The organism is Sphingomonas insulae (genome assembly GCF_010450875.1).
GTDB classification, from domain to species: domain Bacteria; phylum Pseudomonadota; class Alphaproteobacteria; order Sphingomonadales; family Sphingomonadaceae; genus Sphingomonas; species Sphingomonas insulae.
In genome coordinates this window covers 2600705-2658375 of the sequence record NZ_CP048422.1, presented here as the reverse complement: position 1 = coordinate 2658375, position 57671 = coordinate 2600705, and the positions used below count along the sequence as shown (strand labels likewise).

The following is a 57671-nucleotide window of genomic DNA, read 5'->3' as shown; positions in this document are numbered from 1 at the left end:
CAAGACGCTCGTGATGTGGGAGGCGCAGTTCGGCGACTTCGTCAACGGCGCGCAGATCATGATCGATCAGTTCATCACCAGCGGCGAATCCAAGTGGCTGCGTGCCAACGGCCTCGTGATGCTGCTGCCGCATGGGTATGAAGGGCAGGGGCCTGAGCACAGCTCGGCGCGCCCCGAACGCTTCCTGCAATCGTGCGCGCAGGACAATATCCAGGTCGCGAACTGCACCACGCCGGCGAATTACTTCCACCTGCTGCGCCGGCAGATGCACCGCAATTTCCGCAAGCCCCTGATCGTGATGACGCCGAAGTCGTTGCTCCGCCACAAGCTGGCGGTGTCGGTCGCGGCCGACTTCCAAGGCGACAGCCACTTCAAGCGCATCCTGTCCGATACCAACGGTGCGGCGGATGCAGATACCACGCGCCTCGTGCTGTGCACCGGCAAGGTCGCCTATGATCTGATCGAGGCACGCAATGCGGCGGGCGACACCGGCACCCAGATCGTCCGGATCGAGCAGCTTTATCCGTTCCCGGGCGACGCGCTCGCCCGCCGGATCGCGCGTATGCCGAAGCTGGAACATGTGGTCTGGGCTCAGGAAGAACCCAAGAACAACGGTTACTGGTTCTTCGTCGAACCGCTGATCGAGGAATCGCTCGCCGCGGCGAATTGTGCCGTGCAGCGGGCGCGTTATGCGGGCCGACAGGCGGCGGCGTCGCCGGCGACGGGCCTGATGAAGCGGCACACCGCCGAACAGGGCGCGCTGGTCGCCGATGCACTCGGCCACAATGTCCGTGAGGAAATCCGTCGCACCCGCAGCGAGGGTTCCACCACCACCGCCCGGCCGACCCAGTCCCCGAGCAGCTAACCACTTTCCCCGTTGAAGCCCCCTCCCCGGGGAGAAGGATGCAAGAGATGGCAACCGAAGTCACCGTCCCCGTATTGGGCGAATCGATCACCGAAGCCACTGTCGGCGAATGGCTGAAGCAGCCCGGCGACCCCGTGAAGGCCGATGAACCGATCGCCAGCCTCGAAACCGACAAGGTGTCGGTGGAAGTGCCGTCGCCGGTCGCCGGTGTGATGGGCCAGCATGCGGTGCAGGTCGGCGACACGGTGCAGGTCGGCGCGATGCTCGCGACGATCGAGGCGGGTGACGGCTCGGTTGCCGCCGCAGCGCCGGCTGCTGCAGCGGCGCCTGCTCCGGCAGCGGCACCTGCCGCCGCGCCGGCGCCGGCCGCTCAGCCTGAAGCATCGAGCGAATCGCCCGCGGCGCTGTCGCCATCGGTGCGCCGCGCCGTGCTCGAATATGGCCTTGATCCTTCTTCGATCACCGGCACCGGCAAGGACGGCCGCATCACCAAGGAAGACGTCGCCGCCGCCGCCGCCTCGAAGCCTGCCGCCGCCCCGGCGCCGGCCGCCGCGCCTGCCCCCGCCGCCCCACGGGCGGCCGCAAGGAAGAGCGCGTCAAGATGACGCGTCTGCGCCAGACGATCGCCAAGCGCCTGAAGGAAGCGCAGAACACCGCTGCGATGCTCACGACGTTCAACGACGTCGACATGACCGCGGTCATCGAGGCGCGGGCCAAGTACAAGGACCTGTTCGAGAAGAAGCACGGCGTCCGCCTCGGCTTCATGGGCTTCTTCGTGAAGGCCGCGACGATGGCGCTGAAGGACATTCCGTCCGTCAACGCCTCGATTGAGGGGGACGAGATCGTCTATCACGATTATGCCGACATCTCGGTCGCGGTGTCGTCGCCGGGCGGCCTCGTCGTCCCCGTCATCCGCGATGCGCAGGACCTGACCGTTGCCGGCATCGAAAAGACGATCGGCGATTTCGGCAAGCGCGCCAAGGACGGCACGTTGAAGATGGACGAAATGAAGGGCGGCACCTTCACGATCTCCAACGGCGGTGTGTTCGGATCGCTGATGTCGACCCCGATCATCAATCCGCCGCAGTCGGCGGTGCTCGGCCTTCACCGTATCGAGGATCGCCCGGTGGTGGTGAACGGTCAGGTCGTGGTGCGCCCGATGATGTACCTTGCCTTGAGCTACGACCACCGTCTGATCGACGGCCGCGAGGCGGTGACGTTCCTCGTCGCGCTCAAGAATGCGATCGAGGACCCGACGCGCATCCTGATCGACCTCTAATTCGCTGAGAACAGGCCTATTCCCCGGCGGAGGCCGGGGCCCTGTCGGGAAGGCCGATGTAAACGGGCGCGGCGCTCACCATATGCCGCCTCGCAACTGGACCCCGGCCTCCGCCTGGGAACGGAGAAGACCATGGCTGACGAACAGCAGTACGACTATGATGTCCTCGTGATCGGCGCCGGCCCCGGTGGTTATGTCGCCGCGATCCGCGCCGCGCAGCTGGGGTTGAAAACCGCCTGTGCCGAGGCGCGCGAGACGTTGGGCGGTACCTGTCTCAACGTCGGCTGTATCCCGTCGAAGGCGATGCTGCACGCATCGGAATATTACGACGCGCTGGCAAACGGCGCGATGGCCAAGATGGGCGTCAAGGCGACCGGCGTCGAGCTGGACCTCGATACGATGCACGGCCAGCGCCGCGACGCGGTGAAGCAGCTGACCGGCGGCATCGAATATCTGTTCAAGAAGAACAAGGTGGAATGGCTGAAGGGCCGCGCCAGCTTCACCGGTAAGAACAGCGTCGAGGTCGCCGGCAAGACCGTGCGCGCAAAGAACATCGTTATCGCCACCGGCTCTTCCGTAACACCATTGCCTGGCGTCGAGGTCGATCAGAAGGTCGTCGTCGACAGCACCGGCGCGCTGGAACTGCCCAAGGTGCCGCAGCATCTGGTCGTGATCGGTGGCGGCGTGATCGGGCTGGAGCTTGGCAGCGTGTGGCGCCGCCTTGGCGCTAAGGTGACCGTGGTCGAATATCTCGACCAGATCCTGCCCGGCTTCGACGGTGACGTTCGGAAGGAAGCGCAGAAGATCTTCAAGAAGCAGGGCCTCGAATTCAAGCTGTCGACCAAGGTCACGGGTGTCGCCGTGTCGGGTGACGCCGCGACGCTGACGGTCGAGCCTGCCGCTGGCGGCGAGTCGCAGACGATCGAGGCGGATTGCGTGCTGCTCGCGATCGGCCGCAAGCCCAATACCGACGGCCTGAACCTTGAGGCAGCTGGCCTGTCGGTCAATGGTCGCGGCCAGGTTGAGATCGACCATGATTTTGCCACCGCCGTCCCCGGCATCTGGGCGATCGGCGACGTCGCACCCGGCCTGATGCTCGCTCACAAGGCCGAGGACGAGGGCATCGCGGTCGCCGAGAATATCGCCGGCCTGACCGGGATCGTGAACCATGACATCATTCCGAGCGTCGTCTACACGATGCCCGAATTCGCCGGCGTCGGCCTGACGGAAGAAGCTGCCAAGGCCAACGGCGAGGTCAAGGTCGGCAAATTCCCGATGATGGCGAACAGTCGTGCCAAGACCAACCATGAGCCCGATGGCTTCGTGAAGATCATCGCCGACGCGAAGACCGATCGCGTCGTCGGCGTCTGGGCCATTGCCAGCGTCGCCGGCACGATGATCGCACAAGCCGCGCAGGCGATGGAGTTCGGTGCGACGTCGGAAGACATCGCCTATACCTGCCATGCCCACCCGACGCATTCCGAGGCGATCAAGGAAGCGGCGATGGCGGTAACCGGCAAACCGATCCATATCTGATGGCGGCGGGTGCGGGACTGGATCGGGACCGCGCCGCACTGGAGGCTGAATGGCTGGACCTCACCCGGCGGGTTTTGCCCGCTCTGGCTGGGGCGCGGCAGTGGCCGATCCGTGCCGATCATTGCTTTCAACGGGTATTGCTGGACACGGCGGTTGGCGACGTATGGTACGATGTCGTGACCAAGCGGCCGGCGTACCGGTTCATTGCGACGGACTTTCTCGCCCAAGCGGTTGATCTGGGGCGCAGCCTGGCAGCCGGCAGGGGTGACCTGGATGGTTTGAACAGGCAGTCGCTCGACTGGCGACGCGCTCGGAAGACCCGGCATTTGGTCGACTGAGGCATCGGCGGCGGGGACGGTTAGATGGCCTGAAACGAAGCGGCAGCGACGAGGGCCGCCAAAGCGAACGATCAGGTGGCGATGCAACCGTCGCCGCGGATGATGTCCGCTGCCTTCTCTGCGATCATGATCGTTGGGGCGTTGGTGTTGCCACTCACCAGGGTGGGCATGACGGATGCGTCGATGACGCGTAGCCTGTCCACGCCGCGCACTCGCAACGAAGCGTCGACGACGGCATTGCGATCGTTGCCCATCCGGCATGTCCCGACTGGGTGATAGATCGTCTCGGCAGTCGCACGGACCCAGGCATCGATGTCGTCGTCGCTGCGAATCGCGGCGCCCGGTGCAAGCTCGGCGTCGCGATAGGGGTCTAGTGCCGCTTGTGCGGCGATATCGCGCCCGATCTTCACCGATTGACGAAGCACGCGGCGGTCCTCCGGCGTCGCAAGGTAGTTTGCCTCGATCAGTGGATCATCGAGCGGATCGGCCGATCGCAGGCCGATGCGGCCACGGCTCTCGGGTCGCAATTGGCACAGGTGCAGGGAGAAGCCGTCTTCGGTCGCCTTCGTCTTGCCGTGGTCCCGCATGATCGCCAGGACGGCGTGGATCTGGATGTCGGGATGGTCCAGGCCCTCACGTGACGGGATGAATGCGCCGGCCTCAAGGAAGTTCTGCCGTCCAACGCCTTTGCCGGTAAGGGCATAGCGCAGACCGACCCCCAATTGGCGAAGGCCCTTCACTTCGCTGAACACCGTCCGCAATCCCCGGCTGCGCCAGTTCATGATGACATCGAGGTGATCCTGCAGGTTTTCGCCGACGCCGGGCAGATCGTGGATCGGCGCAACGCCCGCCGTTCGCAGCCGTTCGGGGGCGCCGATGCCGGAAAGTTGCAGCAGGTGTGGCGATTGTACCGCGCCGGCGGCAAGCAACACCTCGGCGCGTGCATCCGCCTGATGAAGCGTCCGACCGATCGCATAGTCGACACCGACCGCGCGGCCGTGTTCGACCCTGATCCGGGTCGTGCGGGCGTTGGTGGCGATGGTCAGATTGGTGCGGGCGAGGGCGGGCGCCAGATAGGCTTCCGCTGCCGTCCAGCGCCGGCCATCCCCGATGGTGAGGTCATAGGGTCCGAAACCTTCGGGCCGGGCGCCGTTGAAATCGTCGGTGACCGGATATCCCGCCTGTCGCCCCGCTTCGATGAAGGCGGTGTTGAACGGACTGGTGCTTTCGCCCGGCGAAATGCGCAGCGGACCGGATACGCCATGTAAGGCACCGCCACGATGGTGGCTTTCCAACTTGCGGAAATAGGGCAGGACGTCGTCCCAGCCCCATCCCGCAAGCCCGGTTTGCCGCCAGCGATCATAATCGCGCGGGTGGCCGCGCGAATAGATCATGCCATTGATCGCGGAACTTCCACCCAGACCCCGTCCACGCGGCCACCAGAGCCGTCTGCCATCGAGATGCGGTTCGGGCGCCGTCCAGAATCCCCAATTGTGCTTGCTCTTGGATTTGATGAGCTCACCGACGCCTGCGGGCATGCGCACCAGCAATTCGCGGTTGTTGCCGCCCGCCTCGATCAGCAGCACCGATGCCGCAGGATCTTCGGACAGGCGTGAGGCAAGGACGCATCCGGCCGATCCGCCGCCTATGACGATATAGTCGAAGCTCCGCTGAGGCATGGTCTCTCCTGCGCGGCCATATCGGCCGTCGTATCGGGGGTCGGATGGCAAAGAAGCGCGATCATCTCTTCCATCAGCGTGGTGCGATCGAGTTCGGGCGCATGAACCTTGCTAAGCCCCAGGGTCATTAGCGCATAGGCGCGAACCATCGCGTCATGACGTGCGAAGCCGTTTGTTTGCAGGCAGGTCGCGAGAAAGCCGATGACCTGGTCGTCATGTCGCTCGACAGCCAGGCGGGCGCGGACGTCGCTCTCGGCCCATGCCCGCATCGCGATCGACAGTCGCGACATGCCACGCCGCCGCACCACCTCGGCAAGCAAACGGATGCGGCCCACGGGGTTCACCTCCGCCCTTGTGATCGCATCGATCAATTCGGCGATCTGCGTTCCGGCAAAATAGTCCGCGAGATGACCCTGATAGCCGTCGAAATCGGCGAAGTGATGGTAGAAGCTGCCAGTGGAGACGCGCAGTTCGCTGGCCAGCGGGCGCAGCTTGAGGGCGCGCAGACCACCGCGGCGGAGCAGGGATTGACCCGCCTCCAACCAGTCGCGCGGCGACAGGTCGGTGGAGCGCGCTGTCGCCGGATCGCTTCTCGCCATGACGAACGTTATGCCGGCAGGAGGACGCGGTAAAGGGGATCAGTCTTCGCTTCGTACGCCGGTGACGGCCAACAGCGAGACGCTACGCGACGAGCGGTCCACGCGCAGAGCGACATAGCCACTGGCTCGTGGAAGGCGTAGTTCGAAGCCGTCCGCCGCCTTCCAGTCGGCTGCGGACATCGCCTGGCCGTCTAGCCGACACCATTGCGACGCGGCGTAAGGACCGTCGTCGTTCAGCTCGTTCTCGATGCGGAATTCTGCCAAGGCCACGACGAACGCTTCCAAACTGCGGTCGCGCCGGTCCCAATCGACCCAGCTGATCGCATTGTCCTGCGCATAGGCATTGTTGTTGCCGCGCTGGCTGCGGCCGAATTCGTCGCCGGCGCTCAGCATGATCGTGCCGCGCGAAGCGAACAGCGTCGCCAGCAGCGCGCGCGCGTCCCGGGCACGCCTGGCAAGCACCACGGCATCGTCGGTCGGTCCCTCGACGCCGTTGTTCCAGCTGAGGTTTTCGCCATGGCCGTCGCGATTGTCTTCGCCGTTGGCGTGATTGTGCCGCTCGGCATAGGCGACCGTATCCGCCAGGGTGAAGCCATCATGGGCGGCGAGGAAGTTGACGGTGCGGGTGTCACCGGCGCCGAAGACATCATCCGAGCCGGCCAATCGGGTCGCCAGATCACCGATCGCGCCGTCGCCGCGCCAGAAGCGGCGGACGTCGTCGCGATAGCGATCGTTCCATTCCAGCCATCCGGCGGGAAATGCGCCGAGCCGGTAGCCGCCGGGCCCGATGTCCCACGGCTCCGCAATCATCACGCGGTCCGCCAGCAGCGGGTCCGCCGCAATGGCCGCGAAGATCGGGGCGTCGGCATGAAAACCGGGACCACGCGCCAGCACTGGCGCCAGATCGAAGCGAAAGCCGTCCACGCCCAAGGCGGCGAAGTGCCGCAGACTGGCGAGTGTCAGGTCCCTTACCTCCGCCCGCGCGAAATCGAGTGTGTTGCCCGTGCCCGTGTCGTTGATGAGCGTACCGTCGGCGGCGCGGGCATAGTATATCCGATCGGCGAAGCCCCGTAGCGACAGCGTCGGACCATGAACGTCGCTTTCACCCGTGTGATTGAACACCAGGTCGAGGATCACGCCGATGCCTGCCGCGCGAAGTGCCGCGACGGTGTCGCGCAACTCGGCAACGCCGCCGGGCGCGAGACGCGGATCGATCGCCATCGGCACGACCGGATTATACCCCCAGGCATTGGTGAGGCCGAGGGGGGAAGATGCCGTTCATCGATCCAGGCAACGATCGGCATCAATTCGACCGCTGCCACCCGCAGTCGTTGCAGGTGAGCGATCACCGCCGGATGGGCAAGCGCCGCCACCGTCCCGCGCTGCGCCACCGGCACGTCGGGATGCAGTTGCGTAAAGCCGCGGACGTTGAGTTCGTAGATCAGACCCCCCGGGGTGAAGAGCGGCGGCGCGAGTGTTGTTGGCGAGGTTGGCGGCGGCACGATCGCCCACGGCACCAGCCCTGCGGTGTCTGCGCCGGGTTCGCCAAGCTGCGGATCATAGCGAAACGGACGATCGAGTTCGACCGCATACGGGTCCATCAGCAGTTTCGCCGCATCCGACGCCGCGCGATAGCCGTATCGCTGGCCGGGGCGCACGCCGGGTAGCGAGACCGTCCAGATACCATCCGTTCCGGACATGGCGACATGATGTTCGACGTCCCCGTCGAACAGGCACAAGGTAACCCGACCAGCGGAGCGCACGGCGAAACGGGTGCCGGTCGCATCGGCACAAGCGCCGAGCGGGACGTGGGGCGGGTGTTCGCCGTGCATTGCGTCGTTCTCCGAAATCCACATCGGCGATCGGGACGGGGCGGGACGGCCCGGCGGGTCTGCCGGAATCAGGTCACCACGTCCGGGGCATGACGGCCGGTATGGCGGACGATGCCGGCAATTTCGTCAGCCGCAGCGACGATATCCGCCAGCATATCGCCCGTATCGCGGTCGAGGTCGCCCCCGGCTGGTTCGTAGCGCTCCAGATACACGCGCAGCGTCGCGCCGGTCGTGCCGGTACCGGACAGGCGGAACACGACGCGGCTGCCGCCTTCAAACAGGATGCGCACGCCCTGATGGCTGCTGACCGATTGATCGGTCGGGTCGGTATAGGCGAAGTCGTCCGCCGTGAAGATCGTCAGCCCCGCGACCGTCCTGCCCGGAAGAGCGGCGAGTGCACCGCGCAATGCGGTCATCAACGCGTCGGCGGTTTCGGTGTCGACGCCCTCATAATCGTGGCGGGCATAATAATTGCGGCCATAGGTCGCCCAATGGTCGCGTGCGATTCCATCGACCGACTGACCGCGTGCCGCCAGGATGTTGAGCCACAGGAGCACCGCCCACAATCCGTCCTTTTCACGGACGTGATCCGACCCGGTGCCGGCGCTTTCTTCACCGCAGATCGTCGCCATACCGGCATCGAGCAGGTTGCCGAAGAACTTCCATCCGGTCGGCGTTTCATAGATCGGCACGCCGAGCCGCTGCGCAACGCGATCGGCCGCGGCGCTGGTCGGCATCGACCGGGCGATCCCCCGCAGCCCGTCGGCATAGCCCGGCGCGAGGTGCGCGTTGGCGGCGAGCATGGCGAGACTGTCCGATGGCGTGACGAAACGGTGGCGTCCGATGATGAGGTTGCGATCGCCATCCCCGTCCGACGCCGCACCGAAATCCGGCGCATCCGGCGCCATCATCGTCTCGTACAGGGCGTGGGCGTGGACCAGATTGGGGTCGGGATGATGGCCGCCGAAATCCTCCAGCGGCGTCCCATTCCTCACGGTGCCATGTGCGAAGCCCAGCCGGCGTTCGAGGATCTCGGTCGCGTACGGGCCGGTGATCGCGTGCATCGCATCGAATGCCATCGTCAGTCCGGCGGCGCGGATCGCCGGGAAATCGAACAGCGTCTCCATCAGTGCAGCGTAATCCTGCACCGGATCGACGATCTCGACCACCATGTCGCCGACCACGACCTCACCCATGCTATCCAGGTCGACGTCCGGCGCGTCGACGGTCAGCCAGCGATCGATGGTCTTCGTTCGCGCATACAGCGCATCGCCGACCTGTTCGGGAGCGGGGCCACCGTTGGCGATGTTGTACTTGATTCCGAAATCCTCGTCAGGCCCGCCGGGATTGTGGCTGGCCGACAGCACCAGTCCGCCCAGCGCCCCGCGGCTGCGGATCATGTGGCTGGCAGCCGGTGTCGACAGCAGTCCGCCGCGGCCGACGACGACGCGGGCGAAACCGTTCGCCGCGGCCATGCGGATAGCCTTCTGGATGACGTCGCGGTTCAGGTAACGCCCGTCACCACCGATCACCAGCGTCGCACCGGCCTTGCCGTCGATGACGTCGAACACCGACTGGACGAAGTTCTCCGCGTAATTGGGCTGCTGGAACACCTTCACCTTCTTGCGCAGGCCGGACGTGCCGGGCTTCTGGTCGGTGTAGGGCGTCGTCGGGACGGTGCGGGTCATGCGGTTCCTGTCAGGCTCTTGTACAGATCGGCGTAGCGGCGACCGCTTTGCGCCCATGAAAAGTCGGCACGCATCCCGTTACGCTGGATCGTGCACCAAAGGTCGGGTCGCGCATAGGCGGCGATGGCGCGGCGTATCGCGTGCGCGAGCGTATGATAGTCGGTCTCGCCATGCTGGAAGCCGGTAGCGACGCCGGCTGCCAGCGCTGCCTCGTTCGCATCGATCACGGTGTCCGCGAGGCCACCGGTTCGCGCGACGATCGGCACGCAGCCATAGGCGAGGCCATAGAGCTGCGTCAGACCACATGGTTCGAATCGGGACGGGATCAGAATGGCATCGGCCCCGCCTTGCAACAGGTGGGAGAGCGGCTCGTCATAGCCGATCGTGACCCCGATGCGGCCGGGATGGCGCGCCGCCGCCGCAAGGAATGCCGCCTCGAGATGGGCATCGCCGGAACCGAGCAGCGCCAGTCGGCCGCCGAGCATGACGAGTTCGTCGAGGCATCGTACCAAGACGTCCATGCCCTTTTGCCACGTCAGGCGGCTGATCACGGTGAAGATCGGTCCGTCGCCCCGGTCCAGGCCGAACATCGCCTCCACACCGCGTTTGTTCAGCTTGCGCCGGCCGAGCGCGCGGGCGGTGTAGCGCGTGGGAAGGGCTGGATCGCTGTCCGGGTTCCAGACAGCCGGATCGATGCCGTTGACGATTCCCTGGACATGGTCACGACGGGTTTCGATCAACCCTTCCAGTCCCATCCCGAACCGGCCTTCCCGGATTTCGGCGGCATAGGTCGGGCTGACGGTGGTGATGGCATCGGCCGATTGAAGCCCGGCCTTCAGGAAGCCGACGCCGCCATAATATTCGACCCCGTCTATTCCATAGGCCGCATCGGGCAGATCGAGTTCGGCGAAAACCTCCGCATCGAACTGTCCCTGGAAGGCGATGTTGTGGACGGTCATCACGCTGGGAATCGGGCGGCTTCCGGCCGCACGATAGCGAAGGTAGGCCGGCGCCATCGCCGCCTGCCAATCGTGCGCGTGCAGCAGGTCGAAGCGCATGGCGTCCGCGACGTCTGCCGCCGCGCGCGACAATGCCGCAAAGCGATGCCAGTCGTCGTCCGCGCCATATAATCCGCCCGCGCGTGCGAACAGGGCAGGGGCGTCGAGCACCAGCAGGGGATGCGTGCCGAGCCGAGCGGAGAGCAGACGCGCCTCCACCCCCATCAAGTCCGTCCAGCGATGAACGACCCTCGCCCCCTTCACCGCCCTGCCCACCAAGGGATAGCCGGGGATAAGCGTGGTGGTCGCAACGCCGTGGGGCGATAACGCACCGGGCAGCGCGCCGACGACATCGGCAAGGCCGCCCGTCTTGACGAGCGGGAACGCCTCGGACGCGACCGACAGGACCTTGAGCGGCGCGGCCGACGTCACGATTGCAGGCGGTCGATCATCGGTTGCGTGATCAGGCAGATGCCCTTGTCGGTGCGGCGGAACCGGCGGCTGTCGAGATCGGGGTCCTCGCCGACGACGAGGCCGTCGGGGATGACGACGCCGCGGTCGAGCACCACCCGCTTCAGCCGCGCGTTGCGGCCGATGTGGCAATAGGGGAGGACAACCGCCTCATCGAGCGAGGAAAAGCTGTGCGCCCGGACGCCTGTCGACAGCAGGCTACGCTGGATCGAGGATCCCGACACGATGCAGTTTCCGGATACGAGGCTGGACACCGCCGACCCGCGGCGACCGTCCTCGTCGTGCACGAACTTGGCGGGCGGCGTGATCTCCGAATAGGTCCACAGGGGCCATTCGTGGTCGTAGACGTCAAGTTGCGGGATGATATCGGTGAGGTCGATGTTCGCCTCCCAATAGGCATCGACGGTGCCGACGTCGCGCCAATAGGCGGCGGGCTCCTCGCTGGTGCGCACGCAACTGGCGGAGAAGCGATGCGCCTGAGCATGGCCGTGCTTCACCAGATAGGGGATGATGTCCTTGCCGAAATCGCGGGCCGATCCCGGCGTATCGGCGTCGCGGCGCAATTCCTCGATCAGGAATCTGGTGCGGAACACGTAGATGCCGAGGCTGGCGAGCGCGGTGTCGGGCTGGCCGGGGATCGACGGCGGATCGGCGGGTTTTTCGACGAAATCGATGATGCGATCGGTTTCGTCGACGTGCATCACGCCGAATGCCACCGCCTCCATCCGCGGCACCTCCATGCAGGCGACGGTGACGTCGGCACCGCTGTCGCAATGCTGCTGGAGCATGATCTCGTAATCCATCTTGTAGATGTGATCGCCCGCCAGGATCACCATATACTCGACGTTATACGCCTCGATGATGTCGATGTTCTGGAACACCGCATCCGCGGTGCCTTCATACCATTGGAATTCGCTGACGCGCTGCGATGCGGGCAGGATGTCGAAGCTTTCGTTGCGTTCGGGACGCAGGAAGTTCCAGCCGCGCTGCAGATGACGGATCAGCGAATGCGCCTTGTATTGCGTCGCCACGCCGATGCGCCGGATGCCCGAATTGATCGCGTTCGACAGGGCGAAATCGATGATCCGGCTCTTGCCGCCGAAATAGACCGCGGGCTTGGCGCGGGTGTCGGTCAGTTCCATCAGGCGGCTACCGCGTCCGCCGGCCAGCACGTATGCCATCGCGTCGCGCGACAGCGGCTGTCCTCTTCTGTCTACCATTCGCACCCTCCTGTTATCCTCACCGGCCGTTTCAGCCGTCGTATTCCAGCATCACCGTGGCAAGTGGCGGCAGCGTCACCCATGCCGCACCGTTTTTCGCCTCGACACCGCCCAGATTGCCCAAGCCCGATCCCCAATAGTCATGGGCATCGGAATTGATGATCTCACGCCAGCGCCCGTCATGCGGCAGCGGCACGCGATAGGGTGCGCGCGCGACCGGCGTCAGGTTGGCGATAACTGCAACCGGCCTCGTACCAGGCGCCTTGCGTAACCAGGCGAATACCGAATTGGTCGCATCGTCGCCGATCAGCCATTCGAACCCCTCCGCCTCACAGTCGCGAGCATGCAGCGCCGGCGTGTCGCGATACACGCGGTTCAGTTCGCGAACGAGTTTACGAACACCTTCGTGCGCAGCAGAATTGCGCAATTGCCAGTCGAGCGCGCGGTCCTCACTCCATTCCCGGCGCTGGGCGAACTCCTGCCCCATGAACAGCAGCTTCTTGCCGGGATAGCCCCACATGAAGGCATAATAGGCGCGCAGATTGGCAAATTGCTGCCAATCGTCGCCAGCCATCTTCGTGAGCAGAGAACCCTTGCCATGCACGACCTCGTCATGGCTGAGCGGCAGGACGAAATTTTCGTCGAAGGCATAGACGAAACCGAAGGTGATCTCGCCATGATGATGGCGGCGATGCACCGGCTCACGGGCGAAATACTGGAGCGTGTCATGCATCCAGCCCATGTTCCACTTGAAGCCGAAGCCGAGATTCTGCCGTGGCCCTTCTTCAAACGCAGGCATTGAGACGCCCGGCCAGCTGGTCGATTCTTCGGCGATGGTGAACGCGCCCGTCTGCTTGCCGTAGACGGCGCGGTTCATGTCGCGGAGGAAGCCGACGGCCTCCCAATTCTCGCGTCCGCCCTGCTCGTTGGGAATCCATTCGCCGGCCTCGCGGCTATAGTCGCGGTACAGCATCGAGGCGACCGCATCCACGCGCAGGCCGTCGACATGGTAGCGTTCCGGCCAGAACAGCGCGTTGTTGATAAGGAACGAGCGGACTTCGCGCCGCCCGAAATTGTAGATGGCGGTGTTCCAGTCGGGGTGGAAGCCAAGCCGCGGGTCCTCGTGTTCGTACAGCGCGGTGCCGTCGAAGCGGGCAAGGCCATGCGCATCGACCGGGAAATGCGCCGGCACCCAGTCGAGCAGCACGCCGATCCCGGCTTGGTGCGCCCCGTCGACGAACCGCGCAAAGCCGTCCGGATCGCCGAACCGTGCCGATGGTGCGTAGAGGCCGGTCGTCTGGTAGCCCCATGACGGATCATAGGGATGCTCGCTGATCGGCATGAATTCGATATGGGTGAAGCCCAGATCGACGACATAGGGGATGAGGCGGTCGGCAAGGGCGTCCCACGACAGATACCAGCCGTTGTCGTCCCTGTCCCAACTGCCGGCGTGCACTTCGTAGATGCTCATCGGCACGCGGCGCGGATCGACCTTTGCCCAGGTTTCGCGATGCGAGTCGTCGCCCCAGACGTGAGTGGGCGGCGCGGTGGTGATCGACGCGGTCTTCGGACGCAATTCGGCAGCGAAGGCGAACGGATCGGCCTTGAGCGGTTGCATCCTGCCGTCCGGGCCGACGATCGCGAACTTGTAGCTGCGACCGGCGCCGATGTCGGGGATGAATATCTCCCACACGCCGACATCGTTTCGGCGCCGCATGACGTGGCGCGCCGCATTCCAGTCGTTGAAGTCGGCGACGATCGAAACGCGCTGGGCGTTCGGCGCCCATACGGCGAAATGCACGCCCGACGCACCCTCGTGTTCGATCAGATGCGCGCCCATCTTGTCGTACAGGCGGAAGTGGGAACCCTCGGCGATCAGGTGATCGTCGGTCGGACCCAGTACCGGACCGAAGCTGTACGGATCGGTGACCCACCATTCGGCGCCATAGCCCTGCGCCCGGTATTTCACCGGCTGGGGTGCACCGGCGACCACGCCTTCGAACAACCCGTCCGTACCGACCTGCGACAGTAAGCCGATTGAGACGCCCGCGAGATCGTAGGCTTCCGCAGTCTCGGCGCCCGGTATCCACGTCCGGGCGAACGTGCCGCCCGGCCCGGCGAACACGCCAAGGAGGGAAAACGGATCGTCGTGGCGCCCGTCGAGAAGGGCGGCGATGGCGCCAGGCGGTGGTTTCACATGACACCCCAAATCTGCTTGGCATATTCGCCGATCGTCCGGTCGGACGAGAACCAGCCCATATTGGCGACGTTGAGTATGGCTGATCGCCCCCACGAATCTGCGTCGTTCCATTTGGCATCGACATCGCGTTGCGCTGCGGCATAGGCATCGAAGTCGGCGGCCAGCATGAACCAGTCATGGTCATACAGGCCGTCCATCAACCCTTTGTAACGGCTCGGATCGTCGGGAGAGAATACGCCGGAAGCGATCGCATTCACGGCCTGTGCGAGTTCGGCAGAACCTGCGATCACATCACGTCCACGATAGCCGCCGGCCCGCTTCTCTGCGACTTCGTCCGCGGTGAGCCCGAAAATGAAGATGTTGTCGTCGCCGACGTGATCCTTGATCTCGATATTTGCGCCGTCCAGCGTCCCGATCGTCAGGGCGCCGTTGAGCGCGAACTTCATGTTGCCGGTGCCGGACGCCTCCATCCCGGCGGTCGAAATCTGTTCCGACAAGTCGGCGGCTGGGATGATCCGCTCCGCCATGCTGACGTTGTAGTTCGGTACGAAAGCGACCTTCAGAAGGTCGCCGATGGCCGGGTCGGCATTGATCCGCTTGGCGACATCGTTCGCCAGTTTGATGATCAGCTTGGCGTTGTGATAGCTGGACGCCGCCTTGCCGGCAAACAGCTTGACGCGCGGCGTCCACCGGCGTTCGGGATGGCTGCGGATCTGATCGTAGAGAGCGACCGTTTCGATAATGCCGAGCAGCTGCCGCTTGTATTCGTGAATACGCTTGATCTGAATATCGAAGATCGCGTCAGGGTCGAGCGTCAAGCCCATGCTTTCCTTGATATAGGTCGAGAGTGTCACCTTGTTGGAACGCTTCACGGCTGCGAAACGCTCCCGAAATGACGCATCGTCTGCGAAAGGGACCAGCGCGGTCAGTTTGGCGGCGTCGTCCTGGAAATCGGGACCGATGGCCTCGCCGAGCAGTGCGGTGAGGCCGGGGTTGCACTGTTGCAGCCAGCGCCGCGGCGTGATGCCGTTGGTCTTGTTATTGATCCGGTCGGGATAGAGGCGGTGGAGATCGGCAAAGACCGTCTTCTTCATCAGTTCGGTGTGCAAGGCGGCGACGCCGTTGACGCTGTGACTGCCGGCGAAGGCGAGGTTGGCCATGCGTACGCGTCGTTCGCCACCTTCGTCGATTAGGCTGATCGCGGCGATCGCGCGACCGTCGATGCCCTCTACCTTGCTGGCCTCGCGCAGCAGCTTAGCGTTGATCGCATAGACGATCTGCATGTGGCGGGGCAGCAGCCGTTCGAACAGCGGCAACGGCCAGCTTTCCAGCGCCTCGGGTAGCAATGTGTGATTGGTGTAGCCGAAGGTCGCGCGAGTGATGTCCCACGCCACGTCGAACGGGAGTTCATGAAAGTCGGTCAGGATGCGCATCAGTTCAGCGACCGCAACTGCCGGATGCGTATCGTTGAGCTGGATCGCCGCCTTGTCCGCCAACGTCCTGATATCGCCGAAATACTGGACGTGGCGACGGACGATGTCCTGGATCGAGGCGGAGGAGAAGAAATATTCCTGCCGAAGGCGTAATTCCTGTCCAGCAGGTGTGCTGTCGTTCGGATACAGCACGCGGGTCAGCGTTTCCGCACGCAACTGGCCATCGAGCGCGCCCTTGAAATCACCGGCATTGAACTGATCGAGCTTGATCGGGTCGAACGCGCGAGCATTCCACAGCCGCAGCGTGTTGACCCGCTTGCCGCGCCAGCCGACCATCGGCGTATCGAAGGCGACCGCCTCTACCGCTTCGGCAGGCGACCAGTGGACCCGCCCCTCGGCGGCGCTCGTCACTTCCCCGCCGAAGCCGACGAAATAAGCGCTCTCGCGGCGTTCGAACTCCCACGGATTGCCGTGTGCGAGCCAGTTCTCGGGTAGCTCCATCTGCCAGCCGTCGTCCAGCCGCTGGCGGAACATGCCGTTCACGTAGCGGATGCCATAACCGTAGGCGGGCAGGTCGAGGCTGGCGAGGCTTTCCATGAAGCATGCCGCCAGCCGGCCGAGGCCGCCGTTGCCCAGCGCGGCGTCAGGCTCGATCTCCTCGATCTGGGCAAGGTCGACGCCCAGCGTCGCCAGCGCTTCGGCGACTTCGTCGTCGTGGCGAAGGTTCGACAAGGCGTCGCGCAGCAGTCGGCCGATCAGGAATTCGAGGCTGAGATAATAGACCCGCTTGGCACCCGCGGCGTGCGCCGCTTTCGTCGATTCCATCCAGCGTTCGATGATCTCGTTGCGCAGCGTGAAGATCGTCGCCGCCAGCCAGTCGTGCGGTCGGGCGGCCTGCGCGTCCTTGCCGATCCGGTGAACCAGCGTGTCGACTATGGCAGAGGCAAGGGCGGTCGAGGCGGGGACGGTAGCGGCGGGTGCGGTCGGGGAGCGGCGATCTGGCTGTCTGTCACGATGCATCCGGGGATAGGGGAAGGTGGCGGGAGTAAACGACGGCCTGCGCCAATTGTCACCGGTCGAAATCGACCGGATCGGGATTAAAGCATGCCGAACAGCAAAGTGACGTTGAGGCCGATGATGACGGCGGCGATGAGCCACGCGGTCGCGCGCAGCCACATCGGGCTGACGAAGCGACCCATCACCCTGGATTGTCCGGTGAACAATACCAGCGGCACGACCGCAAACGGCAATTGGAGGCTGAGCACGACCTGACTGAGCACCAGCAATTGCGTGGCCCCGCTATCGCCCGAGGCGCCGACGACGATTACCGCGGGTACGATCGCGAGCAGCCGCGTCACCATCCGTCGCAGCCACACCGGCAACCGCAGATTGAGAAAGCCTTCCATGACGATCTGTCCGGCGAGCGTCCCGGTAATGGTGCTGTTCTGCCCCGATGCCAGCAGCGCGACGCCGAACACCACGCTCGCGGCGCCGACACCCATCATCGGCGCGAGCAGGCGATACGCCTCATCGATCTCCGCCACCTCGGTTCTGCCCGCGGTGTGGAAGACCGCAGCGGCGACGATCAGGATCGCGGCGTTGATGAAGAAGGCGAGGCCGAGCGCGATCGTGCTGTCGATCGTCGCCAACTTCGCGGCCTCCGCTTTGCCGGTATCGCTCCGGTCGAACGCGCGGGTCTGGACGATCGAGGAATGCAGGTAGAGGTTGTGCGGCATGACGGTCGCACCGAGGATGCCGATCGCGAGGTACAGCTTGGCGGGGTCGGTAATGATTCCCGGTGTCGGGATCAACCCCGTCAGTACGGCGCCCATGTCGGGCCGGGCATAGAACAGTTCGAAGGCGAAGCAGCCCGCGATGATGATGAGCAGCGCAAGGATGAACGCTTCGATCTTGCGAAAACCGTAGCGTTGCAGCGCGAGGATGAGGAATACGTCGAGCGCGGTGACGATCACCCCCATACCAGCGGTACGCCGAACAGCAGCTTCAGCGCGATCGCTGTGCCGAGCACTTCGGCGAGGTCGCAGGCGATGATCGCGATTTCCGCCAGCACCCATAAGCCGAACGACACCGGCCGGCTGTAATAAGCGCGACAGGCCTGTGCCAGATCGAGGCCCGCTGCGACGCCGAGCCGCGCGGACAGGGCCTGCAGCACGATCGCCATCAGGTTCGACAGCAGGATGACCGACAGCAAGGTATAGCCGAAGGCGGAGCCACCGGCGATGTCGGTCGCCCAATTGCCGGGGTCCATGTAGCCGACCGCGACGAGGAAACCCGGCCCCATGAAGGCCCCGAGGCGCCGCCACCCGGATCCCCCGGTCGGTACCGAAACGCTGCGGTGGCTGCCTATCAGCGAGGCGGGGCGGGAATCGGCGGAAAGGACTGTCGTCGGCGAAGCTGGCGGCATATCCGCACCTGTGGCGGAAGCTTGCTATCGGGGCAAAGGGAAAAGCGCGGATATGATGGGCCGATGCGAGGAGGGGCCGATCAAATCCGTTGCAAACGCATGCCCACCCGATTTCCCAATGACATGGGGGCGATAGGGTCGGGGCAATCGGGGCTAGACCGGTGCGGCATCCACGTCGGGTCCCGCACCGTAATGATGCCAGGTGAAGATCGCCAAGGCGCCGCGGTGCGGGCGCCATGCTTCGGCCAATTGCCGGGTCAGTTTCTCGCTGGGCCGGGTGTCGTGGCCGAGCAGGCGACCGACCTCGATCTGCACTGCCAGATCGCCAGCCGGCCATATGTCGGGCCGTCCCTCGGCAAACAGCAGGTAGATTTCCGCCGACCAGCGGCCGATACCCTTCACGCGCACCAGCTGTGCGATCGCCTCTTCATCGTCGGCGGGCAGAGCCGTCAGGTCGAGCCGGCCGCTCGTCACCTCTTCGGCAAGGCTGCGGGCGTAGCTCGCCTTTTGCCGCGACAGTCCGGCCGCGCGTAATGTCTCGTCGCTGGCCGCCAGGATCGTGTGTGGATCGCCGGGGTCGCCGACCAGCGTTTCCAGCTTGCGATAGACCGCGGCAGCGGACGCGACGCTGACTTGCTGGCCCAGGATCGTGCGCAGCAGGGTCGCATAGCCGCGTTCGCGCAGCCGGGGTGGAGGATAGCCGACGCGCGCCAGACCGGCGGCGAACGCGGGTTCTGCGATGGCAAGCGCATCCATCGCCGCGCGGATCTGTTCTGCGCTCAGTCCCATGCTTGATCCTTGCGGTTCGGCACGGCATGGCCGGCGACAACTTCAGCGGAGAATATCATGCCCAAGCTTATCGTCGTGACGCGCGAGGGGGAAGAACGCGAGATCATGGGCGAGGCCGGACTTTCGGTCATGGAAGTGATCCGCGATGCCGGCATCGATGAGTTGCTGGCCTTGTGCGGGGGCTGCTGCAGCTGTGCCACCTGCCATGTCCATGTCGACCCGCAATTTGCGGACAAACTGCCCGCACTCGGTCCGGACGAGGATGATCTGCTCGATTCGAGCGACCAGCGTAACGCGACGTCGCGTCTGTCATGCCAGCTGCCGATGACCGATGCGCTGGATGGCCTGCGTGTGACGATTGCAGGCGAAGACTAAGGCGGACGTTTCGCTTTCGGTGCCCCCCGGATCATGCGCCGGGGGGTGGCCTCATCCTAACGGGCCGCCACGGCATAGAGGGCGATCGCGGCAGCGTTGGAGACGTTCAGGCTTTCCACCTTGCCGCTGATCGGCAGCTTGGCGAGTTCGTCGCAATGCGCTTCGGTGTTCTGGCGCATGCCTTCGCCCTCTGCGCCCAGCACGATGCAGATGCGCTGGCCACCCATGGCTTGCGCCAGCGTCTGATCGGCATGCCCGGTCAGGCCGATGCGCCAGAAGCCCGCCTCCGCAATGTCTTCCAGCGCGCGCGCCAGATTGACGACCCGACACCATGGCACCGTCTCCAGCGCGCCCGATGCAGAGCGCGCCACCGTGCCGCTCTCCGGCGGGGCATGGCGGTCCTGCGTCACGATGCCGAGCGCATCGAACGCAGCCGCCGACCGCAGGATCGCACCGACGTTGTGCGGATCGGTCACCTGATCCAGCACGACCAGCGGGCGACGATCGTCCTTACCCTCCATCAGCAGGTCGGCGAGCCACATTTCCTCGAGCGGTTCGACTTCGGCTACCAGCCCCTGGTGCGGTGCATCGGACGGCACCAGCCGGCCGAGATCGGGCGCTTCGGCATAGACAACCGGGAGGGTCGAGGGAATGTCGAGCGACGCCAGTGCCTCGCGCGTTCCCCACAATTTGCGGACCACGCGATTGGGATTGTCCAGTGCCGCCGTCACCGGATGGCGGCCCCAGAACTTGGGGCGATTGGCGGTACCCGTCGACGGGCGATGGCCGCGACGCGCCATCAGCGCGATCCGCTGCGAGCGACGGGGAGGATGGTGTAGGTCATCGGCGGTCTGCTAGGCCGCAGCCGTCGATCGTGCAAGTGGACGGTCCCTTGCGCCGTCGACGCGTTTGTCGATGCGGCCATCCCGTGTTTTGTCGATGGAGTGCGTTGACAGCCGCGTTTCGCTTCGCCAATAGGCCGCCTCGCTTCGGCGAACTCGCATCTGGACAGGTGGCCGAGTGGTTAAAGGCAGCAGACTGTAAATCTGCCCGTGCAAGCGTACGCTGGTTCGAATCCAGCCCTGTCCACCACCTTTCCGCAAGACGGCAAGGGCGCAGCGCGAACCTCAATCCGTCCGCACTGATCCTGATCGATGAGGGTGACGATCTGTTGGTCGGTTGGCCGACTCTACAGTCACTTTTTTCGAACCCGCGTCATTACGCCGAGATCAGCCTGGGCGATGACAAGCTTCTTGCACCGGAGCCAAAAGCCGCGGGTCTCCGGAGTGATCGCTGTGATATTCCGGCGCGAATGCGCGGTCTCAGCACGTCGCGATCTGCGTCGCTTCATGAAGCTGATAAAACGGGTGCAATCGCTACGCTCGGTGCCCCCCAAGCAGCCTGAAGAGGTGGGCCAATAGACGGCGGCGGACGTCATGAATGCCGCGCTTGGGCAGCAGCATCGAACGATGGTGGGGTTCGGTATCGCGGAGGGTCGGTTACCCATCATCGCAATCCAAGTCACGCCGGGTGGAGCGGGTAACGGGAATCGAACCCGTGTATTCAGCTTGGAAGGCTGCTGCACTACCATTGTGCTATACCCGCGCACGCCGTGCGTCAGGGCCATTACCGTCACCGGCGAGCGGGTGCAAGGGCATGTTCCGTTCCGCCATATGGTTCACGACTTGCTTACCGGTCATGCGCTAGAGGGTGCGCATGTATCACGACCCTGCGTTCGGCGTGCACGCCGCTGCCGACCCGCGGCCTCGCTCCGCGGTCAGCCATGGCGTCGGGGTGGCCGGACTGACCGGACTGCTCGCGTGGGTGGCGGTCGCTTGTGCGATCGGGATGGACGGCCCCTATGCGGCGCTGGTCGGATTGCTGGCCTGCGGACTGCCGATGGTGGGCTGGTCGCTGCTGGTCGACAAGGTCCATCGCAGCCCGACGACCGGTATCGACTGGAACGCCCGACGCCCGATCGCCGAAACCCGCGACATCAGCCTGACCAAGCTCGTCGGGCTCTACGTCACCTGGGGCGGCATCGCGATCATCTATGGCATCGGGCGTTTCTATTGGGAGGGCAATTTCGCCTTTGCCATGTGGTGTTTCAGCTGGATGACACCGGTCGTCGCGATCGTCGCGATACCCTATGTGCTCTGGCTGGACCGTCACCTGGTGGAGCCGCGCGACGGAGCCTGGCATCTCGGCGCTTGGCTGACGGGGCAGGAGGGTGTGGAGACCGCCGCGATCCAGGGGCATATGCGCAGCTGGGCGGTGAAGGCGTTCTTCCTCGCGTTCATGCTGGCGGTGGTGCCGGGTAATTTCGGCGGTTTCGTGCGCAGCGACCTGTCCGAACTTGGGGATCCGGTGCGGTTGGCGCAATGGCTGGTCGCGCTGATGTTCGTCATCGATGTCGCCTTCGCCACCGTCGGCTATATCCTGACGTTGCGACCGCTGGATGCGCATATCCGCAGCGCCAACCCGTTCGCAGCGGCATGGACGGCGGCGCTGATGTGCTATCCGCCGTTCATCCTGATGGAGGCGGGCGGTCCGCTCGACTATCATCCGGGGACGCAGGAATGGACGGACTGGTTCGCCGGCCATCCGCTGCTGCTCGCGATCTGGGGTGTGGTGCTGGTCGTGCTGACGGCGATCTATGCCTGGGCGACCGTGGCGTTCGGCCTGCGCTTTTCGAACCTGACGCATCGCGGCATCCTGACCCATGGTCCCTATGCCTGGTCGCGGCACCCGGCCTATCTGTCCAAGAACCTGTTCTGGTGGCTGTCGACGCTGCCGATCCTCACCACCGGCAGCATCGTCGATGCGGTCCGCGCGACCGCGCTGATGGGCGTGGTGAGCGGCATCTATTACTGGCGCGCCCGGACCGAAGAGCGTCATCTGGGCCTCGACCCCGCCTATCGCGCCTATAGCGAATGGATCGGCCGGCGCGGGGCGGTGCCGCGCTTCTTTCGCTGGATGGTGGCGCGCTAGGGCGCCTTCGGCATCGCCCTGGCCCATAACGCATCAATCCGCTGCTGGCTGCCGCCGCTTTCACGCAGGCGCAGGTCGACCAGTTCCACCGCACGGCTGCGACCGGCCCGGCCATGGGTCGACCAGACGAGGTCGTAGATCGCCTGCCGCGTCGTCGGCCGGTCGTCGGTGAAATAGGTGTAGCGGATCAGCACCGGCAGCCGCCCGGTGCGATCGTCCTCGCCGCCATCGGTCGCCTTGCGCAGCGCATCGTCGAACCAGTCGAGATCGATCGTCTGGGTCACCGAATCCTGCGGCGACACGCCGAGCGCCGTCGGGAAGGTGACGCGGATGTCGCCCAGCGGATGCGCCTCCTCGCGCACCAGCGCGATCGACCGTTTGTCTTTCGCCACCGTGCCGCGCAACAGGAAGCGGGTCTTGTCACGCGTCGCGCTGGCCTGTTCGACCGCCTTGTCGGCGGCGGCGTCGCGGCGTTCCTGCCAGTTGCTGTAGAGCGTCAGCGCGGCGATGACGACGCCGGCGACCGCCACCACCTCGGCAAGCGTGATCCAGCGCCGCCGCGTCTGCGCCTGATCCGATGTCTCGCTCATCGCCCGCCAGCCTCCAGCAGGCGGCGCGGTGCGGCGAGTTCCCAGCTGCGGGCGATCCGGTCCTCGACCAGCGTCCAGTCGGGATCGCCGGCGAGCGTCAGGGCGACCCAGCCGGACGGCCCGAGATAGGCGGGCATGGAATAGGTATCGGGCGCAGCCTCGATCAGCATCGCCTGTTCGTCGCTGCCGCTGGTGCGCACGCAGACCACGCTCAGCCCGTCGCCGTGATGGTTCTCGCGCACCTGCGCGAACTGCCGGTCCGCGACGAAGAAGGTCGCCTGTCCGTGGCTCGGCCGTTCCTCGACCTCGGGGAGGAGCAGCGCGATCTCGCGGATGCGGGCCAGCGCGGGGGAGGCGGCGGTTTCGGCGGTCATCGGCTGGCGAACTCCTTCAGCACCCGTGGATACAGTCGGTGCTCTGCCTCCAGAACGCGCGCGGCCAGCGTGTCGGGTCCATCGCCCGGCAGCACCGGCACTTCGGCCTGGCCGAGCAGGGCACCCGCGTCGAGTTCCTCGGTGACGACGTGCACCGAACACCCCGCCACCGTATCGCCCGCCGCGATCGCCCGCGCGTGGGTGTCTAGCCCCTTGTACTTGGGCAACAGGGAGGGGTGGATGTTGACGATCCGGTCGCGCCACCGGCCGACGAACGCGTCCGACAGCAGCCGCATATAGCCGGCGAGCGCGACCACTTCGCACCCCGCCTCGCGCAGCGCCGCGTCGACCTGCGCTTCATAGGCGGCCTTGCCGATGCCGCGGGGCGAGAGCGCGATGGTCGCGATCCCGCGGTCCTTCGCCCAGGCGAGGCCCGGCGCATCGGGCCGGTCGGAGGCGACGAGGCCCACCGGAATGCCCGCATCGACCAGCGCCATCATGTTCGATCCGCGGCCCGAGATGAGGATGCCGACGGTCTTCACCGCGGATCAGCCGGCATGCGTCGCGGTCCAGTCACCTCGCGCGCTCCACGTCTCGGTCGGACCGCGGACGGTGCAGCCGCGCACTCCGGCCTCGACATGGCCGATCGTGTGCACCGTCTCGCCCGCCTCGCGCAGCGCCGCGGCGACCGCCTCTGCCTGATCCGCGGCGACGATCACCGCCATGCCGATCCCGCAGTTGAACGTGCGCGCCATTTCTTCGGGTTCGATGGCGCCCTGCGCCTGCAGGAACGCCATCAGCCGCGGCTGTTCCCATGCGTCCGCATCCACCACCGCATGCGCATCGCCCGGCAACACGCGGGGGATGTTTTCGAGCAGGCCGCCGCCGGTGATGTGCGCCAGCCCCTTGATCCGGCCCGCGCGCAGCAGCGGCAGCAGGCTGGCGACATAGATGCGGGTCGGCGCCATCAAGATGTCGATGAGCAGCCGGTCGGCATCGAACAAGGCCGGCCGGTCGAGCCGCCAGCCGCGATCGGCGGCGAGCCGCCGCACGAGCGAAAACCCGTTGGAATGGACGCCCGACGAGGCGAGGCCGAGGATCACGTCGCCGGCACCGATGTCCCGCCCGGTCAGCACCCGGTCGCGTTCGACCGCGCCGACGCAGAAGCCCGCCAGGTCGTAATCGCCGTCCGCATACATGCCCGGCATCTCTGCCGTCTCGCCGCCGATCAGCGCGCAGCCCGCCTGGCGGCACCCTTCCGCGATCGAGGCCACGACGCGTTCGGCGATGGTGTTGTCGAGCCTGGCGGTCGCGTAATAATCCAGGAAGAACAGCGGTTCGGCGCCCTGCACGATCAGGTCGTTGGCGCACATCGCGACAAGGTCGACGCCGACACCGTCGTGCCGGTCCCATTCGATCGCGAGCTTCAGCTTGGTGCCGACGCCGTCGTTGGCCGCCACCAGCAGCGGATCGACGAACCCTGCCGCCTTCAGGTCGAACATGCCGCCGAACCCGCCCAGTTCCGCATCCGCACCGGGCCGCCGCGTCGCCTTGGCGAGGGGGCCGATGGCGCGGACCAGCGCGTTGCCCGCGGCGATCGACACGCCGGCATCGGCATAGGTGTAGGACGGGCTGGCGGATGAGGAGGGCGGGTTGCTCATCCGGCCAGCCTGCTACGATCCCGCGGCGACACTGGCAATGCCGAACCGCGCAGCGGGGGCGGGGATGGCGCCGGGTTGCCGATGCCGGGATGATTCGCGTGCGGAAGTTGCCGAAGTTGACGGTACGTCACCGTCGAAACGCACCCCCGCACGCTCCCGCAGGTGCGGTGGACGGAGCGGGCGGGGGCCGAGGGCATGGCGACGATGTAGGGTGGCGGCGGCGTGTAGGACAGCGGTTATCGCTGCTGTGGCTCGGTGTGGGGGGGCGATCGTGGTGAGCCGCTGGTCCCGGAGGCGATGACGATCGAAGCGTTATTGGTTGGATTGCAGGTATATAGTGGCGGTGGAAGGAGGGTCTGAGCCGTCTCTTCCTATTCGCACGAGCTTCGTGGTGCTGGACCGGCTGTGAACGCTTGATAATGTATGCCAGCGCTTCAACACGCCGCGGAACGGCACCCAGTCTCGTCTGCTCCATGACACTCCCGTCTTGGAACATAGGCAGACTATACTGATCCCGCTAGCAGCTCGGCCCGACCTTTCCGCCCTAGAAGATGAGCAATGTCAGCGCCTTGCCTACCCATGCCGAACTGGTGCGATGGGCCTTGCCATCTTCGAATTCGAGAATACAGTGAGCGGACGCAAATGGTCGCACGCCGCCGTATCCAAGAGGAGACTATATTTGAAAAAGCTTTCATCATTTATGTCATGTGTTGTAGCGATCTTTGCGCTTCAGGGCAGCGCGAATGCACAGGTCGTCAACGTCCCAAATCAAGTTTGCAACGACATGCATCGCTTGTGCAGCTCTGCTGAGCATGGCGGCTACGACTCGTATGAATCTTGTCTTTTCGAACTTGGCCAGAACTGCCCACCCTCAGAACCGGATGGTGGCGGTTCCTGGCGGTGGGATTCCCCATACCCGCCCGGCGACGGGTGCACCGCTCGGTCCCGCCTATGTGACTCACAAGGAGACTGACAATAGACTGCGGCGGAGATACCTCCGCCGCGCCCGCGGTTTTCGGCCACTGGGTGGACCTGTCATACCCGCAGTTTGCGAAACGATACCCATGCCCGCTTACCCCAATCCCGGATATTCCCGGTGCAAAGTCAGGCTTTTTACCGGGCAAGGTAACCGGACGATCGCGAGGCGCCACTTGCCGACCCGGGTGGGGTTCGTCAGGCTGGCTGGATGACCAAGATCCCCTCTTCGATCGCGCTGATGATGCTTTGCGCCACCTCCTCGCTCGGTGCAGCGCCTCCACAGGGTGCTGTCGAGCGTTCGCAGCACCCCGGGGACGCATTGCGCGCTCGCCTTGGCGTGGTGCTGCCTGCGACTGACACCATGATTATTATCCATGGTGTCGCACAGCATCATACGAGAACCGAATGGAGCATCGTCGCCTCGCGAAGCAAAGACGGGCAGTGGACGGTCGAGCGGGCGGGAGAGGAAGGGCCGGGATTGCTGGCGATAGAGCCCCATCCGCTTTCCGCATCGAAAACGATACTGACCCCGGATAAGGGAAAAGCGCTCGATCGTTTGCTGGGCGACCGTCAGGCCTATCTCGAGAAGGTTAGCGGCGGCGATCTGTCGATAGGAGGTTACGCTTCGACGATGGAGATCGTCACGTCCGGGCGAACCCGACGGGTCGATTGGACCGGTCGGCTCGTCGGCAAGCTGGGACAGATCGTCGATCTTGTGACCAGTCCGGGTTAAGGCCGGGCATCCACTGGTGCAAAAGGCTGATGTGTTGGGCGCCCATTTGATGGCAGCTTTCCGGGCTGGAGAGCCGAAAGCGGCCGAGCCGCTATTGCCGCGTCGGACATTCCGCTGACGTCCGAACATGCGCGTTCAGCGACCTTCTGTCTGCGCCTTGAACTGGACGGTCTGGAAGCCGCTCGACTGCGCGAGGTAAATCGCGCCGCCGATGCATTTGTATGGCGTCTGTGCGGGTCCGGAGATTGACAGCGCGCGCCAGTGCTTCCGGAGCTTTCGCAGGGCCGCCACCATGCTTTCCTGATCGGCAGGAAGACTAAACGTCTGATGGACGAAGCTGATCTGACATGTCGATTGCGCGGCCATGTAAACCGTTGCTGGCAGCGTCTCGTCAGGATCGCGCATGGCGGCCGCCAAGCCCGGTGACCCGATCACGCCAGACGCTGCGACCAAGCCGAACAGCGCTGTCCTGCGTTTCTTTACCATTGCGCATCGTTACGGCTATTATGCGGCGCCAACAACTGCAGCTATGCCTTGGCGAGGGCTGAAAGCAGTTCGTCCGCATATACTTCAGCAAGACGGTTATTCGTTAGGGCGCGAGGGCTAGCCGCCGCTGGCGGGCGAGGTACGCCTGCACCTCCGGCACCCGCCCTCACGATGCCGGGCGCGCGTTGCCACACATGCCGCTTGGTTTTCCCCGTCCGCTTCGCCAAAAGGCGCACACGATGCGCAACCGTATTCTGTTTTCGTCGCTGGCCAGTGCCGCATTGCTGCTCGGCGCGGGTGCGCTTGCCCAGATCGAGGGGGGGCGCGGCGTCGCGCCGGTCGACAGTTCGGGCGATTTCGAGGTCAGCGGCGTCGGTGTCGATGTCGCGGCCAAGACGGCGGAGGCCGCGCGGCTGGGTGGCTGGCGACTGGCCCAGCGCAAGGCGTGGGTGCAATTGTCGCGCCGGCTGGGCGGCGGCGGCGGGCTGGTGTCCGACGGCACGCTCGACCAGCTCGTATCGGGCATCGTCGTCGAACACGAACAGATCGGCCCGACGCGCTATATCGCCCGGCTGGGCGTGCTGTTCGACCGCGGTCGCGCCGCATCGGTGCTGGGGATCAGCGCCTATTCCGACCGGTCGCGCCCGATGCTGCTCGTGCCGTTGCAGGTGTCGGGCGGGGTGGAGACCGTGTTCGAACAGCGCAACGACTGGCAGGAGGCGTGGGCACGCTTTCGCACCGGCAACAGCGCGATCGATTATGTCCGCCCGTCCGGTACCGGCGCCGATTCGCTGCTGCTGAATGCCGGCCAGATCGCGCGGCCCGGTCGGGGGTGGTGGCGCACGATCATCGACCAATATGGTGCGGCCGACATCCTCATCCCGGTGGTGCGCCTGTACCGCAGCTATCCGGGCGGGCCGATCATCGGCGTGTTCCAGGCGCGCCATGGTCCCGACAACGACCTGATCGGCAGCTTTACCCTGCGGGTCGGCAGCGCGGCGGGCCTGCCGCAGCTGCTCGATACCGGCGTCGCGCGGATGGACGGGCTGTTCCAGCAGGCGCTGCGCGGGGGTGCGCTGGGCCTCGATCCGACGCTGTCGCCGCCGCCCGAGCCCGAACCGTTGATCGATCCCGATGCCAACGACGATGCGGCGAGCGGCGAGACGCTGGCCGAGATCGTCGGCGACACCGCGCCCGCCAATGCGGGGATCGCCGTCACCGTGCAGTTCGACACGCCGAGCGCCAGTGCCGTCGCCAATACCGAAGGGCTGGTGCGCGGCATCGCGGGCGTGCGCGCGGCGACCACCACCAGCCTGGCGCTGGGCGGATTGTCGCTGATGCGCGTCACCTACGATGGCGATCCCGATGCCCTGCGGGCGGCGCTGGAGGTGCGGGGCTATCAGGTCACCGGTTCGGGCCAGACGCTGCGCATCCGCCGCGCGCCGCAGCTGCTGCCGCCCAACCTGCCGACCGACGATCGGCCGGCGGGGTAGGGCGGTGACCAATCAGCTCGCACTCCCGCTGGGATGGCCGGCCGACCCCAAGGACGATGCCTTCCTCATCACCAATTCCAACCTGCGGGCGGCGCAGACGCTGGAACATTGGGCGACGTGGCCGGTGATGGCCGCGGTGCTGACCGGTCCGCGCAAATCGGGGCGCAGCCTGCTGGCGCGCGTGTTCGCCGCCAAGAGCAACGGCAGCATCATCGACGATGCGGAAACCGTGCCGGAAGCGCATATCTTCCACGCCTGGAACCAGGCGCAGGCGGAGCGGCGGCCGCTCGTCATCGTCGCCGATTCGCTGCCGCCGACCTGGGCGGTGCGGTTGCCCGACCTTCGCTCGCGCCTTGCCGCCAGCCCGCATGCGGCGATCGGCGTGCCGGACGACGAACTGATCGCGGCGCTGCTGGCGCACCTGTTCCACCGCCGCGGCCTCGATGCGCGGCCCGACCTGGTCAGCTGGCTCAGCACCCGCATCGAACGCAGCCATATCGTCATCCAGCGGGTGGTCGATGCGCTGGACCAGGAGGTGCTGGAAAGCCGCAAGCGCCTGTCGATCGCGCTCGCCAGAAGTGTTTTGACCGCGGCAGGGATCGTCACGCAACCGCAACCGTTGCTGCCTATGACCTGATTATGACACGCCCAGCCCATCTTTCGCATTTGTCCGCCGCCGACGACGATCCCTTCGTCCCCGAGGTCAACGACCGGTATTTCAATCGCGAACTGTCGTGGCTGGCCTTCAATCGCCGCGTGCTGGAAGAGGCGTGCAATCCGGCGCATCCGCTGCTCGAACGGCTGCGCTTCCTGTCGATTTCCGGCAACAATCTCGACGAGTTCTTCATGGTCCGCGTCGCCGGCCTGAAGGGCCAGCAGATGAAGGACGTGGACCGCCGATCCTCTGACGGATTGACGCCGGGGCAACAACTTGCGGCGATCACGACCGAGGCCGACGCGCTGATGGCGAGCCAGCAGGCGGTGTGGGGCGACCTGCGCACGCTGCTCGACGAGGCCGGCCTCCACGTCCTGCGCCGCGACGAGGTGGATGCCGAGGCGGCGGAATGGCTGGAGACGCATTTCCGCGAACAGATCTTTCCGATCCTGACCCCGCAGGCGCTCGACCCGGCGCATCCGTTTCCGTTCATCCCCAACAAGGGGCTGTCGGTGATGTTCGATGTCGTTCGCGATTCGGATGGCGAGCCGGTGCGCGAGCTGGTGATGATCCCGGCGAGTGCGCCGCGATTCGTGCGCCTGCCCGGCGATCCGGCGCGCTATGTGTCGATCGAGGCGCTGCTGAAGCGTTTCGCGCCGGTCCTGTTCCCCGGCTATACGCTGGTCGGCGCCGCGGCGTTCCGGGTGCTGCGCGACAGCGACATCGAGATCGACGAGGAGGCCGAGGACCTCGTCCGCTATTTCGCCAATGCGATCAAGCGGCGGCGGCGCGGGCGCGTCATCCGGCTGGAGCTGGAAACGGGCATGCCCGATGCGCTGGCGCAGGTGCTGCGCGACGAACTGGGCGGCGCCGACGCGACGATCACCGAAAGCGGCAACCTGCTGAGCATCGGCGACCTCGATGCCGTGATCGACGAGGATCGCCCCGACCTCAAGTTCCTGCCCTTCGTCCCCCGCTTTCCCGAACGCATCCGTGAATTCGGCGGCGACTGTTTCGCGGCGATCCGCGCCAAGGACATCGTCGTCCATCATCCCTATGAGACGTTCGACGTCGTCCTCGCCTTCCTCAAGCAGGCGGCGCAGGATCCGGACGTCATCGCGATCAAGCAGACGCTGTATCGCGCCGGCAAGCAGCCCGCGGTCATCAACGCGCTGATCGCCGCGGCGGAGGCGGGCAAGTCGGTGACCGCGGTCGTCGAACTGCGCGCCCGCTTCGATGAGGAGCAGAACATCCTGTGGGCCAGCGCGCTGGAACGCGCCGGGGTGCAGGTCGTCTACGGCTTCCTCGAATGGAAGACGCACGCCAAGGTGTCGATGGTGGTCCGCCGCGAGGGCGGGCAATTCCGGACCTATTGTCACTTCGGCACGGGCAATTATCACCCCGTGACCGCCCGCATCTATACCGACCTGTCGTTCTTCACCGCCGACCCGCGCATGGGGCGCGACGCGGCGCAGATGTTCAACTACGTCACCGGCTACGTCGAGCCGACCGACATCACCAAGCTTAGCCTGTCGCCGCGCGACCTGCGCCGCAAGCTGCTCGACCTGATCGACGTGGAGATCGCCAATGCCCGTGCCGGCAAGGAAGCGGCGGTATGGGCGAAGATGAACAGCCTGGTCGATCCGGCGATCATCGACAAATTGTACGAGGCGAGCGGCGCGGGCGTCGCCATCGAACTCATCATCCGCGGTATCTGCTGCCTGCGGCCGGGCGTCCCCGGCATGTCCGAGAACATCCGGGTAAAATCGATCATCGGCCGGTTCCTGGAACACAGCCGCATCTTCTGCTTCGGCAACGGCGCGGCGTTGCCCAACGACGGTGCGCGCGTATTCATCTCGTCGGCCGACTGGATGCCGCGCAATTTCGACCGGCGCGTCGAATACATGCTGCCGATCGAAAATCCGACCGTGCACGACCAGGTGCTCGACCAGGTCATGGTCGCCAATTTGATCGATAGCGAACAGAGCTGGGAGCTGGAGGCGGACGGCCGTTACGTGCGCGAGGTGCCGGGGGACAAGCCGTTCAACCTGCACCGCTATTTCATGATCAATCCATCGCTGTCGGGCCGCGGCACGGCGCTGGCCGAAAGCGATGCGGTCCCGACGCTGGCCTTGCGACGGCGGCGATAGCGGGTTGTTGCGCCCGGTCGAACCCGCCACAAGCCGGCAGATGGTTCTCCCTATTGTTCCTCGCCGTCCCCGCCACCCCGGTGCCGTTCCGCCGCGAGGCGTGATCGCGGGACGGCGGCGATGAGCGGCGGCTATCCCCGCACCGGCATCATCGACATCGGCTCCAATTCGGTGCGGCTGGTCGTCTATCAGGGTCATCCGCGCGTACCGGCGACCCTGTTCAACGAAAAGGTCATGGCAGGCCTTGGTCGCAGCCTTGCCGCGACGGGTGCGATCGACGCCGAAAGCCTCAGGCTCGCGGTCGGTGCACTACGCCGTTTCGCCGCCGTTGCGCGCGAGATGGACGCGCGCCTGCGCACCGTCGCCACCGCCGCGGTCCGCGATGCCAGCAACGGCCAGCGGCTGATCGAGGCGGCCAGCGACCTGGGCCTCACGGTCGAATTGCTGTCCGGTGAGCAGGAGGCGACCGCATCCGGCATGGGCGTCCTCTCCGCCATCCCCGATGCGGACGGGATCGTCGGCGATCTGGGCGGCGGCAGCCTCGAACTGGTCCGCGTCGTCGCGGGCACCGTCACCGATCGCGTGTCCTTTCCGCTCGGCGTGCTGCGCATCGCAGGCTTGCGGCAGGGGCGCGGCCCCGGATTCGACCGTCACGTCACCCGCCTGATCCGCGAGGCGGGCTGGACGGGACGGGGCAGGGGCCTGCCGCTCTACATGGTCGGCGGATCGTGGCGCGCGCTCGCGCGGCTGGACATGAGCCTGACGCATTATCCGCTGCCGATCATCCACGGCTATGCGCTGGCGCCGGAAACGATCGGGCGGCTGGGGCGCAGCATCGCGCATCTGTCGAAGCCGCGGCTGCGCGCGGTGCCTGGCATGTCATCGGTCCGCGCCGGCCAGCTCGGCGATGCAACCGCCCTGCTCGCCGTCGTGATGCGCGAACTCGGCACGGGCAGCGCGATCGCATCCAGTTCGGGCCTGCGCGAGGGGCTGCTGTACGCCGCACTCGATGCACCGACGCGCGCGCTCGATCCCCTGATCGTCGCGACCGGCGAGGAGGGGCGGCTGCTCGGCCGCTTCCCCGAACACGGTGACCTGCTCGCCGACTGGATCGCGCCGCTGTTCGCCGACGACGATCCGCAACTCGTCCGCATCCGCCACGCGGCCTGCCTGCTTGCCGACACCGGTTGGCGTGCCAATCCGGAATTCCGCGACGAACGCGGTTTCGAGATTGCGCTGCATGGCAATTGGGTCGCGATCGACATCGCCGGACGTGCGATGCTGGCGCAGGCGCTCCATACCAGCCTTGGCGGCAGCATCGTGCCCCATCCGGTCCTCACCGGCCTCGCCAACGCCGGCCAGATCGCACTGGCGATCCAGTGGGGCCTCGCGATCCGCCTCGGCCAGCGCTTCAGCGGCGGCCTTGCGGGACCATTGCAGCGGGCAAGGCTGGCGCTGCGGCCCGGTCTCGTGGCGCTGGCCCTTTCGGACACCGATCGTGCGCTATACGCCGAGACGGTCGAGCGTCGCCATGCGGCGCTCGCGACCGCCCTCAGGCGAAAGGCGGTCGTGGAGGCTGCCGCATAGGGATGGTTCGCGCAAAGACGGGAGAGCGCGACACCACCGGGGGCCAGCGCGCGATGCGCTTTTGAACGGCTGGCCCGTTACATGCCCGGCACCGGAAGGCGCCAGGCAGGCCGATATTTCGTCTTTGTCCCGTATTCGCTACGTCGCGCGAACAATCGACGTTACCCGCAGCGCAGGCCGTCGATCAGGCCGCCATCGTCCAGCAGGATGTTGAGCCGGTCCGCCCGGAAATCCATCGTTGCGGCATCGCCCGGGCGCAGCACGCGCGACATCGCCGCGTTCGTCGCCTGCTCGATCTCGGGCCGCATCCGTGCCCGGAACTTGACGCCGGCGAATCGCATCTTCACGCGGCCGTCGACGACGCATGGCCCGCGTGGCGCCGCCGGCGGCTCCATCGTCGTGCACCCCTGTACGAGACCTGCTGCGACCAACAGCGGTAACCCCATGACCAACGTCCGCATCACGCCACCTCTTCCGTTCGCGTCATCTTGAGCTTGCCGCCGTTGACGGCGAAGCCCAGCCGTCCCTCGACCAGGTCCAGCGCATCCCGGCCGAACTGATCGAAACGCCAGCCCTCCAGCATCGGCAGGCCGGTGCGGACACCTGCGGCCAGCGCCTCCAGCTCTTCGGACCGCGCCAGCAGGCGCGATGCCACGTCGATGTCGCGCGCCCGGATCTTGAGCAGCAGCTTCAGCAGGTCGGCGACCAGGGCGCCATCCTTGCCGAGGCCGGGCTTGCGATCGTCGCGCGGCGGCAGTTCGTCGCTCGACAGCGGCGCGGCATTCTCAAGCGCATCCATCAGCCGACCGCCGATGTCGTTCGATGCCCAGGTCGCCGACAGGCCGCGGACCTTGGCGAGGTCGGCCTGCTTGCGCGGCGGGTGGCCGGCGAGGTCGCCCAGCGTCTCGTCCTTGACGATGCGCCCGCGCGGCAGGTCCTTGCCCTGCGCCTCCAACTCGCGCCACCGAGCCAGCGCCTTCAGCCGGCCGAGCACGTCGGGCTTGCGGCCCGAGATGCGGACCCGCTTCCACGCCTGGTCGGGATCGTTCGCGTAATTGGCGGGATCGGCGAGCCGCTCCATTTCCTGGTCCAGCCACACGCCGCGCCCGGTCTTGCGCAGCCGTTCCAGCATCATCGGAAAGATCTTGGCCAGATGGGTGACGTCGCCGATCGCATATTCGATCTGGCGCGCGTCCAGCGGCCGCCGTGCCCAGTCGGTGAACCGCGCGCCCTTGTCGACGACGATGCCCAGCCAGCTGTCGACCAGATTGGAATAGCCGATCTGTTCGCCTTGCCCCAGCGCCATCGCCGCCACCTGCGTGTCGAACAGCGGATGCGGGGTCTTGCCGGTCAGGTTGTAGATGATCTCGATATCCTGCCCGCCGGCGTGGACGACCTTCAGCACATCCTGGTTGTCGGTCAGCAGCTGCAGCAACGGCGTCATGTCGAGTCCCGGCGCCATCGGATCGATCGCCGCCGCTTCGTTCGCGTCGGCGATCTGGATCAGGCAGAGTTCGGGGTAATAGGTGCTCTCGCGCATGAATTCCGTGTCGACGGTGATGAAGTCGGCATCGGCGAGGCGGGCACACAGATTGGCGAGCGTGGCGCTGTCTGTAATCAACGGGTGGATATGCATCGCCTGTCCATAGCCACAGCCGCGCGGGTTGACAAAGAGGGGATGGGGAGGGAAGCGCCGGCCCATCATACCGCCCGCACTTGCCGGAAGAAAACGACCATGCACGCCTATCGTACCCACACCTGTGCCGCGCTCACCGCGAGCGATGTCGGCAAGACCGTACGCCTGTCGGGCTGGGTGCATCGCAAGCGCGATCACGGCGGCGTGCTGTTCGTCGACCTGCGCGACCATTACGGCATCACCCAGATCGTCGCCAAGGCGGCGACCGAGACGATGGAGCTGCTGGAGCGGCTGCGCGTCGAATCGGTCGTGACGGTGACGGGCGAGGTGGTGTCGCGCGGCCCCGAGGCGACCAACCCGAACCTGCCGACCGGCGAGATCGAGGTCGTGGCGAACACGATCGAAGTGCAGAGCCATGCGCAGGAACTGCCGATGCCGGTCGCCGGCGACGCGGAATATCCAGAGGATATCCGCCTGCGCTACCGTTTCCTCGACCTGCGGCGCGAGCGGCTGCACCAGAACATCATGCTGCGTTCCAAGGTCATCTCCTCGATCCGCCAACGCATGATCGGCCAGGGCTTCACCGAATTCCAGACGCCGATCCTCACCGCCTCGTCGCCCGAGGGCGCACGCGACTATCTGGTTCCTAGCCGCGTCCATCCCGGCAAGTTCTATGCGCTGCCGCAGGCGCCGCAGATGTTCAAGCAGCTGCTGATGGTCGCCGGTTTCGACCGCTATTTCCAGATCGCGCCCTGCTTCCGCGACGAGGATGCGCGCGCCGACCGTTCGCCCGGCGAATTCTACCAGCTCGATTTCGAGATGAGCTACGTCACGCAGGAAGACGTGTTCCAGGCGATCGAGCCGGTGTTGCACGGCGTGTTCGAGGAATTCGCCGACTGGCAGGGCAAGGGACGGACGGTCAGCGCGCTGCCGTTCAAGCGTATCCCCTACCGCGAATCGATGCTGAAATACGGCAACGACAAGCCCGATCTGCGCAACCCGATCCTGATCAGCGACGTCAGCGACCAGTTCGTCGGATCGGGCTTTGGCCGCTTCGCCTCGATCGTCGAGGCAGGCGACGTCGTCCGCGCGATCCCGGCGCCCGGTACGGCCGACCGCAGCCGCAAGTTCTTCGACGACATGAACGCCTGGGCGCAGGGCGAAGGCTTCGCCGGCCTCGGCTACGCCACCCGCAAGGGCGGCGAATGGGGCGGCCCGATCGCCAAGAACCATGGCGAGGACAAGATGTCGGCGATGGCCGACGCACTGGGCCTGGGGCCGGACGACGGCCTGTTCTTCGCGGCGGGCAAGGAAGCGCAGGCCGCCAAGCTCGCCGGGCTGGCGCGGACCCGCGTCGGCGAAACGCTGGGGCTGATCGACCAGAGCAAGTTTGAATTCTGCTGGATCGTCGATTTCCCGATGTTCGAATATGACGAGGATGCCAAGAAGGTCGATTTCAGCCACAACCCCTTCTCGATGCCGCAGGGCGAGATGGAGGCGCTGGAGACCAGGGACCCGCTCGACATCCTCGCCTATCAATATGACATCGTCTGCAACGGCGTGGAGCTGTCGTCGGGCGCGATCCGGAACCACCGGCCCGAGATCATGTACAAGGCGTTCGAGATTGCCGGCTATACGCAGGCCGATGTCGACACGAACTTCGCCGGCATGATCAACGCGTTCAAGTTCGGGGCGCCGCCGCACGGCGGTTCGGCCCCCGGCATCGACCGCATCGTCATGCTGCTCGCCGACGAGCCGAACATCCGCGAGGTCATCGTCTTCCCGATGACGCAGAAGGCGGAGGACCTGATGATGGGCGCGCCGAACTTCGCGACGCCCAAGCAGCTGAAGGAGCTGAACCTGCGCGTGGCGCCGCAGGTAGGCGTGGATGTCGACAAGGCGGTGGCACCGAAGGCGGGGTGACGCGCGCGCGACCTCACTCCGCTGCGCCGGCGGCGTCCGTCCCCTCCCGACGGGACAGGGTAGGCGCCGCCGGGACGGGGGGTGATCGCAAGAGTGAGCGGGGGCGGCCCTCAGTCGTTTCCGCCGATGAAATCGCCCAGTCCCCCAGCACCGACCCCTCGCCGCGATTCTGCCCGCCACGGCTGCCCGCCGCCGCCAGCATCCGCCCGGCGAGCCGCGAGAAGGGGAGCGACTGTACCCACACCTTGCCCGGTCCGCGCAGCCGGGCGAAGAACAGCCCCTCGCCACCGAACAGCACGCTCTTGACGCCGCCTGCGGTCACCAGATCGAATGTCACGCCGGGCGTGAATGCGGCCAGGCAGCCGGTATCGACGTGCAATTCCTCACCGGCGCGCAGGTCCCGCTCGACGACGGTCCCGCCCATCTGGACGAAGACCCAGCCATCGCCGGTCAGCGATTGCATGACGAAGCCCTCGCCGCCGAACAGGCCGGTCATCACCCGGCGCTGGAAGTGCACGCCGATCGACACGCCCTTGGCGGCGGCGAGGAAGCTGTCCTTCTGGCAGATCAGTTGTCCGCCGAGATCGTCGAGCTTGATCGGCAGGATCGATCCCGGCGTCGGCGAGGCAAATGCCACCCGCGCCTTGCCCCGGCCCTGATGGGTGAAGACGGTGGTGAACAGGCTTTCCCCGGTCACCAGCCGCTTGCCGGCGCCGAGCAGCTTGCCCATGAAGCCGCTGCCCTGACCGCCGCTGCCCTGACCGCCGCTGCCGTCGCCGAAGACGGTGGTCATGTCGATGCTGGCATCCTTCCACACCATCGCGCCCGCTTCGGCGACCGCGCTTTCGCCGGGGTCGAGCTCGATCTCCAGGAATTGCAGTTCCTGGCCCTTGATCTCGAAATCGATATCGTCGGCGACACCGCTGCGACGACTGTGCTGCCAGGGACTTTCGTAGGGCATCGATAACCTCGTGATTGCAGGGCCCTTCGTATAGCCATGCAGGCCGCATGCGCGCGAGCCCCGCGCCACTTCCCCCACGGGATTTACCATGTCACTACCCCGCCGGGGCTAGAGGCGGGGGACGATGTTAGACGATCAGATGCAGCCCCAACCGCCCACGGCACTCGTCCGCAGCCTGGGCGTCGCGGGCGTGTTGTTCCTGACGCTGTCCGTTGCGACCCCCGCCTCGTCCGTGTTCGTCATCATACCGGGCATGCTGCAGGTCGCCGGGACGGGTGCGATCTGGGCGATGATCCTCGCCGGCGTCGTCTGCGTCGCCACCGCCTTCGTCTATGCGGAGCTGTCGAGCGCGTGGCCGGTGTCCGGCGGCGAATATGTCGCGGTCGCCAAGACGCTGGGACCATTGGCGGGTTTCGTGATGCTGGGCGTCAATGTCTTCAACAACCTGTTCTTCCCGCCGGTCGCGGGGCTGGGCATCAGCGCCGTCCTGTCGACGATCTATCCCGGACTGCCGGCGGTGCCGATCGCGGTCGCGGTGGTCGCCGCATCCACCATCGTCGCGCTGCTGCAGATCCGGATCAACGCCTGGGTCACCGGGCTATTCCTGCTGGGCGAGGTGCTGGCGCTGGTGGCGGTGGTGGTACTCGGCTGGGCGGATGTGGTCCGCCCGTTCGGCACCTTCCTGTCGGCACCGGTGATGCCGCAGGCGGATGCGCTGGTCCCGGCCTCTCCGGCGGCGATCGGGCTGGCCACGTCGATCGCGATCTTCGCGCTGAACGGATACGGCGCCGCCGTCTATTTCGGCGAGGAGATGCGCGAACCCTCGCGCCTGATCGCCCGCGCGATCCTCGCCAGCCTCGTCCTCACGCTGCTGTTCGAGATCGTCCCCACCGTCGCGGTGCTGATGGGCGCGCCCGACCTGCATGCGCTGGTCACCGCGGACGATCCGTTCGGCCTGATCGCCCGGATGCGCGGCGGGGGATGGCTGGCGGACGGTATCGCGATCGGCGTGGTCATCGCGATCGTCAACGCGATCATCGCCTGCATCCTTGCCTGTTCCCGCTTCTTCTACGGCACCGCGCGCGACAACAGCTGGGGCCGGCCGCTGGATCGGTGGATGACGCAGATCCACCCGCGCTTCGGTTCGCCGTGGATCGGCACGCTGATCGTCGGCGGGGTGGGGGTCGCGTGCTGTTTCCTGCCGTTGACCCTGTTGCTGGTGCTCAGCGGCACCGGGCTGGTCGCGATCTATGCGGGCATCGCCGTCGCCGCGATGGTCGGACGACGCAGCGGCGCGACCGATCACGCACGCTATCGCATGCCGCTGTATCCGCTGGCCCCGGTCATCACGCTGATCGCCCTCGCCTATGTCGTCTGGACGAGCTGGCTGGACGTGGACGAGGGGCGGCCGGGGCTGATCATGACCGGCGTGCAGATCGCAGGATCGGCGGCCTATTATTGGTTCGTGCTGCGTCCCCGCGGGGCGTGGCGCGTTCATGTGCCCGATGAAGCATGAGGAACGCCGCATGATCGACCTTGCCGATTATGAGAAGACCAAGCCGTACAAGGGCCATTACAAGCGCGACGTCGCGGCATTGCAGGATCGGCTGGAGCGCATTCTGGTCGCGCACATCGTCCACGGTCGCCGGGCCGTCATCATGCTCGAAGGCTGGGATGCGGCAGGCAAGGGCGGCATTATCCAGCGCCTGACCGCGGAATGGGACCCGCGCCATTTCGAAGTTTATCCCATTTCCGCGCCGACCGAGGTCGAAAAGGCGCACGATTTCCTCTGGCGCTTTCGCACGCGCCTGCCCGCCGCCGGCGACGTCACCATCTTCGATCGCAGCTGGTACGGGCGGGTGCTGGTCGAACGGGTGGAGGGATATGCGCGCGAGGAGGAATGGCGACGCGCCTATGACGAGATCAACGCGTTCGAGGCGGAGATGGCAGAGGGGGACGCGACGCTGGTCAAGCTGTTCGTCCACATCTCACAGAAGGAACAGGACAAGCGGCTGAAGGCGCGGCTGGTCGATCCGTGGAAGCGGTGGAAGACCGGTACGGACGATTATCGCAACCGGGCGCGCCGCGAGGAATATCTGGCCGCAATGCACGACATGTTCGCGCGAACCGATACCGGCGGCGCACCATGGATCGTCATCAACGGCAACGACAAGAAGGCCGCGCGAATCCACGCGCTGACCGAGATCGCCGACCGGCTGGAGGCGAACGTCGACATGACGCCGCCGCCGCTCGACCCCGAGCTGGAACGGGTGGCGACGTCGGCGCTGGGCCTGGGATAGCGTCGTCGCGACCGCCCCGGGCGGCCCCGGGGCGGCGAAGCGGGGGTGCCGCGATGATGCGGGGTCAGAAGCTCGCTTCGTCGTAGACGCGGCTGAGATCGCCCGCCCAGACGCCGTTGTAGCGATCGAGCAGCACCTGCGCCGGCACCTTGCCCGATCGCACGACTTCGCGCAGCGGATCGAGGAAGCCGGTTTCGTTGTCGCCCATCGCATTGCTGCGGGCGCGCGCGGTCAATCCGGCATGGGCGATGTCGAGCACCTGGCCGGCGATATCGCCCAGGCGCCCGCCACCCGGCAGCGGCGCATCCAGTGCCAGTTTCGGCACGGCATCGCGCAATGTCTGGCGATCCTCCAGGCTCCAGTCCTTGACCAGGTCCCACGCTGCGTCGAGCGCCTGGTCGTCGTAGAGCAACCCGACCCAGAACGCCGGCAGCGCGCAGATCTTGTTCCACGGTCCGCCATCGGCGCCGCGCATTTCGAGGAAGGTCTTCAGCCGCACTTCGGGGAAGGCAGTCGACAGATGGTCGTTCCAATCGTCCAGCGTCGGCTTTTCGCCGGGCAGTACGCTCAGCTCGCCGCGCAGGAAGTCGCGGAACGACAGGCCGGCGGCGTCGATGTAGCGACCCTCGCGGTAGATGAAGTACATCGGTACATCGAGCATATAGTCGGCGTACCGTTCGTAGCCGAAGCCATCCTCGAACACGAACGGCAGCATGCCGGTGCGGGCCGGATCGGTGTCAGACCAGATATGGCTGCGGTAGGACAGGAAGCCGTTGGGCTTGCCTTCGGTGAACGGCGAATTGGCGAACAGCGCCGTGGCCATGGGCTGCAACGCGAGCCCGACGCGGAATTTCTTCACCATGTCCGCCTCCGACGCATAGTCGAGGTTGACCTGGATCGTGCAGGTCCGCAGCATCATGTCGAGGCCCATGCTGCCGACGCGCGGCATGTGGCGCAGCATGATCGCATAGCGGCCCTTGGGCATGATCGGCAATTCGTCGCGGCGCTTGTCCGGCCACATGCCGAGGCCGAGGAAACCGATCCCGAGCTTTTCGCCCGCGGCCTTGACCTGTTCGAGATGCCGGCCGGTTTCGGCACAGGTCTGATGCAGATTGTCGAGCGGCGCGCCCGACAGTTCGAACTGGCCCGCCGGTTCGAGGCTGACGCTGCCGTCGGCACCGTTCAGCGCGATGATGTTGCCGCCCTCTTCAACGGGTTGCCAGCCATATTGCTGCAATTCCATGAGCAGCGCGCGGATACCGCCCGGTTCGCCCCAGCTGGGGGCGCCATGATCGCCGGTCCGATAGACGAACTTTTCGTGTTCGGTGCCGATCCGCCAGCGATCCCGCGGCTTTTCGCCCCGGGCGAAACTGGCGATCAGCTGGTCTCGCGATTCGATGATCGGCGAGTCCTTGGGGCTTTCGGTCTTGGTCGTCATGAGCGCGCCCTTACGCGCGGATGAACGGGTGCGCCAGCCAGACTTCCTACCAGTCGCCGTTCGCCGCCATCCATAGTGATACCGCTGCCGCCGCGGCGGTGTCGGCGCGCAGGATGCGGGGGCCAAGACTGACCGCAACGCCTTGATCGCAGGCGCGAATCGCCTGTCGCTCATCGTCGGTGAAACCGCCTTCCGGACCGATCAGGATGGCGGCCGGGCCGGGGTGGGCGAGCATCGCGTCGAGCGCCGCGACGCCGCCCGCCTCGTCCGCGAAGAACAGCGTGCGCCCGTCCGGCCAGTCGCGCAGCATGGCGCCGAGCTTCACCGGTTCGGCAAGGCCAGGCAGTGCGGTGCGCGCGCATTGCTCCGCCGCCTCGACCATATGGCTGCGCAGGCGTTCGGTCTTTGGCCGGTCGACGATCGTCCGCTGGGTGATGACCGGCACCAGCCGGTCGACGCCGAGCTCGCATGCCTTTTCTGCGAGCCAGTCGACGCGGCCCTTCTTCAACGGCGCGGCGCAAAGCCACAGGTCCGGCACCGCCTCACGTGGGCGCAACATTGTCGACACGTCGACAACGAGGTCGCGTTTGCCGACCTGCGCCGCGGTCGCCAGCCATTCGCCGGTCGTGTCATCGAACAACTTCACCGGATCGCCCGGCGCCATCCGCATGACGGCGATGAGGTAATGCGCCGCCGGCCCGTCGATCCGCAGCGGGCCGGCGGCGAGCGGGCTCTCGACGAACAGGCGCGGCGTCGACTGCGGCGGCCAGGCGGGGGTGGCGGTCACGGTCGCATCCTCCGGCGCCGTTGCCGCGCCCACATCTTGCGGGCCACGATCCAGGCGAGCAGCGCCGCGGCCGCCACCGCGACCACCGCGACGGTCACCACCCCCGCGACGCGAAGGATCGCCCAGAACAGCGCCTCCACGAAACGCCCGACGGCTACCGATAACCCGATCATCACGATGCGATTGCCGCATCTTCGCGGCGATAGCGAGGCAAAAGCCACACGCGCCCCTTGCCGCGATGGCCCGCCGCACGGCAAAGGCTGCGGCCATGTCAGCCGAAATCGTCCCCGACAGCGAACACCGCGGCCTCGTCGCCCGCCTGCCGCCCCGGTTGCGCGGCCTGGCGCTGCTGGCGCGTTTCGATCGCCCGATCGGCTGGTGGCTGCTGTTCTGGCCGGGCGCATGGGCGGTGGCGCTGGCCGGCGGGCTGACGCAGCGCTGGCCATTGATCCTGTGGATATTGGCGGGCAGCATCGCGATGCGCGGGGCGGGCTGCGTCTACAACGACATCGTCGATCGCGACCTGGACGCGCAGGTCGCCCGCACCCGTGCGCGACCGATCCCCAGCGGCCTCGTCTCGCTCAGGCTGGCATGGGCGTGGCTGCTCGTCCTGTGCCTGATCGGCCTCGTCGTGCTCGTCCAGCTGCGACCCCTGGCGGCGATCGTCTCGCTCGCCAGTCTGGCACCCGTTGCGGCCTATCCCTTCATGAAGCGCATCACCTGGTGGCCTCAGGCGTGGCTGGGGCTGGTGTTTTCCTGGGCGGCGCTGGTGGGGTGGAGCGAGGTGGCCGGCACGCTGTCGCTGCCGATGTGGCTGCTGTATGGCGGCTGTATCGCCTGGGTGATCGGCTATGACACGATCTATGCGCTGCAGGACCGCGAGGACGATGCGCTGATCGGTGTGCGTTCGTCGGCGCTGCGCATGGGCGCCCATGTCAAGGGTGGCACCGCGGCGTTCTACGCCGTCGCGATCGGCCTGTGGGCCGCGGCATTGTGGCTGGTCCGGTCCGATCCGCTGGTGTTCGTCGCGCTGTTGCCGATGGCGGCCCACCTGGCGTGGCAGGTCGCGACGCTGCGCCCGGCGGACGGGCGCAACCCGCTCGACCGGTTCCGCAGCAACCGGTTCGCCGGGCTGCTGATGTTCCTCGCCTGCGCGGTCGTCGGCACCGCGCTGTAGCGCTGCGACGGTCGATCACCGCAAGGCCTAGCATCGTCGCGCGCCCGCCCTAAGTCGGGGCGATGCTGACCCCCGACCAGGCGCGCGACCGCGCCGCCGACATCGTATCGCGTGCCGTCAAAGCCGGTGCCGATGCCGCCGACGCCGTCTTCGCCGCCGATGCCTCGCTCGACCTGTCCGTGCGCCTGGGCGTGCTGGAGGATGTCGGCCGTTCCGAGAGCGAGGAACTGGGGCTGCGCGTCTTCGTCGGCCAACGGTCGGCGAGCGTGTCGACGTCGGACCTGTCCGTCGCCGCGCTCGACGCCCTGGTCGAGCGTGCCGTCGCGATGGCGCGCGAGGCGCCGGAGGATCGCTGGGCCGGGCTGGCGCCGCAGGAACGGCTGATGCACGGCGCGCCGCCGCTGCTCGACCTCGACGATGGCGGCACGCTGAGTCCGGCCGAGCTGCGGGAGCTGGCGCTGGAGGCGGAGGACGCCGCCCGCGCGGTGCCGGGCGTCACCAACAGCGAGGGCGGCGGCGCCAGCGCCTCGCGCTCGGTATGGGCGCTGGCGACCAGCCACGGGTTCGCCGGTGCCTATGCCGCGACCGCCTACAGCCTGTCGGCCAGCGTGCTGGCCGGTGATGCGGCGGCGGGGATGGAGCGCGATTATGCGCATCACGCCGCCCGCAAGCGCGCCCATCTGGAAAGCGCCGAGGCCATCGGCCGTCGCGCCGGCGAGCGGGCGGTGGCGCGGATCAACCCCGGTCGGGTCGCGAGCGGTCCGATGCCCGTCGTCATGGACCCCCGCATCGGATCGTCGCTGCTCGGCCATCTGGCCGGCGCGATTTCCGGCCAGGCGATCGCCCGCAAGACCAGCTTTCTGCTCGAGGCGCTCGGCACGCAGGTGTTCGGCGCGGGGGTCACGATCCGCGACGATCCCCATCGGCCCCATGGCCTGCGATCCCGTCCGTTCGATGGCGAGGGACTGCCGGTATCGCCGGTGGCGCTGATCGAGAACGGGATGCTGGAGACCTGGCTGCTCGACAGCGGAGCGGCGCGCCAGCTCGGGCTGGAGCCCACCGGCCATGCCGCGCGCGGTGTCGGCGGATCGCCGGGCGTGTCACCCAGCAACCTGTTCATGGAGGCCGGCGACGTGCCGGTGGCGACGCTGGTCGCCGACATCGCCGATGGCGTCTACGTCACCGAATTGATCGGGCAGGGGGTCAATGGGGTCACCGGCGACTATAGCCGCGGCGCTGCGGGCTTTCGCATCGTCAACGGCGCGATCGCTGGACCGGTCGCCGAATTCACGATCGCCGGCAACCTCAAGGACATGTTCCGCGCGGTGACGCCGGCGAACGACCTCGAATTCCGGTACGGCACGAACGTGCCGACGTTGCGGATCGATGGAATGACCGTCGCGGGTGGCTGATCCCCGCGCCGATCTGACCGCAGCGGTGGCCCAGGTCGCGCACGAGGCGGGGCAGATGGCGCTCGCGCGCTGGCGGACGGATTTCGCGCGCTGGGAAAAGACGCCGGGTAGCCCGGTGAGCGAGGTCGATCTGGACGTCGACCGGATGCTGCGCGCGCGGCTGGGCGGATTGCTGCCCGATGCGGGCTGGCTGTCCGAAGAGACGGTCGACAGCGCCGAGCGGCTGTCGCAGGCGCAGGTCTGGGTGGTCGATCCGATCGACGGCACACGCGACTATATCCGCGGCCGCGAGGGGTGGGCGGTGTCGATCGCGCTGGTCGAGGATGGCCGGGCGACGATCGGGGTGCTCGACGCGCCGGCGCGTGGCGAGCGATGGAGCGCGACGGCGGGGCAGGGGGCGGTGCGCAACGGGATCGCGCTGCATGCCGGACCGCGTTGCGAGCTGGATGGTGCACGGGTGCCCACCGACGCCTTGCCCAGGATCGATCGGCATCTGACGATCGTACCCAAGCCCAATTCTATCGCGTTGCGCATGGCGATGGTGGCCGCCGACGAAGCCGATCTGGTGGCGACGCTGCGCTGGGGTAACGAATGGGACATCGCCGCCGCGGCGGTGATCGCGGCGGAGGCGGGGGCCGCGGTCAGCGATGCGCTGGGTGCGCCGCTGCGCTACAACAAGCCGTACCCCACCGCGTTCGGCGTCATGGTCGCCGCACCTGGCATCCACGCCGCCGCCATCGCGTGGCTGAGCGCGCGCGCGCAGGCCGTCCTGAACGGCTGAACCGGCGCAAGCCCTTCGATTTTCGGCGTTTCATCGCAAACCGGGAACACGCAACGCCTCCGTAACGTTTTGTTGCCGGACGCCAGCCAGTTCGGCTGCGCGCGAGTAAAGGGACGTTTGACGATGTTGTGGACGATCGCCGTGATCCTGCTGATCCTCTGGCTGCTGGGCTTCTCGCTCCACATCGCCGGCGGGCTGATCCACATCCTGCTGGTGATCGCCGTCATCGTCGGCCTGATCCAGCTGTTCACCGGGCGCCGCGCATTGTGACCGGCGGGGCGGCCCTCGTCGGGAGGGCCGCCCTTCGCATCAATGGACGAAGCGCGCGACGACGTCGCGATAGCTGCGGCTGACCTTCACGCTAGCGCCCGAATTGAGCACCAGGAAGCATTCGCCGTTGGTATGCGGCTTCACCTGCTTGACCAGATCGAGGTTGACGATCGTCGAGCGATGCACCCGCTGGAACCGACGCGGATCCAGCCGCTTTTCCAGATCCTTCATCGTCTCGCGCAGGATCAGCGTGTTGTCGCCGGTATAGATGCACATATAGTCGCCCGCCGCGTCGATCCGCTCGATCGTGTCGACGTCGACGCGGAAGATCTGGCCGCGATCCTTGATGTTGATGAGCTTTTCGAAGCGGTTGGCGCTGACCGCGTCGCCGCCGCCGTCGGCCATGTCGGCCGCCGCCTCCGGCGCGTGCTCGGCGAGCACCTCCTTCAGCTTCTCGACCTCCTCGACGCCGCGCTTCTCGCTCAGCCGCTGGCGGACCCGCTCGATCGTATCGGCGAGCCGCGCCTCTTCGACGGGCTTCATCAGATAATCCACCGCCTGCGCCTCGAACGCCCGCAGCGCATGGTCGGAATAGGCGGTGACGAACACGAACAGCGGCGGCTCGACCTCCATCAGCCCCTGCACCACCGAGAAGCCGTCGAACCCCGGCATCTGGATATCGAGGAAGACGAGATCGGGCTTGTGGGTCTTGATCGCCCGGATCGCCTCTCGCCCGTTCGAGCATTTCTCGATGATCTCGATGTCATCATGCGCCTGAAGCCGTAGCTCCAGACCCTGGATCGCGAGTGGTTCGTCGTCCACCAGGATGGTTCTGATCGTCATGCGGCCTCTCTACTCAGATCGTCGAGCTGGAAGGGAATCTCGATCTCCACCGAAAAGCCTCCAGCCGGCGCGGTACGCGTCTCGAAACGGTGGTCCGGGCCATATGCCTGCACCAGCCGCTCCCTAATATTGGGGAGACCCACGCCGGTTGAAAGGCTTGGCATCGCACGACCGTCCTGCAAACCCGGCCCGGTGTCGGATACGGCGATCTGCACGCGATCCCCGGCGAGCCGCACGCGGACGCAGATTTCGGCGCCATCTTCCTGCGTGCTGACCGCATATTTGATCGCATTCTCGACCAGGGGTTGCAGCAACAGGGAGGGCAGGCGGGCCCGTTCGGCGGCCTGGTCGATCTCGAACTTCGGGCGCAGCCGCTCTTCGAACCGCATCTTCTCGATCTCGAGATACAGCTTCAGCGTCTCGACTTCCTGGGCGACGGTGACGTGGGCGGTCGGTTCGTTGGCCAGCGTGTACCGCAGGAACGACGACAACCGGCTGAGCATCGCATTCGCGCGCTCGGTCTGCTTCAACAGCACCAGCGTCGAGATCGAATTGAGCGTATTGAACAGGAAGTGCGGGTTGAGCTGGTAGCGCAGCATCGCCAGCTGCGCCGAGGACGCCTGGTTTTCGAGATGCTGCATCTGGTCGATCTGATCCTCGACGATTAGGTAGAAATTGATGCCGAAATAGAGCGCCGACCAGCCGAACAGGGCGGTGAAGGTGACATAGAAGGACACCAGCATACGCGGCAGCGTGACGCCGGGCTGCCCGTTCTGGATCAGCGACCAGGTGAAGGCGTCGAGGAAGGCGGAGAACAGCGTCGCGACGGCGAAGGCGAGGATCGTCAGCACCAGCCCGGCGACACGCGGCAGACCGCGGAAATAGCCGTAGAACGTCGAGAGCAGCAACGTCACGCAATAGCCGACAATCGCCTCGAACAGCACCGGGATGATCGCATCGAGCGACAGGTTGCTGAGCGTCGATGCGCCGCGGAGCAGCAGGTAGCCGGTCCATCCGACCGCCTGCAACGTCCAGAACGCACGGCTCTTGTTCTCGAAAAACGGGCGCACGTTGAGCGCCGGGCGGGGTGGGGCGGGAAGCGTCGCCATGTCGCCGCGGTCTCTACACGGGAGGACACGGCGGTGCAAAGCGACGGCGAAAAAGAAGGGCCGCCGCTCCGGATGGGGAGCGGCGGCCCGGTCGATCAGCTGTGTGAGCGGATCAGAATGCCGTGTTGATCGACATGATGAACGCCCGCGGGCTGCCGATCTGGACGAACGGGATGGTGTTGTTGACGGTGAGCGTCGAGCCACCGGTGAAGCCGCCGACGTAGAACTTGTTGAACGCGTTCACGACGTTGAGCTGCAGATAGGTCTTGTTCTTGCCGCCGATGCCGGCCCAGTCGAGCGACAGGCGGGCATCGAAGTCGACGACGGTGTAGCCCTTGGCGTAGCTGTCATAGGACTGCACCAGGATACCGCGCGTGCCGGTATAGGCGGCGGACACGTTGTTCACGGTCGGGCAGACGGTATTCACCAGAGCAACGGTGCAATAGAAATTGCCGAGGTTCTGGTCGTTCACGTAGCGGCGACCGGTACGCTTGGCCTGGGCGCCCAGTTCGAGCGGCCCCAAGGTCGCCTGGATACGGCCACCGAACGTGTAGACCGGCGCACCCGATTCACGCTTGCCGGCGGTTGCGGCGAGGATCGGAGCACCTGCTACCGTGCAGTTGGCGGTCGTGTTCGCGGCGGTCAGGGTCGTCGGGCAACGGCCGATCTCGACGTCGTTCTTGATCTCCGACTTCAGGTACGAACCATAGACGTAGAGCAGCAGTTCGTTGATCGGGCGATAGGCCAGGCTGGCATCGACGCCATATTTGTCGACGCGACCGAGGTTGCGGTAGATCGTCTGCTGGGTGTCGATGTCGTACGAGCTTGCCAGACGGTTCTGGAAGCGCGTGTACCACGGACCCACCGACGCCTGGATGCGGCTGGTGGTGTAGCGCAGCCCGGCATCGAAGTTGTCGGTCGTCTCGGGCGTCGGATTCGCCGGGTTGGTGTTCTGCGGATAGTAGAACGCCTGGTACAGGTTGTCCGTACCCGGAACCTGGATGCCCTTCGAGTAATTGCCGAAGATCGAGAGCGCGCCGCTGACCGTGTAGGTCAGGCCGCCTGCCGGCAGCAGCTTGTCATACTTGTAGGTGCGCTGCTGCGGAGCGGCATAGCCGGTGATCGTCGGGATCGCGGTGGTGCCGCCAACGACATAGGGGTTTGCCGCAGCATAGGCCGCGTTCTGCGCCGGGGTGGCGAGACAGTCGAGGTTGCCGCTGGCCGACGTGACGAAGCAGTTGTTGGTCAGGTCGCGCTTGAACCACTTGCCGGTCAGCGATGCTTCGATGCGGAGCCGGTCCTCGAAGAAGTTGCCGATATACTGCGCAAAGCCCTGGTTCAGGATCGCCTTGGACAGACGGTTACGCTTCTGGATGATGCCGCCGTTGACCGCGGCAATGCCGTCGTTGGACGGGAAGACGTCGAAGGGGACGCCATTGGCCTGGAGGAAGCCGGTTTCGCCGGTCTGGCGATGGCGGCCGTAGTCCAGCGTGTAGCCGACGCGGATGCTCTGCGAGTCCGAGAAGTCGTAGCGCAGCGACGCGATCACGCCGTAACGGTTGGTCACGGTCTGGCTCGGCGCCAGCACGGTGATCTGGTCGAGCGTATCACCGTCGCCGTTCAGGTCGCGACCGAAGTAATATTGGCCGCCGATGAAGCCATACTGCGGCGTTGCGATCGGCACGCCCGTGGTGCGGGTGTAGCCGGTTTCGCGCGCGGTGACGGTGCCGCCGCCGTTCGCCTTGGTATATTGATAGCTGGGATCGACGAACAGCGTCAGCTTATCGGCCAGCGAGAAGCGCGAGTTGATGCGGATGTTGCCGGTGTTCGAGGGGTTGTACCGCTCGTCGAACGTGGTGCCGCACGCGTTGCCGTTGTTCGACGCGCCGGGCACGTTGACGATCGCAGGCGTGTCGGCGACGCCGGCCTGCGGGGTGTCGATCTGGCACCGGGCGACCGTGTAGGGCAGCTCGTCGCGGTTGAAGGGGAAGCGGCTGAGGTTGCTCGTGCCGGCGACACGCGGTGCGCCCGTCACCAGGGTCGGCGGAGCAGCATTCGCACCGGTCCCGCCGGTCGACGAAAAGGCGTTCGTGTCGTAACGCAGCGGCGCCGAGCCGAAGAAGTTGTTGCGGTTCTGGTTGTAGTGGCCGGATACCGAGATGAAGTCCTTGCCGCTGCCGATCGGCTGATAGACCTTGGCGTTATACTGCTGCTTCTCGATCTTGCCGAAGTTGTTGAACACGACATCGTTGGTCGCGCTCGAACCCGAGAACCAGGCCTTGGTGCCGAACGGCGTGAAGACGCCGGTGTTGACCAAGCCGAACACGCGGAAGAAGCTGTAGTCGCCGATCGAGCCGACCATCCGGGCACCGAATTCGTCGGTGGGGATCAGCGTGCGATAGTTGACGGTCGAGCCGGACGCCGAAGCGGTCGGCGAATCGGGGTCGGTCGAACCGAGATTGACGTTGACCTGCTCGATCAGCTCGGGGTCGAGCTGCTGGTTCGAATAGATCGCATAGTTGCCGGTATCGTTCAGCGGAATGCCGTCGAACGTCTGGCTGATACGACTGCCGTCGAAACCGCGAATCGTCAGCGTGCCGCCGGCCGAGCCGAACGGATCGTTGTTCTGGAAGCTGACGCCGGGAAGCTGGTTGATAATGTCGTTGATCGTCTGACCGGGCGTCTGACGCGAGATGAAGGTCTGGTTCAGGACCTGCTTGTTCTTCGCCGTGTTGGGAACGTCGACGCCGCCCACACCCGTTTCACGCGAGCCGGTGACGACGATGTCGGTCGTGCCGACGTTGTCCGCTTCCGCCGAACCGGTCGACTGGGCGAACGCCGCGCCCGGAATCATGAGCGCGGCCAAGGCCACGCCACAAGCGAATGTCATACGCATCTGATCTAAGTCCCCTTTGAGCATTGTGCTCGGAAGTCGCGGCTCGTTTCTTATGCCGTTGCCGCGGCCCATGGGTGCTCAATATTGCGAGTTTGTGACAATGGCGAGGCATGGGCCGTCATGCTCGCGCTTCCCGTTTTTTGCGTTGCAAAAAAGCCACGCTTGCGCGCGATGATCAGGCTGTTTCGGCCATGATTTCAGCCCATTGCGCCTCGGTGATGACCTCGATCCCGAGTTCGCCCGCCTTCTTCAGCTTGGAGCCGGCATCGGCCCCGGCGATGACCATGTCGGTCTTGGCTGACACCGAGCCCGACACCCGGGCGCCCAGCGCCTCGGCCTGCGCCTTGGCCTCGTCCCGGCTGAGGGTTTCGAGCTTGCCGGTGAACACCAGCGTCTTGCCGCTGACGCGCGAGGCGCGCGTTTCCCAGACGACGTCGGTGGGACGGACCTGGCGCAACAGGTCGAAGACCGCGGCGCGATTGTGCCGTTCCGCGCAGAAGCCGACCAGCGCGCCGGCGACCTCCGGCCCGATGCCGGCCGTTTCGATCGCGGTCACCAGCAGGCGGTCGCGGCGCAGCACGAACTTGCGATCGGTTTCCCCGATCACCGGCTGCGTCTGATGGTGGAGGAAGACGGCGTGACGCAGCATGGCGCCGAGCGCGCGTGCGGAGCGATAGCGCCGGGCGAGGTCGCGGGCGGTGATCTCCCCGACGTGGCGGATGCCCAGCGCGAACAGGAACCGATCGAGCGGGATGGTGCGGCGCGCCTCGATCGCGGCGATGACGTTTGCGGCCCAGACGCGGCCGTCCTTCTTGCGCGCGGCGAGCTGTTCTTCCGTCAGGCGGAATATGTCGGCGGGAGACTGGATCAGGCCGTCGGTGAAGAATGCCTCGATCAGCGTCGCGCCGAGGCCGGTGACGTCGAACGCATGGCGCGAGACGAAGTGGATCAGCCGCTCGACGCGCTGCGCCGGACAGATCAGGCCACCGGTGCAGCGATAGACGACCTCGCCCTCGTCCCGCTCCACCGTCGACCCGCAATCGGGACAGGTGCGCGGGAACGGCCAGGCCGGGCGATCCGCATCGGCCGTCAGGTTCTGGACGATCTGCGGAATGACGTCGCCGGCGCGCTGCACGACGACGCGGTCGCCCTCCCGGACCCCGAGCCGCTCGATCTCGTCGGCATTGTGCAGCGTCGCATTGGTGACGACGACGCCGCCGACGGTCACCGGCTCCAGCCGCGCCACCGGCGTCAACGCGCCGGTGCGGCCGACCTGGATATCGATCCGCTCCAGCGTGGTCTGTGCCTGTTCCGCCGGAAACTTGTGCGCGATCGCCCAGCGCGGCACGCGGCCGACCACGCCGAGCCGGTCCTGCCAGTCGAGCCGATCCAGTTTGTAGACCACGCCGTCGATGTCGAACGGCAGGTCGGCGCGCTGCGCCTCGATCGCGCGATAGGTGCCGAGCGCGGCGTCGGCGTCGCCGGCTGCGGCGATGTTCGGATTGACGGGGGCGATCAGGTCGTCGTCGGCGACGCGAAAGCCCCAGCCGCGGATGCGCTGCATCATGTCCGACTGCGTCGCCGCGGGCAGCGCGCTGTGATCGCCCCAGCCCCAGGCGAAGAACCGCAACGGCCGACCGGCGGTGACCTGCGGGTCCTTCTGGCGCAGCGATCCTGCGGCGGCGTTGCGCGGATTGGCGAATTGACGCGCCTTGGCGGGATCGTCAGCCTCCTCGCGCAGGCGCGCGTTGAGCGCGGCGAATGCCGGCTTTGCCATATACACCTCGCCCCGAACCTCGAAGACGGCAGGCGCGCCGGGCAGGGTCGTCGGGATATCGGCGATATGGCGGACGTTTGCGGTGACGTCTTCGCCGATGCGGCCATCGCCGCGGGTCAGCGCCTGTTCGAGCACGCCGTCGACATAGCGCAGCGAGCAGGACAGGCCGTCGATCTTGGGTTCGGCGGTGAGCATCACCGGTTCGGCGTCGTCCAGCTTCAGGAAACGGCGGATGCGCATGACGAAATCGGCGACGTCCGCGTCGGCGAAGGCATTGTCGAGGCTGGTCATCGCCCTGGCATGCGGCGCCTTCGCCAGATGCGCGGCGGGTGCGGCGCCGACCTGGCGGCTGGGCGAATCGGCACGGACCAGATCGGGGAAGGCGGCTTCCAACGCCGTGTTGCGGCGGATAAGGGCGTCATAGTCCGCGTCCGCGATCTCCGGCGCATCGTCGGTATGATAGCGGCGGTTGTGATAGGCGATCGTGGTGGCGAGCGCTTCCAGTTCGTCGGCAGCCTGCTCAGGCGTTGTCGGCAGATCGTTCATCGCGACGGGGTAGGAGAGTGCGGGCCGGTCCCGCAAGGGGGGAGCGCGGTGCCGCGCGCGATCAGAACCACCAGCCCGGATAGGCGATGGCGATGCCGGCGCCGACGAGGATCGGCGCCACCGCGACGCGCCAGTCGAACGTGCACATCGTCGCGATGCCCCTGCGCAGGATGAAGGCCGCCGCCAGCGCCGCCGCGACGCTCCAGCCGAGCCACCAGCCGCCGTTCGCGGGCCAGCGCCACATCAGCAGGATAGCGAATACGATCGTGCCGATGCCGCCCGCGGCCGCGGCCAGCGTCATCGACGCGCCGAGCGGCAGCATCGCCAGAGCGACGCGCGATTCGAAGGTGTGCCCGACCACCTTTATCCCCTTGCCGGCTGACATCGTGTTGGCAAGGTTCATCTTTTTATGACGAGCCGATGAACTATCCGGCCATATCGGCGATTTCCCTTGGCACACGCTCCCGGAGTTTCCGCCATGACCGACCAGACCAATCGCCGCGAATTGTTCAAGGGCGCCGCCGTCGCGGGGGTTGCCGCCGCCGCGTCTCCCGCATTTGCGCAGACGACCGTGCCGCTGGCCGACCCGCAAACCAAATATACCAGCCAGCCCTTTCCCGAACAGCGTCAGAAATGGCCAGCCTTGCAGCGTGACATGAAGCCGGTGCCGGACTGCGGCGAGACGAGCTATCGCGGGTCCGGGCGCCTGGCCGGGCGCAAGGCGCTGGTGACGGGCGGGGATTCGGGGATCGGTCGTGCCGCGGCGATCGCCTTCTCCCGCGAAGGCGCAGATATCGCGATCAATTATTATCCGACCGAGGAGCCCGACGCGCAGGATGTCGCACGGCTGTTGCGCGGGGAAGGGCGCAAAGTGGTGCTGATCCCCGGCGACCTGACCGACGAAAAGTTCTGCCGCGATCTGATCGCCCGCGCCAACCGCGAACTGGGTGGCCTCGACATCCTGGTCAACAACGCCGCCTATCAACAGTCGAAAGCCTCGATCGCCGAGATCAGCGCGGAACAGTTCGACCGGACGATGAAGACCAATCTGTATGCGATGTTCCATCTGTCGAAGGCGGCGCTGCCGCTGATGAAACCGGGCGCGGCGATCATCAATACCGCGTCGGTCAATTCGGTGAACCCGGGTGAGGAACTGCTCGATTATGCGACCACGAAGGGCGGCATCCTGATCTTCACCAAGGGACTGGCCAAGCAGGTCGCCAAGCAAGGCATCAGGGTCAATGCGGTCGCACCGGGTCCGGTGTGGACGCCGCTTCAGGTCGCCGGCGGTCAGTTGCCGGGCAAGCTTGGCGAATTCGGCCAGGACACGCCGCTTGGCCGCGCCGGTCAGCCGGTGGAACTTGCCGCTTTGTATGTGACGTTGGCCGATCCGGCGGTCAGCTTTACGACCGGCAGCGTGTTCGGTGCGAATGGCGGGACCGGCGCGATCTGATCGCGGCACGCGGCGATCGCTGGCGGCGGTTCAGGCCGTCTCCAGCAATCGCTCCGCCTGTGCCCGCGCCTCATCGGTGACGGTGGCACCGGACAGCATGCGGGCGATCTCCTCGCGCCGCTCGGCTTCGCTGAGGACACGCACGCCGGTACGGGTGACCGTGCCGTCGTGGCTTTTCGCGATCAATAGATGCTCGGCCCCGCGCGCGGCAACCTGCGGAGAGTGGGTGACGACGAGCAACTGCGTGTGCTCCGCCAGGCGGGCCAGCCGTTCGCCGATCGCGCTCGCCACCGCTCCGCCGACGCCGCGATCGATCTCATCGAAGATCATCGTCGCTGCGCCGCCCTCTTCGGCAAGCGCGACCTTCAGCGCGAGGATGAAGCGCGACAATTCGCCGCCGGACGCGATCTTTGCCAGCGGCGCGAACGGCGCGCCGGGATTGGTCGCGATCTCGAACTCGACCCGGTCCTTGCCATGCGACGACCAGCCGTCCTGCGGCGTCGTCACGACGATAGTGCGGAACCGCGCGGCATCGAGCTTCAGCGGGGCCAGCTCGCCAGCGACCGCGGCGTCGAGCCGTTCGGCGGCGGCATGGCGGCGTTGCGACAGGATGTCCGCAGCGGCATCGTAATCGGCACGGGCCGCGGCCACCGCAGCCTCCAGCAGCGCAACGCCCCCTTCGCCGGCATCGAGCCGTTCCAGCCTGGTGCGAAGTTCTGCGGTCAGGGCAGCCAGATCGTCGGGTTGCACGCGGTGCTTGCGCGCCATGCCGCGCAATTCGAACAGCCGCGCCTCGTCATCCTCCAGCGCGCGTGGGTCGAAGGCGAGGTCGCGGCGTGCCTCGGCCAATTGCTCCTCGGCCGCAGAGGCCTCGATCACCGCGCGGTCGATCGCGGCCAGCGCCTCGGCAAGGGCGGAATGATCGGTTGCGATCCGTTCCAGCACGCGCGCCGCCTGGCGCAGCTGGGCAAGGCCGCCGTCCGATCCTTCCAGATACGAATCGATCGCGGCGAGGTCGTCGGCAATCTTTTCGGCGCGCTGCATGCCGCGGCGCTTGTCGGCCAGCGCCTCTTCCTCGCCGGGTTCGGCGGCCAGCGCGGTCAGTTCGCCCACCGCATGTTCCAGCCATTCGCGATCGCGGGCGGCGGTCTCGATCTCCGCGCGCGCGGCGGTCAGGCGCGTTTCCGCACCACGAAAGGTCGCCCATGCGCGGGCGGTGTCGCCGGGGTCGACGCGGCCGAACGCGTCGAGCAGGGCGCGGTGACCGCGCGGGTTGAGCAGCCCGCGGTCATCGTGCTGGCCGTGGATTTCGACCAGCATCGGTGCCATTTCGCGCAGCAGCGCGGCGCCGGCGGGCTGGTTGTTGACGAAACCGCGGCTGCCGCCGTCGGCCTTGACGATGCGACGGATCAACAGCGGTTCGCCCGGCTCCACCTCGACGCCATTGTCGTCGAGCACCGCAGCGAGTGCGCCGGACGGCGGATCGAAGGTCGCGGTGACGACCGCCTGACTGGCGCCGTGGCGAACGAGCCCCGTCTCACCACGCCCGCCGAGCGCCAGACCGAGCGCGTCGAGCAGGATCGATTTGCCGGCCCCCGTCTCGCCGGTCAGCACATCGAGACCCGCTCCGAATTCCAGGTCGAGCGCTTCGATCAGCACCACATCGCGAATGGACAGCGCAGTCAGCATCGCCGCTGATATAGCGCGCCTTGCGGCGATGTTGATCCTTAAATGTTCTGTTTTCGCGAGAAAGCAGCGGCGACCCGTGCTTTCGCGCGCAAGACGCCGCCGATCAGGTGGTCGGCGTTTCCGTGGTGGGCACCGGACCACCGGTCGTGCCGCCGCTCGGCGCCACGGGGGTGGGCGGGGCAGGGGCCTCGGCCTTTGGCGTGGCGGTGCCCGATTCGCCCGGCAGCGCCAGATTCTTCGACCCCGGTGTGCCGACCGGGACGATCGGCTGGCCCGGCGGGATCGGTGCGACCGGCTGCGGCGGATGCTTCTGCATCAGCTTGTAGGCATGGCCGTACCAGTCGGTGCCAGGATAATTGGCGCCGAGCACCGCGGTCGCCTTCTGCGCCTCATCGGGCAGGCCGAGCGACAGATAGCTTTCGGTCAGCCGCATCAGCGCCTCGGGCGTGTGCGTGGTCGTCTGGTATTTGTCAATGACGGTGCGGAACCGCAGCGTCGCCGACAGCCACTGGCCGCGCGTTTCGTAGAAGCGCCCGATCTCCATCTCCTTGCCGGCGAGGTGATCGTTGACGAGATCGATCTTCAGCCGGGTATCGGAGGCGTAGCGCGTGTTCGGATAGCGACGGGTCAGTTCGCCCAACGCATTCAGGGCCTGCAGCGTGATCTTCTGGTCGCGGGTGACGTCGCGGATCTGTTCGTAATAGCTCAGCGCGACGAGGTAATAGGCATAAGGCGCGTCGCGATTGCCGGGGTGGACCGACAGGAAGCGCTGCGCCGACTGGATGCTCTCGGTATAATCGCGGTTCAGATAATAGCTGAACGCGCTCATCAGCTGCGCACGGCGCGCCCAGACCGAATAGGGATGCTGGCGCTCGACCTCGTCGAACAGCACCGCCGCCTCCTTGTACCGGCCCTGGTCGAGCCGCTTGCGGGCGGTCGAATAGAGCGTGCCGACGTCGCGCGCGACATAGGGCAGGTCGGACTTCGCACGATTGCGGGCGCAGCCCGCGATGGGAAGCGCGAGGACGGCGATCAGCGCTGCGGCAAGCGCCTTGGACTGTGGGGTACGCATCGGCTAAGGCTCTTAGCGTAAGCGCGGCCTTGCGAACAATCCCTTCCGTCGCTCGTTGCGCTGACTGGTTACGATCTCGAAAGGACCCGCATGCCTGCTACGTTGCTCCACACCCATCGCGTCGAAAAGCCATGGGGCAGGCACGATCTGGGCTTCGGGTTCGAGGATGCGCCCGA

The 57671-nt window shown here is 66.3% G+C and carries 45 protein-coding genes, 2 tRNA genes and 4 pseudogenes (2 of these 51 running past the window's edge); 21 read left to right on the top strand and 30 right to left on the bottom strand.

The genetic code is table 11. The features are described 5' to 3' along the window. The 4 genes and pseudogenes from GTH33_RS14305 to GTH33_RS14290 all read left to right on the top strand — a co-directional run. Positions 1-865, top strand: the final stretch of a protein-coding gene (locus tag GTH33_RS14305; RefSeq protein WP_163958966.1) for a 2-oxoglutarate dehydrogenase E1 component. The gene continues 2108 nt to the left of window position 1, outside the view; only the last 865 of its 2973 coding nucleotides appear in the window; the start codon falls outside the window, past its left edge; the stop codon is at positions 863-865. Positions 866-912: 47 nt separating this feature from the next. Further along, a pseudogene (gene odhB / locus GTH33_RS14300) lies at positions 913-2144 on the top strand (2-oxoglutarate dehydrogenase complex dihydrolipoyllysine-residue succinyltransferase). 132 nt (positions 2145-2276) lie between these two features. Continuing rightward, positions 2277-3680: a dihydrolipoyl dehydrogenase gene (gene lpdA / locus GTH33_RS14295; protein WP_163958965.1), complete on the top strand. Its 1404-nt coding sequence runs from the start codon at positions 2277-2279 to the stop codon at positions 3678-3680. After that, complete coding sequence (locus GTH33_RS14290; RefSeq protein WP_163958964.1) at positions 3680-4018, top strand: GCN5-related N-acetyltransferase; 339 nt, start codon at positions 3680-3682, stop codon at positions 4016-4018. Before lpdA ends, GTH33_RS14290 begins: the two co-directional genes overlap by 1 nt. Positions 4019-4089: 71 nt before the next feature. Here the strand turns inward: GTH33_RS14290 and GTH33_RS14285 are convergent, their stop codons facing one another. From GTH33_RS14285 to GTH33_RS14240, 10 genes and pseudogenes are all read right to left on the bottom strand, one after another. Beyond that, positions 4090-5697, bottom strand: coding sequence for a choline dehydrogenase (locus tag GTH33_RS14285; RefSeq protein ID WP_163958963.1), 1608 nt, complete (start codon positions 5695-5697; stop codon positions 4090-4092). Next, positions 5664-6296: a TetR/AcrR family transcriptional regulator gene (locus GTH33_RS14280; RefSeq protein WP_163958962.1), complete on the bottom strand. Its 633-nt coding sequence runs from the start codon at positions 6294-6296 to the stop codon at positions 5664-5666. The genes GTH33_RS14285 and GTH33_RS14280 overlap by 34 nt, the downstream gene beginning before the upstream one ends. A gap of 39 nt (positions 6297-6335) precedes the next feature. Then, positions 6336-8128, bottom strand: a pseudogene (locus GTH33_RS14275) (glycogen debranching protein). 68 nt (positions 8129-8196) lie between these two features. Continuing rightward, positions 8197-9816, bottom strand: coding sequence for an alpha-D-glucose phosphate-specific phosphoglucomutase (locus GTH33_RS14270; protein WP_163958961.1), 1620 nt, complete (start codon positions 9814-9816; stop codon positions 8197-8199). After that, the gene (gene glgA / locus GTH33_RS14265) at positions 9813-11246 is read right to left on the bottom strand and encodes a glycogen synthase GlgA (RefSeq protein ID WP_163958960.1); all 1434 of its coding nucleotides are present in this window, start codon (positions 11244-11246) and stop codon (positions 9813-9815) included. The genes GTH33_RS14270 and glgA overlap by 4 nt, the downstream gene beginning before the upstream one ends. Further along, positions 11243-12505, bottom strand: coding sequence for a glucose-1-phosphate adenylyltransferase (gene glgC, locus GTH33_RS14260; RefSeq protein ID WP_163958959.1), 1263 nt, complete (start codon positions 12503-12505; stop codon positions 11243-11245). The genes glgA and glgC overlap by 4 nt, the downstream gene beginning before the upstream one ends. A gap of 31 nt (positions 12506-12536) precedes the next feature. Next, positions 12537-14702: a 1,4-alpha-glucan branching protein GlgB gene (gene glgB / locus GTH33_RS14255; protein ID WP_163958958.1), complete on the bottom strand. Its 2166-nt coding sequence runs from the start codon at positions 14700-14702 to the stop codon at positions 12537-12539. Continuing rightward, positions 14699-17158, bottom strand: a complete 2460-nt coding sequence (locus GTH33_RS14250) for a glycogen/starch/alpha-glucan phosphorylase (protein ID WP_163958957.1) — start codon at positions 17156-17158, stop codon at positions 14699-14701. Before GTH33_RS14250 ends, glgB begins: the two co-directional genes overlap by 4 nt. A 77-nt stretch (positions 17159-17235) precedes the next feature. Further along, positions 17236-18563 (bottom strand): annotated as a pseudogene (locus tag GTH33_RS14245) (Nramp family divalent metal transporter). A 153-nt stretch (positions 18564-18716) separates the two neighbouring features. Next, entirely contained in the window at positions 18717-19352 is a 636-nt protein-coding gene (locus GTH33_RS14240; protein ID WP_163958956.1) for a DNA-3-methyladenine glycosylase family protein, read from the bottom strand. 57 nt (positions 19353-19409) lie between these two features. Here GTH33_RS14240 and GTH33_RS14235 point away from each other — a divergent pair, with 57 nt between their 5' ends. Continuing rightward, the gene (locus GTH33_RS14235; protein ID WP_163958955.1) at positions 19410-19727 is read left to right on the top strand and encodes a 2Fe-2S iron-sulfur cluster-binding protein; all 318 of its coding nucleotides are present in this window, start codon (positions 19410-19412) and stop codon (positions 19725-19727) included. Between the two features lie 56 nt (positions 19728-19783). On the opposite strand, the gene rlmB is transcribed toward GTH33_RS14235, so the two are convergent. Next, the gene (gene rlmB, locus GTH33_RS14230; protein WP_163958954.1) at positions 19784-20527 is read right to left on the bottom strand and encodes a 23S rRNA (guanosine(2251)-2'-O)-methyltransferase RlmB; all 744 of its coding nucleotides are present in this window, start codon (positions 20525-20527) and stop codon (positions 19784-19786) included. A gap of 206 nt (positions 20528-20733) precedes the next feature. Here rlmB and GTH33_RS14225 point away from each other — a divergent pair. Beyond that, positions 20734-20819, top strand: a tRNA-Tyr gene (locus GTH33_RS14225). Between the two features lie 439 nt (positions 20820-21258). Here GTH33_RS14225 and GTH33_RS14220 read toward each other — a convergent pair. Next, a tRNA-Gly gene (locus tag GTH33_RS14220) sits at positions 21259-21332 on the bottom strand. 111 nt (positions 21333-21443) lie between these two features. On the opposite strand from GTH33_RS14220, the gene GTH33_RS14215 reads away from it, so the two are divergent. After that, complete coding sequence (locus GTH33_RS14215) at positions 21444-22718, top strand: methyltransferase family protein (protein WP_208403974.1); 1275 nt, start codon at positions 21444-21446, stop codon at positions 22716-22718. On the opposite strand, the gene GTH33_RS14210 is transcribed toward GTH33_RS14215, so the two are convergent. Genes GTH33_RS14210 through purM form a run of 4 tightly spaced genes read right to left on the bottom strand, consistent with a single transcriptional unit; the run spans position 22715 to position 25343 of the window. After that, positions 22715-23308 (bottom strand): hypothetical protein, encoded by a 594-nt coding sequence (locus GTH33_RS14210; protein ID WP_163958953.1) that lies wholly within the window; start codon positions 23306-23308, stop codon positions 22715-22717. The two genes, GTH33_RS14215 and GTH33_RS14210, sit on opposite strands and share 4 nt — an antisense overlap. After that, entirely contained in the window at positions 23305-23682 is a 378-nt protein-coding gene (locus GTH33_RS14205; protein WP_163958952.1) for an MmcQ/YjbR family DNA-binding protein, read from the bottom strand. Before GTH33_RS14205 ends, GTH33_RS14210 begins: the two co-directional genes overlap by 4 nt. Then, a complete protein-coding gene (gene purN / locus GTH33_RS14200) occupies positions 23679-24182 on the bottom strand; it encodes a phosphoribosylglycinamide formyltransferase (RefSeq protein WP_166753117.1) in 504 nt (167 codons plus the stop codon). Before purN ends, GTH33_RS14205 begins: the two co-directional genes overlap by 4 nt. 48 nt (positions 24183-24230) lie before the next feature. After that, positions 24231-25343: a phosphoribosylformylglycinamidine cyclo-ligase gene (gene purM / locus GTH33_RS14195; RefSeq protein ID WP_163958950.1), complete on the bottom strand. Its 1113-nt coding sequence runs from the start codon at positions 25341-25343 to the stop codon at positions 24231-24233. A 1186-nt stretch (positions 25344-26529) separates the two neighbouring features. Here purM and GTH33_RS14190 point away from each other — a divergent pair. Continuing rightward, positions 26530-27054 carry a hypothetical protein gene (locus GTH33_RS14190; RefSeq protein ID WP_163958949.1) on the top strand — a complete coding sequence of 175 codons (525 nt, stop codon included), beginning with the start codon at positions 26530-26532 and terminating at the stop codon, positions 27052-27054. A gap of 135 nt (positions 27055-27189) precedes the next feature. Here the strand turns inward: GTH33_RS14190 and GTH33_RS14185 are convergent, their stop codons facing one another. Further along, complete coding sequence (locus tag GTH33_RS14185; RefSeq protein ID WP_163958948.1) at positions 27190-27540, bottom strand: hypothetical protein; 351 nt, start codon at positions 27538-27540, stop codon at positions 27190-27192. A 239-nt stretch (positions 27541-27779) separates the two neighbouring features. Here GTH33_RS14185 and GTH33_RS14180 point away from each other — a divergent pair, with 239 nt between their 5' ends. From GTH33_RS14180 to GTH33_RS14165, 4 genes are all read left to right on the top strand, one after another. Further along, the gene (locus GTH33_RS14180) at positions 27780-29033 is read left to right on the top strand and encodes a heavy-metal-associated domain-containing protein (RefSeq protein ID WP_163958947.1); all 1254 of its coding nucleotides are present in this window, start codon (positions 27780-27782) and stop codon (positions 29031-29033) included. A 4-nt stretch (positions 29034-29037) separates the two neighbouring features. Beyond that, positions 29038-29670 carry a P-loop NTPase family protein gene (locus GTH33_RS14175; RefSeq protein WP_163958946.1) on the top strand — a complete coding sequence of 211 codons (633 nt, stop codon included), beginning with the start codon at positions 29038-29040 and terminating at the stop codon, positions 29668-29670. A gap of 2 nt (positions 29671-29672) precedes the next feature. Further along, positions 29673-31838, top strand: coding sequence for an RNA degradosome polyphosphate kinase (locus tag GTH33_RS14170; protein WP_163958945.1), 2166 nt, complete (start codon positions 29673-29675; stop codon positions 31836-31838). Positions 31839-31958: 120 nt separating this feature from the next. Continuing rightward, positions 31959-33425 (top strand): Ppx/GppA family phosphatase, encoded by a 1467-nt coding sequence (locus GTH33_RS14165; RefSeq protein WP_163958944.1) that lies wholly within the window; start codon positions 31959-31961, stop codon positions 33423-33425. A 161-nt stretch (positions 33426-33586) separates the two neighbouring features. On the opposite strand, the gene GTH33_RS14160 is transcribed toward GTH33_RS14165, so the two are convergent. Then, positions 33587-33871, bottom strand: coding sequence for an I78 family peptidase inhibitor (locus GTH33_RS14160; protein WP_243848223.1), 285 nt, complete (start codon positions 33869-33871; stop codon positions 33587-33589). A 14-nt stretch (positions 33872-33885) separates the two neighbouring features. Continuing rightward, entirely contained in the window at positions 33886-35061 is a 1176-nt protein-coding gene (rnd, locus tag GTH33_RS14155; protein WP_163958942.1) for a ribonuclease D, read from the bottom strand. A 99-nt stretch (positions 35062-35160) separates the two neighbouring features. Here rnd and aspS point away from each other — a divergent pair, with 99 nt between their 5' ends. After that, on the top strand, positions 35161-36984 hold the full coding sequence (gene aspS / locus GTH33_RS14150) for an aspartate--tRNA ligase (RefSeq protein WP_163958941.1): 1824 nt from the start codon (positions 35161-35163) through the stop codon (positions 36982-36984). A 110-nt stretch (positions 36985-37094) separates the two neighbouring features. Here aspS and GTH33_RS14145 read toward each other — a convergent pair. Beyond that, a pseudogene (locus GTH33_RS14145) lies at positions 37095-37945 on the bottom strand (AIM24 family protein). Positions 37946-38084: 139 nt separating this feature from the next. Between GTH33_RS14145 and GTH33_RS14140 the strand changes: the two are divergent. Beyond that, complete coding sequence (locus GTH33_RS14140) at positions 38085-39461, top strand: APC family permease (RefSeq protein WP_163958939.1); 1377 nt, start codon at positions 38085-38087, stop codon at positions 39459-39461. Positions 39462-39471: 10 nt separating this feature from the next. After that, positions 39472-40245: a polyphosphate kinase 2 family protein gene (locus tag GTH33_RS14135; RefSeq protein ID WP_163958938.1), complete on the top strand. Its 774-nt coding sequence runs from the start codon at positions 39472-39474 to the stop codon at positions 40243-40245. 64 nt (positions 40246-40309) lie between these two features. On the opposite strand, the gene GTH33_RS14130 is transcribed toward GTH33_RS14135, so the two are convergent. The 3 genes from GTH33_RS14130 to GTH33_RS17925 are packed head-to-tail and all read right to left on the bottom strand — an operon-like array spanning position 40310 to position 42643. Then, the gene (locus GTH33_RS14130; RefSeq protein ID WP_163958937.1) at positions 40310-41683 is read right to left on the bottom strand and encodes a glutamate--cysteine ligase; all 1374 of its coding nucleotides are present in this window, start codon (positions 41681-41683) and stop codon (positions 40310-40312) included. A 46-nt stretch (positions 41684-41729) separates the two neighbouring features. Next, the gene (locus tag GTH33_RS14125; RefSeq protein ID WP_163958936.1) at positions 41730-42470 is read right to left on the bottom strand and encodes a 16S rRNA (uracil(1498)-N(3))-methyltransferase; all 741 of its coding nucleotides are present in this window, start codon (positions 42468-42470) and stop codon (positions 41730-41732) included. Next, on the bottom strand, positions 42467-42643 hold the full coding sequence (locus tag GTH33_RS17925) for a hypothetical protein (protein ID WP_170296505.1): 177 nt from the start codon (positions 42641-42643) through the stop codon (positions 42467-42469). The genes GTH33_RS14125 and GTH33_RS17925 overlap by 4 nt, the downstream gene beginning before the upstream one ends. 95 nt (positions 42644-42738) lie before the next feature. On the opposite strand from GTH33_RS17925, the gene ubiA reads away from it, so the two are divergent. The 4 genes from ubiA (at position 42739) to GTH33_RS14105 (ending at position 46110) form a co-directional block, all read left to right on the top strand. Continuing rightward, the gene (gene ubiA, locus GTH33_RS14120; protein WP_163958935.1) at positions 42739-43647 is read left to right on the top strand and encodes a 4-hydroxybenzoate octaprenyltransferase; all 909 of its coding nucleotides are present in this window, start codon (positions 42739-42741) and stop codon (positions 43645-43647) included. 62 nt (positions 43648-43709) lie between these two features. Beyond that, positions 43710-45059 (top strand): TldD/PmbA family protein, encoded by a 1350-nt coding sequence (locus GTH33_RS14115; RefSeq protein ID WP_163958934.1) that lies wholly within the window; start codon positions 43710-43712, stop codon positions 45057-45059. Next, positions 45052-45840: an inositol monophosphatase family protein gene (locus GTH33_RS14110; protein WP_163958933.1), complete on the top strand. Its 789-nt coding sequence runs from the start codon at positions 45052-45054 to the stop codon at positions 45838-45840. The genes GTH33_RS14115 and GTH33_RS14110 overlap by 8 nt, the downstream gene beginning before the upstream one ends. A 123-nt stretch (positions 45841-45963) precedes the next feature. Then, positions 45964-46110 carry a lmo0937 family membrane protein gene (locus GTH33_RS14105; protein WP_116461135.1) on the top strand — a complete coding sequence of 49 codons (147 nt, stop codon included), beginning with the start codon at positions 45964-45966 and terminating at the stop codon, positions 46108-46110. A gap of 39 nt (positions 46111-46149) precedes the next feature. Here GTH33_RS14105 and GTH33_RS14100 read toward each other — a convergent pair whose 3' ends face one another. The 5 genes from GTH33_RS14100 to GTH33_RS14080 all read right to left on the bottom strand — a co-directional run bounded on the left by GTH33_RS14100 (position 46150) and on the right by GTH33_RS14080 (position 53642). After that, positions 46150-46953: a LytR/AlgR family response regulator transcription factor gene (locus GTH33_RS14100; protein ID WP_163958932.1), complete on the bottom strand. Its 804-nt coding sequence runs from the start codon at positions 46951-46953 to the stop codon at positions 46150-46152. Beyond that, positions 46950-48062 (bottom strand): sensor histidine kinase, encoded by a 1113-nt coding sequence (locus GTH33_RS14095; RefSeq protein ID WP_163958931.1) that lies wholly within the window; start codon positions 48060-48062, stop codon positions 46950-46952. Before GTH33_RS14095 ends, GTH33_RS14100 begins: the two co-directional genes overlap by 4 nt. A 112-nt stretch (positions 48063-48174) precedes the next feature. Then, positions 48175-50952, bottom strand: a complete 2778-nt coding sequence (locus GTH33_RS14090) for a TonB-dependent receptor (RefSeq protein ID WP_163960084.1) — start codon at positions 50950-50952, stop codon at positions 48175-48177. 181 nt (positions 50953-51133) lie between these two features. Next, positions 51134-53281 (bottom strand): NAD-dependent DNA ligase LigA, encoded by a 2148-nt coding sequence (ligA, locus tag GTH33_RS14085; RefSeq protein ID WP_163958930.1) that lies wholly within the window; start codon positions 53279-53281, stop codon positions 51134-51136. Between the two features lie 61 nt (positions 53282-53342). Continuing rightward, positions 53343-53642, bottom strand: a complete 300-nt coding sequence (locus GTH33_RS14080; RefSeq protein WP_163958929.1) for a hypothetical protein — start codon at positions 53640-53642, stop codon at positions 53343-53345. A gap of 117 nt (positions 53643-53759) precedes the next feature. On the opposite strand from GTH33_RS14080, the gene GTH33_RS14075 reads away from it, so the two are divergent. After that, the gene (locus GTH33_RS14075) at positions 53760-54734 is read left to right on the top strand and encodes an SDR family oxidoreductase (protein WP_163958928.1); all 975 of its coding nucleotides are present in this window, start codon (positions 53760-53762) and stop codon (positions 54732-54734) included. Positions 54735-54764: 30 nt separating this feature from the next. Here GTH33_RS14075 and recN read toward each other — a convergent pair whose 3' ends face one another. Then, entirely contained in the window at positions 54765-56423 is a 1659-nt protein-coding gene (gene recN / locus GTH33_RS14070; RefSeq protein ID WP_163958927.1) for a DNA repair protein RecN, read from the bottom strand. 103 nt (positions 56424-56526) lie between these two features. Beyond that, on the bottom strand, positions 56527-57495 hold the full coding sequence (locus GTH33_RS14065; RefSeq protein ID WP_163958926.1) for an outer membrane protein assembly factor BamD: 969 nt from the start codon (positions 57493-57495) through the stop codon (positions 56527-56529). 90 nt (positions 57496-57585) lie between these two features. On the opposite strand from GTH33_RS14065, the gene GTH33_RS14060 reads away from it, so the two are divergent. Continuing rightward, positions 57586-57671, top strand: the start of a protein-coding gene (locus GTH33_RS14060; protein WP_163958925.1) for a class I mannose-6-phosphate isomerase. 739 nt of this gene lie beyond the right edge of the window; 86 of the gene's 825 nt are visible here — the first part of the coding sequence; its start codon is at positions 57586-57588; the stop codon falls past the right edge of the window.

Excerpts from the sequence above, each read along its gene's own strand:
- lpdA (WP_163958965.1), top strand. The coding sequence starts at position 2,277 with ATGGCTGACGAACAGCAGTACGACTATGATGTCCTCGTGATCGGCGCC.
- GTH33_RS14290 (WP_163958964.1), top strand. The coding sequence starts at position 3,680 with ATGGCGGCGGGTGCGGGACTGGATCGGGACCGCGCCGCACTGGAGGCT.
- GTH33_RS14285 (WP_163958963.1), bottom strand. The coding sequence starts at position 5,697 with ATGCCTCAGCGGAGCTTCGACTATATCGTCATAGGCGGCGGATCGGCC.
- GTH33_RS14280 (WP_163958962.1), bottom strand. The coding sequence starts at position 6,296 with ATGGCGAGAAGCGATCCGGCGACAGCGCGCTCCACCGACCTGTCGCCG.
- GTH33_RS14270 (WP_163958961.1), bottom strand. The coding sequence starts at position 9,816 with ATGACCCGCACCGTCCCGACGACGCCCTACACCGACCAGAAGCCCGGC.
- glgC (WP_163958959.1), bottom strand. The coding sequence starts at position 12,505 with ATGGTAGACAGAAGAGGACAGCCGCTGTCGCGCGACGCGATGGCATAC.
- GTH33_RS14250 (WP_163958957.1), bottom strand. The coding sequence starts at position 17,158 with ATGCATCGTGACAGACAGCCAGATCGCCGCTCCCCGACCGCACCCGCC.
- GTH33_RS14240 (WP_163958956.1), bottom strand. The coding sequence starts at position 19,352 with ATGGGACTGAGCGCAGAACAGATCCGCGCGGCGATGGATGCGCTTGCC.
- GTH33_RS14235 (WP_163958955.1), top strand. The coding sequence starts at position 19,410 with ATGCCCAAGCTTATCGTCGTGACGCGCGAGGGGGAAGAACGCGAGATC.
- rlmB (WP_163958954.1), bottom strand. The coding sequence starts at position 20,527 with ATGGCGCGTCGCGGCCATCGCCCGTCGACGGGTACCGCCAATCGCCCC.
- GTH33_RS14215 (WP_208403974.1), top strand. The coding sequence starts at position 21,444 with ATGTATCACGACCCTGCGTTCGGCGTGCACGCCGCTGCCGACCCGCGG.
- GTH33_RS14210 (WP_163958953.1), bottom strand. The coding sequence starts at position 23,308 with ATGAGCGAGACATCGGATCAGGCGCAGACGCGGCGGCGCTGGATCACG.
- GTH33_RS14205 (WP_163958952.1), bottom strand. The coding sequence starts at position 23,682 with ATGACCGCCGAAACCGCCGCCTCCCCCGCGCTGGCCCGCATCCGCGAG.
- purN (WP_166753117.1), bottom strand. The coding sequence starts at position 24,182 with ATGATGGCGCTGGTCGATGCGGGCATTCCGGTGGGCCTCGTCGCCTCC.
- purM (WP_163958950.1), bottom strand. The coding sequence starts at position 25,343 with ATGAGCAACCCGCCCTCCTCATCCGCCAGCCCGTCCTACACCTATGCC.
- GTH33_RS14190 (WP_163958949.1), top strand. The coding sequence starts at position 26,530 with ATGACCAAGATCCCCTCTTCGATCGCGCTGATGATGCTTTGCGCCACC.
- GTH33_RS14185 (WP_163958948.1), bottom strand. The coding sequence starts at position 27,540 with ATGGTAAAGAAACGCAGGACAGCGCTGTTCGGCTTGGTCGCAGCGTCT.
- GTH33_RS14180 (WP_163958947.1), top strand. The coding sequence starts at position 27,780 with ATGCGCAACCGTATTCTGTTTTCGTCGCTGGCCAGTGCCGCATTGCTG.
- GTH33_RS14170 (WP_163958945.1), top strand. The coding sequence starts at position 29,673 with ATGACACGCCCAGCCCATCTTTCGCATTTGTCCGCCGCCGACGACGAT.
- GTH33_RS14165 (WP_163958944.1), top strand. The coding sequence starts at position 31,959 with ATGAGCGGCGGCTATCCCCGCACCGGCATCATCGACATCGGCTCCAAT.
- GTH33_RS14160 (WP_243848223.1), bottom strand. The coding sequence starts at position 33,871 with ATGGGGTTACCGCTGTTGGTCGCAGCAGGTCTCGTACAGGGGTGCACG.
- rnd (WP_163958942.1), bottom strand. The coding sequence starts at position 35,061 with ATGCATATCCACCCGTTGATTACAGACAGCGCCACGCTCGCCAATCTG.
- aspS (WP_163958941.1), top strand. The coding sequence starts at position 35,161 with ATGCACGCCTATCGTACCCACACCTGTGCCGCGCTCACCGCGAGCGAT.
- GTH33_RS14140 (WP_163958939.1), top strand. The coding sequence starts at position 38,085 with ATGCAGCCCCAACCGCCCACGGCACTCGTCCGCAGCCTGGGCGTCGCG.
- GTH33_RS14135 (WP_163958938.1), top strand. The coding sequence starts at position 39,472 with ATGATCGACCTTGCCGATTATGAGAAGACCAAGCCGTACAAGGGCCAT.
- GTH33_RS14130 (WP_163958937.1), bottom strand. The coding sequence starts at position 41,683 with ATGACGACCAAGACCGAAAGCCCCAAGGACTCGCCGATCATCGAATCG.
- GTH33_RS17925 (WP_170296505.1), bottom strand. The coding sequence starts at position 42,643 with ATGATCGGGTTATCGGTAGCCGTCGGGCGTTTCGTGGAGGCGCTGTTC.
- ubiA (WP_163958935.1), top strand. The coding sequence starts at position 42,739 with ATGTCAGCCGAAATCGTCCCCGACAGCGAACACCGCGGCCTCGTCGCC.
- GTH33_RS14115 (WP_163958934.1), top strand. The coding sequence starts at position 43,710 with ATGCTGACCCCCGACCAGGCGCGCGACCGCGCCGCCGACATCGTATCG.
- GTH33_RS14105 (WP_116461135.1), top strand. The coding sequence starts at position 45,964 with ATGTTGTGGACGATCGCCGTGATCCTGCTGATCCTCTGGCTGCTGGGC.
- GTH33_RS14100 (WP_163958932.1), bottom strand. The coding sequence starts at position 46,953 with ATGACGATCAGAACCATCCTGGTGGACGACGAACCACTCGCGATCCAG.
- GTH33_RS14095 (WP_163958931.1), bottom strand. The coding sequence starts at position 48,062 with ATGGCGACGCTTCCCGCCCCACCCCGCCCGGCGCTCAACGTGCGCCCG.
- GTH33_RS14090 (WP_163960084.1), bottom strand. The coding sequence starts at position 50,952 with ATGACATTCGCTTGTGGCGTGGCCTTGGCCGCGCTCATGATTCCGGGC.
- ligA (WP_163958930.1), bottom strand. The coding sequence starts at position 53,281 with ATGAACGATCTGCCGACAACGCCTGAGCAGGCTGCCGACGAACTGGAA.
- GTH33_RS14075 (WP_163958928.1), top strand. The coding sequence starts at position 53,760 with ATGACCGACCAGACCAATCGCCGCGAATTGTTCAAGGGCGCCGCCGTC.
- recN (WP_163958927.1), bottom strand. The coding sequence starts at position 56,423 with ATGCTGACTGCGCTGTCCATTCGCGATGTGGTGCTGATCGAAGCGCTC.
- GTH33_RS14065 (WP_163958926.1), bottom strand. The coding sequence starts at position 57,495 with ATGCGTACCCCACAGTCCAAGGCGCTTGCCGCAGCGCTGATCGCCGTC.